Here is a 57,130-nt window from a genome sequence, read left to right on the forward strand (position 1 = left end):
ACTTCCAATGGCGCATACCTTTGGTTTTGCCTTCCTGTGCATTTTCCAGTACATTTTTTGGGTCTTTTAAGTACGCTCCGTTAAAGAACCATACCCCAAAATAGTTCTTGAACTTGCTGATGCCGAAGACATTTTTACCCATATAAGTATACACCGGAATACTCCATTTAAAATCTTCCTCAGCGCCGGATTTTAAGGCCAATTCCCTTAATAGGGAAATACCATCCCTAAAGGGATGCACCTTCTCATAATAACCTTTTATTTTTTCGGATTTTTCCATTCTCACTTGATTTGACTTGCTGTAAGTTCGCAAATTTTTACGATGACCTTTACCGCTTTTTCCATGCTTTCCAATGGAACGTACTCGTACTTGCCATGAAAATTATGGCCGCCAGCAAAAATATTGGGGCAGGGCAGTCCCATAAAGCTTAGTTGGGAACCGTCCGTTCCCCCTCGAATCGGTTTTATGATCGGTTCTATTTGTAGCGATTTCATGGCCTCTTCGGCGATTTCCACAATATGGAAGACAGGCTCTACTTTCTCCCTCATGTTTTTGTATTGGTCTTCTATGCTCAATTCTATGTATTCCCCATGTTTTTTGTTGAGTTTGGCCTGTATATCCACTAGGAGGTCTTTTCTTGCCTGAAAATGAACTGCATCGTGATCCCGGATAATCAGCTCTATTTCTGCTTTCTCAATTTCACCCTTAATTTTATGTACATGAAAAAAACCTTCCCGACCTGTAGTGTGTTCCGGCACTTCGCTCGGTGGTAAGTGCGTTAAAAAGTCGTTGGCAATGCCAATGGCATTAATCATTTTGTTCTTGGCATATCCAGGATGCACACTCTTCCCGGTAATCAAAATTTTTGCTTTGGCCGCATTAAAGTTCTCGTATTCCAGTTCACCTACTTGACTGCCGTCCATAGTGTAGGCCCATTCGGCACCAAATTTTTCTACATCGAATTTATGGGCTCCGCGACCTATTTCTTCGTCGGGTGTAAAAGCTATCCGGATAGTGCCGTGTTTTATTTCGGGGTGTTGGATCAGGTATTCCATAGTCGTGATTATTTCAGCAATACCGGCCTTATCGTCCGCTCCAAGCAATGTGGTTCCGTCCGTGGTAATCAAAGTTTGACCTTCGTATGCTTTTAGGTCCTCAAAATAATCGGGAGATAAAACAATATTTTTTAATTTGTTCAATACAATGTCCTTCCCATCGTAATTCTCAATGATCTGTGGCTTCACATTCCTTCCGGAAAAATCGGGAGAGGTATCAAAATGTGAAATAAAACCAATGGTCGGTACTTTTTTTTCAACATTGCTCGGCAGGGTGGCCATGATGTAGGCATTCTCATCAATAGACACCTCTTGCATACCAATTTGATGGAGCTCCATCACCAGTTTTTTGGCGAGGTCCCATTGTTTTTCGGTGCTAGGGGTGGTTTTGGAGTAGGGGTCACTTTGGGTATCCGTGGTCACATATTCCAAGAATCGAGCTAATAATTTATCCATGTTCGTTGGGCATTTTCATCAAAAATAATGCTTATTCAAATGCAATTTTAGAAATCATCGGCATTAATGCCTATCTTTCGGAAACCAAATAATTGCACCCACCATTGAAATTTGTAATAGCATCTCTTTTTTTACTGTACGGCGTTTTCAGCTTTGCCCAAATGGACTGTATTTTGGGTGTTGGAGGGCGTGATAATGAGACCATTGCCAAAGTTTTTGAGCTAACGGAAGTCCAACGTGAAAACCTGAAAAACTGGAGTGCCGAGCTAAAAGTGCGTAACGATATTTTGGAGGACAAGGCCAAGTTCTTAATGAAAAAGAACGAAGAAAGCTCTCCGGAGGTGTTGTTGGCGGTCAGCAAAAAATATGCAACGATAATGGACAGCATGCGGCAGAATATTCGAATGATGGATAAACGGCTGCTCAGTACGTTTACCGAATCCCAGTATGACAAATATGTGAAAATGTGCGATCAATTAACTTTACGCCCTATCTACATAAATAGGTCGGTCAACGAAAATTGATCGATTTGTATAGAACTGTTTTAAGAGTTTTTATTTTTGTCCAAAATCCCATTTTGCATGTATAAATTTTTGATCCGCCCGGTACTTTTTTTGCTTGATGCTGAGGCTGCGCACCATTTTTCCTTTTCGGCAATTAAGTTATTCTCCAAACTTGGTTTTGGCGGGATTTTTAGGAGTGTTTTTGCCATGGACGATCCTAGGTTGGAGCGCGAGGTTTTTGGGGTCAAGTTTAAAAATCCGGTAGGATTGGCAGCTGGTTTTGATAAGGATGCCAAATTGTACAACGAATTCTCCGATTTTGGTTTTGGCTTTGTGGAAATTGGAACGGTAACACCAAAACCGCAGCCGGGAAATCCTAAAAAGCGCTTGTTCCGTCTGCTCGATGACAAAGCCATTATTAACCGAATGGGTTTTAATAATAATGGGGTTTTCGAAGCGGTCGAACAATTAAAGAAAAAACATCGCGTAATTGTTGGGGGAAATATTGGGAAGAACAAAATTACTGCGAACCAAGATGCGATCAAGGATTATCTGATATGTTTTGAAGCCCTGTTCGAACATGTGGATTATTTTGTGGTCAATGTAAGTTCACCCAACACGCCCGGGCTCAGAGAGCTACAGGATAAGGAACCTTTGACCAAATTGTTGAAAAAACTAAAGAGCCACAATGGTAAACTGGCCAAAAAGTTGAATAAGAAAGAAAAGCCAATTTTATTAAAAATTGCGCCGGATTTAACAGATGACCAACTGCTGGATATTATTTCGATCGTAACGGATACACAAATAGAAGGGGTAATCGCCACCAATACGACCATAGAGAGAACGGATTTAAAATCTCACCTTATTTTAACCGAAGAAAAAGGTGGCCTGAGCGGCAAACCTTTGACTCAAAGGAGTACAGCGGTTATTCGCTTTTTGTCGGAAAAGAGCAATAAGGCTTTCCCGATTATTGGCGTGGGCGGTATCCACTCCCCGGAAGATGCAATGGAAAAATTGGAGGCGGGAGCGGATTTGGTACAGTTGTACACCGGATTTATTTATGAGGGTCCTGGGCTTATCAAAAAAATAAACAAGGCCATTTTGGGAAAAATGGGCTAAAATTATATGCAAAGTCTCGTTTTGTTTCTGGAAACTATCAATTATCCCATATTGATCGGTTTTTTGGTGTCCTCAATTGCCCTTGCCCTGTCGCCGGGTCCAGATAATATTTTTGTGTTGGCACAAAGTATCAGCAACGGTACAAAAGCGGGAATGGCCACAGTTTTTGGTTTGGTGTCCGGTTGTTTGGTGCACACTACCTTGTTGGCATTTGGGGTCTCTGAAATCATAAAACGGAGCGATGCATTGTTTTTTGCCATTAAGCTGTTCGGTGCCGTGTATCTGTTGTTTCTGGCCTATAAAGTGTATCAAAGTGATGCCTCTATTATGCTCGACAAAGAAGGGCAGCCTGCTAAATCACCAAGGAATCTTTTTTGGACGGGATTTACCATGAATGTCCTGAATCCTAAGGTCTCCATTTTCTTCTTGGCATTTTTTCCAGGTTTTTTATTCAGTGATACACTTGATACCGTGATTCAGTTTTACGCTCTTGGACTACTTTTCATGCTTTCGGCCTTATTGGTCTTTGGTACAATAGCTTTTTTGGCCGGTAGTATTTCCAATTATTTGACCAGGAATAAAAAAGCGGGGATATACCTAAAATGGGTGCAGATAATTGTGTTTATGGGTATTGCGGTTTATCTATTTCTATCGGATAAATAAGTAGTATTTTTACGGATACATATGTCAAAAGTAAAACTCATAGAATGTCCACGGGATGCCATGCAGGGAATAAAAACCTTTATTCCAACACAGGAAAAGGTAAAATATATCCAGTCCTTGTTGGGTTGTGGTTTTGATACCATTGATTTTGGAAGTTTTGTATCCCCCAAAGCTATTCCACAGATGCGGGATACTGCTGAGGTGTTGGCAAGTTTGGACCTATCACGGACGCAGAGTAAGCTCCTGTCGATCGTTGCCAATGTGAGAGGGGCGGAAGATGCCTGTAAGTACGCAGCCATTGATTATTTGGGTTTTCCATTCTCTATTTCGGAAAACTTTCAAATGCGTAATACCCACAAGACCATCGATCAGTCCGTGGAAACCCTAAAAGGGATATTGGAATTGGCCGACACCCACAATAAAGAAGTGGTCACCTATATTTCTATGGGATTCGGGAATCCCTATGGAGACCCTTGGGATGTGGATATTGTAGGGGAGTGGACGGAAAAATTAGCAGCAATGGGAGCTCGCATACTTTCGTTATCGGATACCATTGGGAGTTCCACACCCGAAGTAATCGACTATTTGTTTTCCAACCTGATTCCAAAATTCCCGGAAATCGAATTCGGGGCCCATTTGCACACCACACCGACCAAATGGCACGAGAAGGTGGATGCGGCCTACAAAGCAGGCTGCCGTCGTTTTGATGGGGCCGTTCAAGGTTTTGGTGGTTGCCCCATGGCCAAGGATGAGCTTACCGGAAACATGCCCACGGAAAAAATGCTTTCCTATTTTACGACGGAAAAGGCTGATACGGGTGTTAACTGGATGGTCTTTGAGGCTGCTTACAATAAGGCGACAGAATTGTTTTCCGAATATCATTAAAAAAGGCAACCCATATGGATTGCCTTCTATTTCTTTTGAGCAAACTATTAATTAATATCTGAGCTCTATTCCTGCATAGATCCCAAATGGATGTCCAGGCCGTAGTCCGGCAGGAACTCTGGCAACTGCATATTTTTCATCCAATAGATTGATCATATTGGCAGTAAGGGATATGTGGTCGTTGAATTTATATCGGCCTCCAAAGTCCATAATAAAATTTGAACCTACCTTTTCGTTGGCAGGTATGGGACCTGAACCCGCCAAAGTTCGGAATGCTCCGTTGTATCTGCCACTAAGGTTTATCTCAAATTTATCGTGCTCCAATGATAAAGAGGTGTTGAACTGATGCTTGGAAATATAAGGTAGCTCATCCCCTGAAGAAACCTCTCCCCAAATGTCGTTATTGCTTCCAAAATCGTTCATGAATTCTGTATCGGTGAACGTGTATCCAAACGTGAGGGGCAATTGAAAATTTGGGTTGTTCTCCAAGATGTTGTAGTTGAGCAAAAGTTCCACACCTTGTACATTTACCTCACCGGCATTAAACTGATCTAGTGAACCAGTTCCGCCCGTGGCGGCCAGATCACTTCCCAAAAGGTTACTGTAATCGTTATAAAAACCAACAATTTCTCCAGAAATCCCTAGGAATGAGAATCGGGTTCCCAGCTCATAATTTACGCTCTCTTCCGGGTCTTCACCGGGTTGGTTGCTTGGAGGGGAAAATCCTTTGTGGATACCACCAAAAACGGATAGGTCATTAAAGTTATAGTTGAAACCAATACCGGGAATAAATACATCAACATTGTTGCGTCTTTCAGAAATATCGGTGCCGGCACGTTGCACATCGTCTGTACCGTAATTCAACCTTTCCAATGAAATGTTCTCGTAACGTAGGCCAGGGGTCAGGGTCAAGTTATTTATTTTTAGCTTGTACATGGCGTATGATGCGAAGGCCTTGGCACTGCTGATGCGGTTGGCATTGGTTCCGGGAATACCGGCATTTACCAATTCCATGTTTCCGTTTACCATGGCGTAATCGTCTATCCATTGAAAACGATCTTCTTCGTCGTAATGGTAGCGCAATCCAATTTCCAGATCATGGTAGGTGTTTGCTCCGCTCCAGTGATAGTCCAATTTGGTTTGAACACCGGTGGATAAATAATCACGGTTGTTGTTTCTGGAGTTAAGGAAATCGTTCGCACCGCTGTTTGAAGAGCCTTTTACTAGGTCGAGGTAGGGTTCGTAGGTATTGGGGTCGTTAAAAATAGTACCGATACCTTCCCGTTCACCATCAATGGTAACGTAATCTACCTTATACCAGTTTCTGCTAAAATCGTTGTAATAACCGGTTGTGGTAATCCTAAATTGATTATTGAACTTTAAAGCGTATGTTCCCATTACCTGAAAATGTTCCGCATTCATTTCATCATTTTGGGAGCCAGAATAACGGTCGAAAGGATTGGCGTTAAAATCTTCTTGAGTAAGTCCTAGGTAAGTCTCATGGGAAGTTTCATCAGAGTATTGAAATTTGAGCTCAAACTCTTGTCCAAGCTTAGCTTCTGCATTGGTATTGAGCCTAAACTTGGCAACTAGATCATTCTTGTCAAACCCTGTATTATCATCATTCCGAAGGTTTTTAAATCCATTTGAATTGTAGTTGAGGTATTCAACAGAGTACCCAAAATTTTTGTGACTATCACCAAGTTGAGCATGTACTCTACCAGTATCAAAGCTTCCGTAGCTACTGTTCAGAAAAATTCCGAAGTTATCGGGAATTTCTGTAGAGATCATATTTATGGCACCTCCAGTGGTGTAGGGTCCAAATTGAACCTGACTGCTTCCCTTTAAAATTTCAACGGCCTGCATCCTTGCAATGGTGGGGAAATAATAGGCAGAGGGTGCGCTGTAGGGTGCCGGAGCTATAAGGACACCATCTTCCATTAAGGTTATTTTAGAGCTTCGTTCGGGAGAAGTTCCTCTTAAACTGATGTTGGGACGTAGCCCAAAGCCATCTTCTTCATAAATATTTACGCCGGGAACTGCACGCAGTACTCGGTTTACATCCGTATAATTAAACTTTTTGATTTCCTCGGGAGAAACATAGTATGATGAACCCGTTCTGTTTTTTGCGACAAATTTGCTCCCAAAAATAACTTTGGCGGATAGCACCACTTCGTTCAATTCTATTAGTGTGGAATCACTGTTGGATACCTGTTGCCCGGAAACAAGCAGGATACAAAAAAATGCGATGATTGTAGTTAGTCGATACATTGTGTTAATTAAGACTGAGTTTAAATAAAAAAATCGGCGCAAAATTACTACTAACTTTAGGTAAAGCAAAGCTTATTTGGAATAAATAAATTTAACGACAGAGCATTTAACATTTTTGGGTAGTCTACCAACATACTGCAAGACCAAATCAAAAATGTAAAAACATAAAGTGTTAAGTAGGTTCGACGTTGTTTAAAATAGTGGTATATTTGCACGCAATTAATCCGTAATTGCAATGGAAGCTCACCTAAACAAAATTGTTGGCGAAGGACTTACTTATGATGACGTTCTTCTTGTGCCGGCATATTCCGAAATACTTCCCCGAGAAGTCAACATTCAATCAAGATTTACCAAAAACATTACCATAAATGTGCCCATTGTTTCTGCGGCCATGGATACTGTGACCGAATCCCGAATGGCAATTGCCATGGCTAGGGAGGGCGGTATCGGAGTTCTTCACAAAAACATGACCATAGAAGACCAGGCGCTAAAGGTCAGAAAAGTGAAACGTGCGGAAAGTGGAATGATCATGGATCCAGTTACACTTCCGTTGGATTCAACTGTACGAGACGCTAAAGCCAGTATGAAAGAGCATAGTATTGGTGGTATTCCCATTGTTGACGCAGAAAAAAAATTGATCGGTATCGTAACCAATCGTGATCTCCGATTCGAAAAGAACGATGGTCGTCCTATTTCAGAGGTAATGACCTCTGAAAATTTGGTGACCGTGGGAGAGGGCACCTCTTTACAACAGGCCGAAGTAATTCTTCAGGAAAACAAGATCGAAAAACTTCCTGTGGTCAATCAAAAGGAGGAACTGGTCGGTCTGATCACTTTTAGGGACATTACCAAACTTACCCAAAAACCCATTGCGAACAAGGACCAATATGGGCGTTTACGCGTAGCCGCTGCCATTGGAGTAACGGGAGATGCTGTTGATCGTGCCGGTGCATTGGTAAAAGCCGGGGTCGATGCCATTATTATCGATACGGCACATGGGCATACCAAAGGTGTGGTGGGTATACTTAAGGAAGTCAAAAAATCCTTTCCCGAATTGGATGTCGTGGTAGGTAATATTGCTACGGCCGAAGCTGCAAGATATTTGGTGGAAGCGGGTGCGGATGCTGTTAAGGTGGGTATTGGACCGGGATCTATCTGTACCACACGCGTGGTGGCAGGTGTCGGTTTCCCACAGTTTTCAGCAGTTTTAGAGGTTGCCGCTGCACTAAAAGGAACCGGGGTTCCGGTAATTGCCGATGGTGGAATTCGGTATACCGGAGACATTCCCAAGGCTATAGCAGCTGGAGCAGATACTGTAATGTTGGGTTCGTTGTTGGCAGGAACAAAAGAATCGCCTGGCGAGACGATAATTTACGAGGGACGTAAATTTAAATCTTACCGTGGCATGGGCTCTGTTGAGGCAATGAAGCAAGGTAGCAAGGACCGATACTTTCAAGATGTTGAGGACGATATTAAGAAATTGGTTCCCGAAGGAATTGTAGGTCGCGTACCTTACAAAGGTGAGTTAATGGAAAGTATGCACCAATTTATTGGTGGTCTGCGCGCTGGAATGGGGTATTGTGGCGCAAAAGATATCGAAACTTTAAAAGAGAGTGGTCGATTTGTAAAAATTACTTCGAGCGGCATTCACGAAAGTCATCCGCACGATGTGACCATTACCAAAGAAAGTCCAAATTATAGTAGATAAATATTTAAACGCTGGGGGGCAATTACTTCCCAGCGTAGCTTTTCCAGTCTTGATCTTTATAGATGTTCTCGCCAAAATACTTGGCGATCTGCATAAAAGGTTCCACTTGTTGATAACCGGGCACAGGTGAAAGCATATTTAGTTTTTCGTCCAAGAAGACTACAGTGGGGTAGCTCATGCGCCCTTGCAACAGCGCCGCTGCCAACTCGTGATAGCCTCTTCTGCCCGAAGGTATGTACTTAAAGGTTTTTCCCTGATATTCAATAGGGTCTTTGCCTTCAGCATCCATTTTTACCATATAGAAATTATCCTGCATATATTTGGAAACCTCAGGATTTTGAAATGTATTCTTGTCCATTTTCTTGCACCATCCACACCAATCGGTATACACATCCACAAAGATTTTTTTAGGGCTTGCATCCGTTTTGGATAACTGGACGGCTTCGTCCCAAGAAATCCAATTGATTTCTTGAGCTTGGGCATTAAAGCCTATCAATGCTATAAAAAGTAAACTGATTTGGGTAAAAATTGAGCGCATAGTCGTTATTTTTGACGTAATTGTCGTCTTATCTCTACAAAACTAACGAAAATTATGCCAAAAAAGTATTGATTTTAACAGCTTGATAGGGCTTACTTCTATTTTACCGGTTCCTCTTGCGGAACATTAAAAACACCCTTGATGTCCACTTGGTTGCGCAGGATATCATCAAAAGTTTCTCTTTTTCGTATTAAATGTGCCTTGCCTTGGTACCAAAGTACTTCAGCGGGGCGGTATCTGGAGTTGTAGTTGCTTGCCATGGTAAAGCAATACGCACCGGCATTTCTAAAGCAAAGTATATCGCCCTCCGAGATTTCGTTGATCCTACGGTTACTCCCAAAAGTATCCGTTTCACAAATGTAACCTACCACAGAATAGTAGCGTTCCCTGCCTTTTGGATTGGATATGTTGATTATTTCGTGATTAGATCCATATAACATTGGACGAATCAAGTGATTGAAACCAGAATCGACACTTGCAAAAACGGTTGAAGTGGTTTGCTTCACTACATTCACTTTGGCCAAGAAATAGCCGGCTTCGCTTACCAAAAATTTTCCTGGTTCAAAGGCAAGTGTTAGTTCGCGGCCATAATCCTTGCAAAATGCATTGAACTTTTTGGTCAGTTTTTTGCCCAACTCATCAACGTTGGTCTCAATGTCCCCTGCTTTATATGGTACTTTAAATCCACTGCCAAAATCGATAAACTCTAGATCTTTGAAATTTTTAGCCGTTTCGAACAAAATTTCAGAGGCATAGAGGAACACATCAATATCCAAAATATCGCTTCCCGTGTGCATGTGTATGCCATTGATGTTCATGTTGGTAACCTCCACAATACGCAATAGATGGGGTATTTGGTGGATGCTGATGCCAAATTTTGAATCGATATGGCCAACAGAAATCTTGGAATTTCCTCCAGCCATTACGTGCGGATTTATTCGGATACATACAGGAATGTCTGGATGCTTGCTGCCGAATTGCTCCAAAATTGAGAGGTTGTCTATATTGATTTGAACGCCAAGGGCGGCCGCTTCCTCTATTTCCTCCAGGGAAACCCCGTTTGGCGTAAAAATAATGGACTCTGGTTTAAAGCCTGCCAAAAGGCCCAAATTGACCTCTTGTATGGATACGGTGTCCAAACCGCTACCCAAACTATTTAATAATCTAAGGACGCTTATATTGGAAAGGGCTTTCGCAGCATAGTTCAACTTTAGCTTTGGCACTCCTTTAAAAGCGTTGGTCAGCTTTTTATATTGCGATGCGATTTTATCGGCATCGTACACGTATAATGGTGCGCCAAATTGTTCGGTAAGTTGAAGTAATTCCTTAGAGTTCATGTTAATTACATATTTTGAACAAAACTAGGTTTTGTAGGTGGGTTACGCAAAAAAGAAATTTCAAAATATAAATATATAACAAAATGTTTTAAATAAAACATCAAAACTTAAATTAGGTTGTTCTTTTGGATTCTGATCTGTATTTTTAGAGGAAATTGGAATTATGAAGCTACCCTTATTTCCACTACAATCCGTTTTTTTTCCTGGAGAAACAGTGCCACTTCACATTTTTGAGGATCGTTATAAGCAATTGATCAACGATTGTAGGAATGAGGCGCTCACTTTTGGTATCCCGGTCTATATCAACAATGCCATCAACTATGGAACTGAAGTGCAATTGGTGGAAGTTGTAAATACCTATGAATCCGGTGAAATGGACGTGGTATGTGTGGCGCGTCAGGTTTTTAAAGTGTTGAGTTTTGAAAAACAATTGGAAGGAAAGCTATACGCTGGAGGCGAAGTGGAGTTTTTGGAAACGGAAAATGACGCAAATGATCGTCTAAGGGAGGAAGTGATTCAAAAAGTTGAGGCGCTCTACGATATTATGGACGTTCCCTTTACCAAAACATCGCCCAAACAATTCAACAGCTACTCCCTAGCCCATAAAATGGGGCTTTCTTTTGAGCAAGAATATGAGTTATTGCTTATTAAGAAGGAAACCGATCGATTAAACTTTATAAAAACACATTTGGAGGCTGCGACCAGTATACTTACCGAAGTGAACCGTGCCAAAGAGGTTATCGAGATGAACGGGCACTTCAAAAACTTTGATCCGCTCGATTTTCAAGATTTTACATTGTAGCCATCCGTGGAATCAATAAAAAGCCCATAATTTATACTTGGGTATCAATTATTCATTTAACAACTTCAATTTGTCAGCGTTGTTTTCTATTTTTGTCAGCAAACAAAAGTAAATTCACAGATGAATCTTCACGAATATCAAGGAAAAGAGATTTTAGCCAGTTTTGGTGTTAGGATCCAAAGAGGGATAGTTGCTCACAACGCCAAGGAAGCGGTAGATGCCGCAAAACAACTTACACAGGAAACCGGAACCGGATGGCACGTTATCAAAGCGCAGGTTCATGCAGGTGGCCGTGGAAAGGGCGGAGGAGTTAAACTGGCCAAAAACTTGAAAGAAGTAGAAGAATTGGCAGGAAGTATTATCGGGATGAACCTGGTTACCCCGCAAACATCGGCAGAAGGGAAAAAAGTACATCAGGTTTTGGTAGCTGAGGATGTGTATTATCCCGGCGATAGTGAGACCAGCGAGTTTTATATGTCCGTTCTTTTAAATAGAGGTACGGGTAGAAACATGATCATGTATTCCACTGAAGGTGGGATGGATATAGAAGAAGTGGCGGAAAAAACGCCGCACCTTATTTTTACCGAAGAAGTTGATCCTGGTTTGGGCCTGTTGCCGTTCCAGGCGAGAAGAATTGCCTTTAACCTTGGCCTGTCCGGTACTGCGTTCAAAGAAATGGTAAAGTTCGTGATGTCGCTCTATAAGGCATATGTGGAAAGTGATTCCAGTCTTTTTGAGATCAATCCGGTTTTGAAAACATCGGACGATAAGATTATGGCGGTAGATGCCAAAGTTACCATAGACGATAATGCGCTGTACAGAAGAAAGGCTTACGCAGAGATGCGTGATCTGCGCGAAGAGAATCCTATCGAAGTAGAAGCTCGTGAAGTAGGTTTGAATTATGTGGATTTGGATGGTAATGTAGGCTGTATGGTAAATGGGGCCGGTTTGGCCATGGCCACTATGGATTTGATCAAAATGGCCGGAGGAGAACCGGCGAACTTTTTGGATGTAGGTGGGACCGCCGATGCCAAAAGGGTGGAAGAAGCTTTCCGTATTATCCTGAAGGATCCTAACGTAAAAGCTATCCTGATCAATATTTTTGGTGGTATTGTTCGTTGTGATCGTGTTGCCCAAGGTGTGGTTGATGCGTACAAGAACATGGGTGATGCCATCCAAGTGCCGATTATTGTAAGATTGCAAGGGACCAATGCAGAGTTGGCCAAAGAAATTATAGACAACTCAGGGTTGGCCGTGCATTCCGCGGTACAGTTTAAAGAAGCGGCAGATAAGGTCGAGGAGGTTTTGAGCTAGTCTTGACCATTTAAAAATATCGAAAAAGGGCAATGTTTTGTTAACATTGCCCTTTTTGTTTTTTGTAGTGGATATCCGATGCATCAGTGTCGTTTTTTGCTCGAAATTCTTATCTCATTAATTATGAGCCTGTTTTGATTTAGAACGATTTTTTAAAGTTCATTTTTGGGTTTATAAAGAGTATTTGCCCAACGTTAAGGACATTAAACATTTGTTAAATCGATAAAAAGTGTAACAATTTACTTTTTAAATCGTCTTATTTTTGTGGTGTCTTAAAAAAAGGACCTTAATCGGGACTTGTTTTTAGCAAATCATTAATCATTCAATTTTAATCAAAAAACAAAAATCATGAAAAAATTAAGAACTGTTTCAGTAGCGTTGGCACTTATGGCAACCATGAGCGCATTTGCAACAAAAGGAAAAAAAGCGACCAAGGAGAACAATCTTTCCGGTCAGATTTATGAAATGTTGAAGGATAATCAATTCAACGCAGATCATAAGGATTTGACTGCCGAGGTTCGTTTTATTGTAACAGAAAAAGGCGAATTGTTGGTTCTCTCTGTTGAAACCAAAAACGATGTTTTGGAGGGCTTTGTTAAGAGTCGTTTAAATTACCAAAAGGTGGAATTAACAAATGTTGCTCCCGGAAGAGTATATGAGCTTCCAGTAAAAATTACCGCGTAATACACGGGAATTGTTTGAGTTAGTTAGAAAAAAGCCCTGAATTTCAGGGCTTTTTTGTACTAAAAAGTATGGTTTTGAAGTTATCTACAGTAGGATCGATAACCAAAACCAAGCTTTATGGGTACTCACAAAGAAAAATTGAGCATTCTTTCGCAAATGATAGCCTTTGCCAGGGTAGATCATTCGATAAAGCAGTCAGAGTACGATTTTTTGCTTCAGGTAGCACATACCCTCGGCATTGGTAAAGATATCTTCGAAGGGCTTCTTAAGGAAAAATCCCCTAAGGTCCGCTTAAAGACCCAAGCAGAGCGCATAGTACAATTCCATAGACTTATCCTTCTTATGAATATCGACAAGGAACAACATAGGAAGGAAATAGACAAACTCTATAATATCGGACTAAAAATGGGGCTCCCGCCGGCGGCTATCAGTCAGGTTTTGGAGGTTATGCACCGTTATCCGGACAATATTGTACCTCCCGATGTGCTGATCAATATCTTTAAGGCATATTATAATTAATGTCAAAATGACATTTTTTTCATTCTCAAACATGTCAAAATGACATAGATTTTGTGTTGGTACAGGTTTTGCTTTTTACTGGTTGATTTAGATGTTTAACTAAAATTGAATCGCCATGAGTATAGTAAAAAGAAATAACCTGTTTTTTCCATCATTGATGAATGATTTTATGAGTCCTGATTGGTTCGGTGGAACAGAGAAGTGGAATACTTCCGTGCCCGCAGTAAATATAAAGGACAATACAGAAGGTTTTGAATTGGAACTTGCTGTTCCTGGTATGAAAAAAGAAGACTTTACCGTAGAAATCGATAACGATGTACTTACCATTGCCAGTGAAGTAAAAACTGAAAATGAAGAAAATAAGGACAACTACACAAGAAAGGAGTTCTCGTTCACATCGTTCAAAAGGGCATTCACATTGCCGGAAACCGTAGATGGATCTAAAATAGATGCGAAGTACGAAGATGGGATACTAAAACTGATGTTGCCCAAAAAGCAAGAGGCATTGCCAAAACCCAAAAGACTGATTGAAATAGGATAAGGCACTAGAACACCAACTAAAGGTGTTTCATGATGGTTGGATTAGTTGGTTAGTTGAGGCGCGCTCCGGCATTTGCTGGAGCGCGTTTTTTATTTTTTTTCTTGCAACATTTTTATTTCGTCCCTTAATTTGGCGGCTTCCATAAAGTTGAGTTCTTTGGCAGCTTTTTCCATGGCCTTTCTTTTTTCGCGAATCAGTTTTTCTTTTTGATCTTCCGTAATATAGTTTAGATCTGGCTCGGCGGCACGTAACTCTTCTTTTTGAAAGTGGTAGGTGGATACCGAGTTTTTGGCAAGGGCACTGTCCAGGTTTTTCTTGAGTGCGGTAGGGGTTATGTTATTTTCTTTATTGTAGGTAATTTGCTTTTCCCTGCGATAATTGGTTTCGTCTATGGTTTTCTGCATGCTTTCCGTAATCTTGTCGGCATACATAATGGCTTTCCCGTTCAAGTTTCTTGCAGCACGCCCTACGGTTTGGGTGAGCGAGCGGTTACTTCTTAAAAAACCTTCCTTATCGGCATCCAGTATGGCAACTAGGGAAACTTCCGGTAGATCCAATCCTTCCCGCAAAAGGTTTACTCCGATCAAGACATCAAAAAGTCCCTTGCGCAGGTCTTGCATGATCTCCACCCTTTCCAAAGTGTCCACATCACTGTGGATGTATCGACAGCGAACATCAATTCTGGTTAAATATTTGGTGAGCTCCTCGGCCATACGCTTGGTCAGTGTCGTTACCAAGGTACGTTCATCCAATTCTACACGTTGTTGGATTTCTTCAACAAGGTCATCGATCTGGTTTTCGCTGGGGCGAACTTCGATTATAGGGTCCAGTAACCCCGTTGGTCGGATAATCTGTTCCACATAAACACCTTCGCTCAATTCCAGTTCGTAGTCAGCGGGAGTGGCACTAACGTATAGTACTTGATTTTGTAGGGCTTCAAATTCTTCAAACTTTAACGGACGGTTGTCCATTGCAGCCGGTAACCGGAATCCATACTCCACCAAGTTTTCCTTTCTAGATCGGTCGCCGCCATACATGGCATGTACTTGCGGTATGGTAACATGGCTTTCATCGATCACCATTAAATAATCATCTGGAAAATAATCCAGCAAGCAGAAAGGTCTGGTGCCCGGTTTTCTGCCGTCAAGGTACCGTGAGTAGTTCTCGATTCCTGAACAATAGCCCAGTTCGCGAATCATTTCCAAATCAAAATTGGTGCGTTCCTCCAAACGTTTGGCCTCTAAAGGCCTGCCGATTTCCTTAAAATAATCCACTTGTTTTACCAAATCGTCCTGAATCTCGCGAATTGCATTTTGCAATACATCCGGGGAGGTGACAAACATATTTGCGGGATAAATGTTCAAGGTGTCGTAAACCTCTATAACGTTGTTGTTGTACGGGTCCAATGCTTCGATTTCTTCAATTTCATCACCAAAAAAATGGATACGGAACGCATGGTCGGCATATCCTGGAAAAACATCGACCACATCTCCTTTTACCCTAAAATTTCCATTTCTGAAATCTGCAGTGGTCCTTGCGTACAGGCTCTGTACCAACTGTTTTAAAAACTTGGTCCTAGAAATAACTTGATCCCTATGAATGGTGATAACGTTTTTTTGAAATTCTATCGGATTTCCGATACCGTACAAACAGGATACCGACGCTACAACCAGGACGTCCCTTCTTCCGGATAAGAGAGAGGAGGTGGCACTTAAACGCAATTTCTCGATATCCTCGTTTATGGAAAGGTCTTTTTCTATATAAAGTCCACTGGTCGGGATATAGGCTTCAGGTTGATAATAATCATAGTAGGACACGAAATATTCGACCGCATTGTTCGGAAAAAATTGTTTGAACTCTGAATATAGTTGTGCCGCCAAAGTTTTGTTGTGTGCCAAAACCAGAGTAGGCCGTTGAACGGATTCCACAACGTTGGCCACGGTAAATGTTTTTCCCGATCCGGTTACGCCGAGCAAGGTTTGGTGTGCTGTTTTGGACTCAATGCCCTCGACCAATTGTTTTATCGCCTGCGGCTGATCGCCGGTAGGTTTAAAATCGGAAACTACCTGAAATTTCATGCTGTAAAAATACTAAAGGATGTTCCTAAAAGGAAGTAAAAAGGGATATTATCTTTTTAAGGAAAAATGCCCTTTGAACTCCCGGTCCGAATCATCAATGGCCATGAACCAATAATCTCCGGCGGGTAAGCTGCGCCCGGCCAAATTTCCGTCCCAACCCAGGGAATATTGCGAAATTTGTTTTATAAATGTACCGTAGCGATCAAAGATTCGGATACTTTTAAAAACAATTTTTTGCGTCTCTGTTGGCTGTATAAACTGCCAATAATCGTTTATGTTGTCCCCATTGGGCGTAAAGAATTTTGGAAATCCCTCCACGGTCAAGTCCTGGGCGAATTTTTGCTGGGCAATGCCGCAACCGTTCTTGTCCCTAACATAGAAGATGTGGCTTCCGGGTGCCACATTGTTAAAAACATTGCTGTCCGAATATGGGCCATCTATATCATCTATAGCATATTCGTAATCTCCGTTACCCGATGCAACTACGGTTATTCGAAGTGAGGAGACCAGAGTCTCGGCCATTATATTTTCTATGGTTGCCATTTCCGATGAAACGACCTCGAATACTTGACTCGAGGGACATTCAATGGTATTGCCATTTTGATTGATCGTATTGTAGGCTTCGTACCTGTACCTGCCGTTTTCAGTGATGGTAACGTCACTGGTGTCCGAGATTAGGGACTCATTTTCAAATTGATCTATCCGAAACCACCGGTAACCTTCGGCAATGTCGGTTGAATTGATGATCAGTGGGCCATTGTTATCGCAAGAGGATATGGTAGCGGGAAAATCTATTTCCGGGTTTACAATAACGTATTCCCCAGTATCAAAATCCAAAAAGGGGCCACATCCCAACAAGGTGGTAAAACTGGTCTGGGTGCACCCTTCTGCTGCCCCTGCGTCGTTAAAAGGAACAATTGTGATAAAAAAAGTTTTATTTGATTCAAAATTAACGACCGGAGTGGAATTGCTATAAAATGTGGAGCCGTCAAGAATGTCCGTGCCCGTAGGTGTTGTGCCAATGGTAACGATGTATCCTGTTGCATCGGGTACGGCATGCCATTCCAATACAGGAGATAGCGGTACATTGGTTTCTCCGTTCAGCGGATAAATAATATTGGTGCAATCGGGTATTTCGGATTCGGCCCGTGTTGTAAATTGTTGATAGGTACAGCCCATTGCCGTTCCCAATGCGTTGTATGGTACAATTGATGCGTAAATAGGGGTCTCTGGGGGTAGATCGGTTATTGGGTTATAGGTAAGGGTGTTGCCAACATCAATATTATTCAGAAGTTCCGTGCCTCCAGGTGTTGTGCCCAAACTAAGATTGTAGCCCGTTGCAGCGTACACATAGGACCAGGATATGTTGGTATTTGGATTTATGTCCACAGCGTTGTTCAATGGATTGGTTATTTCGGTACATTCTGGAACTGTGGAAATGGGTTCGGTGGTAAAACTGTAGCTTGGACAGGTAATATTGGGCTGGTCAAAAAAGAAAAGGGTTATCGTTACATAAATAGTGGTATTGGCAGGTAGTCCAAGTGGTGGTACATAGGAAGATCCACTGGCAAATTGTGTGCTCAGGATGTCGTCGCCCCCGGGTGTTGTTCCCATGGTTATATTGTAGGAGGGAACTCCGTCTACCGATTCCCAATCAATTGTGGCGTCCAAAGGAACATTTGTAGCTCCATTGGCAGGGTAAACCGGATTAGGGCAATCCTGGGCCCAAAAAGAATGGCTGGCCAGGAGTGCCCATAAAATTAATATTCTGTTCAGCATTACATGATTCTGTGCATCTTACAAGATACTACAAATCACGTTTTTTTAATAATGCGTAGGATAAGTAGATAAAAATCACTGTCCAAAGGATGACTACCAAAAACTCATACCAATATACATGGTAATCGAATCTCATATCCTCTCCTATCTGTTGACCAATATTCTGTACGGCCGATAACCTTGTGAAGGGTTCTTTTATTAAATTGGACATGGATTGCAATGGAAAAAATTGTTTTATGGTCTTGGCCGCTTCCCAGCTCATAACTTTCCAACCGAGCAAACCAAAAACTACTTGCTCCAAAATGGTCCATAAAATTAAGAACCCCAGCGCAAAGGCCGAACGCTTGACCAATATGCCCAAGAACAGGCAAAAAGAGAAAAAGCCGACCAGTTTAAAGAAGAACGCCGGTAAAAACTCCATGTCCGAAAAAATAATGGACATTTCGTCGTAATCGGAATAGATCAGGCCAAGGACCATGGAAACCACAAACACAAATATGGTGGAAATAAGCGCAAAACTGATTACGGTAAGGACTTTGGAAAGGATAAACTCTTTTTTGGAAAGGCCATCTATCAGGTTTTGTTTTATGGTCTTGTTGCTGTATTCGTTGGACATCATGGAAACGATTACAATGGCCAAAAATAGCTTAAAAAGGGCGGTGACAAAGGTGTTAAAGTGCCAGATATAGGGAAAATTGAATATCCCTTGTTCCGCTAGATGAAATTGTACCGGGCCAATATCAAATTTAATGGCCGCGATGAGCGCAATGGAAGTTAAAAGCACAAAATAGGAGATAATAAGCACCTTGCTGGCCCTATTGTTCCATAATTTTATAAATTCTATTTGTAGGAGACGTAACATTCGTTTATTGATTATTGATTTTTGGTCAAGGTTAAAAATTGTTCTTCGAGACTTTCTTTTCGTTTTACGAGGTGAGATAGGACAATACCCTGGTCAAACAGCATTTTGTTTAAGCTTTCGGCATCCATTTCTTCCTTTAAATAGGCCGTAAGCGTACCGTTAAAGTTTTCGATTTTCCCGAAGCTGGCACTTTTTTCGAGCAGCTCGTGCAATTGCTCTAGATTTTCGCACTTCAATTCAAAAAAACCATGACTGGCCAGCATACTATCTACCGGCCCGGAATATAAATTCTCTCCTTTTCTAAGAATGATGACATGGGAACATACTTTTTCAACTTCGTCCAATAAATGAGAGGCCAATAAAATGGTTGTGCCTTGGCTCGCAATTTTTTTGATGATCTCCCGTATTTGATGGATTCCTTGGGGGTCCAGACCATTGGTAGGTTCGTCCAAGATGAGTATTTCGGGGTCGTTGAGCAGGGCAGAGGCAATGGCCATGCGCTGTTTCATCCCCAGCGAATAGGTTTTGAACTTACTGTTCCTGCGGTCCCACAGACCTACCAATTCCAGTTTTTCCTGAATTTTGGATTCGGGTACATCTTTGATCTTACAGACCAACCTTAAATTTTGAATCGCGTTCATGTACGGATAAAAGTTGGGACGTTCAATTATGGCCCCGACCTTTTTTAGGGCGTCATGGGTGGTGGTGTTGCCATCGAACCAATTAAAATCGCCCGAGGTTCGGTTCACAACGTTCAGGATAATTCCCAATGTGGTGGATTTGCCACTCCCATTGGGTCCTAAAATGCCATAAACGTTACCTTTTTCTATTGTAAAAGAAAGATCTTTTACGGCTGTTAGGTAACCAAATTTTTTTGTAAGATGGTTTACGGTAAGTATTGTTTCCAAAAGATGCTATCGTTTTTTGAATGGTTTATACTAACTTGACGATATTATTTGCAAATTGTTACAAAATAATCGAACACAATGTCGGAAGAAAAATTAATGTCGAAAAAGAAACCTGCCTACCCCATAAGTAAGGAGCTGGATGAATATTTGGATTATTACAATAGAAAAATCGAAATTCCGATCCATTATGATGACTTGTTGCGCTTTTCAGGAAGCGTTGCCGTTTACGATGCCAAGGATGAGGATACACTTTGGGTGCGCGTGTTTTATCCGGAGTTCGATAGGGATGAAATAGACCTGGCCCTAAAAAGAGTGTATTCCAGTTTTGTTTCCGATGGCAGTGATTCCATTTTTCAATATTTGAACGTGGATTATGTGGACTATTGCACTTTTGGAAACTCCAAGCCTTTTCGAATCAAGGTCCGGAACATCCTTAACGATAACTATACCTTGTTCTATGTTAAAAAAACCGACGCTTCTAGAGTATATGGTTTGGAATTGGAGCATATGCTCTCTCCTTACAATTTAAACTTTGTGATCTATGAGAATACGCTCATCGAAGAGCATATTGTAGGTATTCCCGGAGATATTTTTATGAAGAACAACCTGCCCGAATGTACCGAATTCGAAAAATCACAGATTGCCAAGGAGTTTGTTAAGTTCAACGAAAGAAGTATGATCCGGCTCTTAGGGGACATGCGTTCTTATAATTACGTAATTGTTCCCACTCACGATTTTGATAGTGTAGTCTATAAAATAAGGGCCATAGATTTTGATCAACAATGCTATGAAGGTAATATAAAGGTATATCGCCCCCAGTTTTTTAAAGAGAACAAGACCATGGTGGATTTGGTGCAAGGTAAATTGACCATAGATTCCGTTAACCAATATATTGTAGAGGAGCGTTCCATAATCGCAAAACGGATACTTAGTTGGGGGCGCCGCCTTAAACGCTTGTTGGATGTTTGCGCATTGGATACCATTGCTCCACCGGAAAACATAGAAATGCTAAAAAACCAATTGCAGGACCTTACGGGCGATATTAATTTTAGGGACAGCAAGAACATGGGCGAAATTTTGACCCACGCCTTGGATTTTGTGAAACGTAACTACGAGGATGTGAGTATGAAACAGATTATTGAAAAAAAATTCTAACTTTTCTGTTCCTTGTTAAAATACACAAGGTAATAGTACATCTGTCGTTCCTCGTCCCAACCTTTTTCCACAAACTTCTCTGCCGAATCAGGGTTGATGAAATCCATCTTGATCTGAATATTGGTGTCCAGATTGATTACATTCTTGATTTTTTTACGGGCATCGCTCACCGCTTTGTTGGCAATGTCAAAATTAGAAACGTCCTCAATGCTGTACTTGGGTCCTTTTTCTACTTTATAATGTTTAAACTCTGGAATTAAGTCGGGATTTTCCATTACCTCGTTCAAAAAAGAGGTCTCCTCGAAGTTGTCGTTTTTGGCAAAGTGGTTTACGGCGCGGTTCATGAACAATACTTCTTGCTGTTTGTCCTCTGCGGGCAAAACAACATCCTTGGCAAAGTTCTGGCAGAACTTAAGGTAGTTTTTTGTGTAAAAGTTCTCATCCGTTAATGGCGAAACTCCCAAAAAGTTTTCCAGCCAATATTTGGCGTCATATCGGTTGCTGTCCACAGATAATATCCTAAAACCTTCTTCTCGGTCCACGTTAAAAACTATGCACCCCTTATCCAATTTGTTGATATTGATTCCCTGGCGTATTAAAATTTCCAAGTTGCGTTCGTTTTCCTCGAACTGAAGAAAGTCGTGCTTTAGCTCACTCTTAAAAATACCTACGGCATCCGTTTTTTTATTGTCGATTACCATATCGGAGAAATGCACCACATAAACCTCCCCGCTTTTAATGTGAGGGTGGTTGGATTGCTCAAACAGATGCGTGGTTATTTTTTTGGATAGTCGATGGTTATCGGAGGGGTTGTCGAAAATCTCGGTAACCGCCGTACATACCTCATTGAATTCCAAATCCACTTCGTGGCTAAACTTATAATAGTTTTCTTCCTTTTCGCGAAAGGGCTTAAAAAAGTATTCCTTTAATAGGCCTGCCATTTCATCGTTCAGGGAAAAAGGCTCTGCGGATAAAAAAGCAGATTCGTTTTTGCTCTTGTTGCCAACTCGGTGAAGCGATATACTTTCAATTTGGGCGGAATATAAGTTCAGCATTTTTTGGATCGGGGATTATTGGTTAAAATTTAGGCGGTGCTATTTTAGTTCCAGTTTTCGTCAAAGTCCATATCGTCGTAACTGTCCAGAAGGTCGTCAAAATTTCCTTCATCGTCGTTGGGCTTTGCTTCGAATTGTTTTTCCGGTGGGGCATCCGGTAATTCGCCAAAGGTGAACAATACATTGGGATAAACACGGCCATCTTCTTTTTCCACAATATCGGCAAGCTCCACAAAAAAGGTCCACATGCTAAAAAAGTCGTACACGTAGATCAGTTTGGGGCTGTCCTTGGTCAGAATATCGTCCAACGAGGTTTCGTTCATCAGGCGAATATCGGAGCCATTATCACTCATATCAAAAAGAGCGATTTCTTCATCTTGGTTCCATTCTTCGTCACAAGTATAAAATGAGGCCATTTCACTTCCCTCAAAGCCAAAAGCTTGGGTAATGGCGTTGTGGAAATCCTCCAAGTTACTTTGGTCCTCAATTTCGATATCCCGAAAGATATCTTCCTCAGCATCAAGTATTATCCTGATTTTATAAATCATCCATCAAATTTTAGAGTGGGCACAAAGGTACAATAAATAGCAGTTATTTGGTGAACCTGTGCAAGGTAAACGTCATCGCGGCCAAAAGGAAAAAAGCGCCAATTTGGTGCACGATGCCCAGCCAAAGTGGCACGGCATAAATCAATGTGAGCACACCCAATATAAATTGAACAAAAACTAGGGCCAACAAAGTTTTTAGTCCTTTTTCCTGTAGGGCGGTTGTGGATATTTTTCGTGTTCGGTACCAAATCACCCCAATCAAAGCGACCACAATGTAAGCCAGGTACCGATGTACAAACTGTACGCCGCTTTTTCCTTCGTAAAAGTTCTTTATTACGGGCTGTTGTTCTATATAAACGGTTTCGTGCATTAGTTTGCCTTCGTTCATCAGAGGCCAGTGGTTGTGAATAAAGCCGGCATCCAAACCTGCAACAAAGGCACCCCATACTATTTGAAGCAACAAGACCACCAGGCCTACGCGGATCAAGTTCCTTATTTTGGTGTCTACTTCTTTTCGATTTGGATAGATTAGGTCCAAGGCCACCCAAAAACTATAGGCGAACGTTAAGAATGCCGTGGTCAAATGAGCTGCCAACCTGTAGTGCGATACATCCGGACGGTCCACAAGGCCGCTTTTTACCATATACCAGCCCAAAAAACCTTGAAACCCGCCCATAAAGAGCAGAATCAAACTTTTTTTAATGGTAGGTCTATCCAGCTTCTTGGCTATCAAAAAGTAAATAAACGGTAAAATAAAAACGATTCCGATAAATCGTCCAATGACCCTGTGCAGCCATTCCCAAAAGTAAATGTCCTTGAATTCCTCGATTCCAAAATGATAGTTGAGTTTTTGGTACTCGGGATATTGCTTGTAGAGTTCAAAGGCTTCCTCCCATTCTTGTTCGTTCATGGGGGGGATTGTACCTTGAATAAGTTTATAATCGGAAATGGACAGCCCCGAGTGGGTAAGTCGGGTGATGCCTCCTACCAAAACCATTATAAAAATGAGAAAACATCCAGTTAACAACCAATACACCACATATTTGTTCTTTTTCATTCGGAATGGACTTTTAGATTCATTTTTTCGCCCTTTTTTAACATAAAGTTGTAGGCCGCTTCATATTCGTTGGGGATTTCTCCCTCTAAGATTGCCTCTTTGATCGCGTCTTTAATAATGCCTATTTCTTTGGATGGTTTTAGGTTGAAGGTTTTCATGATCTCTTCGCCGGAAACCGGAGGTTGAAAATTTCGGATGTGATCCCGTTCTTCGACTTCGACTATTTTTTGGCGAACGATCTTAAAATTGTTCTTGTATTTTTTTTGTTTTTTGGGGTTCTTGGTGGTAATGTCCGCTTCGCAAAGGGTCATCAGGTCTTCCACGTGATCACCGGCATCGAACACCAATCGCCTTACCGCAGAATCGGTTACATGGTCTTCGGACAGTATAATGGGCCGTGAGCTCATCAATACCATTTTTTGAACGAATTTCATTTTATCGTTCAATGGCATTCGTAATCTTTTAAAAAGTTTATAGACCATTTTAGCACCGACAAACTCATGGGCATGGAAGGTCCAACCTATTTTTTTATGGAATTTCTTGGTAGGTGCCTTTCCAATATCGTGAAGCAGTGCCGCCCAACGCAGCCAAAGATTGCCCGTTGTTTGTGCAATATTGTCCACTACCTCCAATGTGTGCCAAAAATTGTCCTTATGGCGTTGTCCCTCTATTTCTTCGATGCCTTGTAAGGCCGTTAGTTCAGGTAGAATTAAAGGAAGAAGTCCGGTTTTGTGCATCAGTGTAAAGCCTAGCGATGGTTGGGAACTCATCAATATTTTATTGAGTTCGTCCACAATACGTTCCTTGGATACAATTTTTATTCGATCCTTGTGCTCTGCAATGGCCTGGAGAGATGGCAATTCGATGGTAAAGCGCAATTGTGAGGCAAATCGTATGGCTCGCATCATCCTTAATGGATCGTCCGAGTATGTGATGCCCGGCTCCAAGGGCGTGCGGATAAGTTGTTTGGCCAAATCCGCCAAACCATCAAAAGGATCTAAAAGTTGACCAAAATTGGATTGGTTCAGTGCCAATGCCATGGCGTTTATGGTGAAGTCGCGACGGTTTTGGTCATCTTCGAGCGTGCCATCTTCGACAATGGGTTTACGGCTGTCTCGGTTATAGCTTTCTTTTCGGGCGCCCACAAATTCCAGTTCCAGGTCTTTGTATTTGATCATGGCCGTACCGAAATTTTTAAAAACGGAAATATCCGGTTTGCCCTTTAATTTGGAAGCCACTTTTTTGGCCAATTCAATGCCGCTGCCAATGGCAACAATATCGATATCTTTTGGGGTATTTCGTTTTAAAAAATAATCACGGACATACCCGCCGATCACATAGGAATCTGTTCCGAGCTCATCAGAAGCTTCGCCAATAAGTTTAAAAATAGGGTGCTGTATTGCGGCTGTATGGAATTCCTTCGTCATTCTTATTCCCGGATAACCTTCACCTTACCGTCGTTACTTAACTTAATTATGGAAGAAGGAGAAGGGTTTTTGTTTTCGTTCTGCAAATTTACCACATAGTCCACTCCTTTTAAAATTTCTTGATCAATATCCTTGAAATGTTTTGGGGTAGGATTACCAGAAATATTGGCCGAAGTTGACACAATGGGTTTTCTGAATTTATTGATGAGGTATTGGCAAAATTTGTCCGATGCAACCCGAATGGCCAGGGTGTTGTCCGCAGCAACCAGGTTGTCGGCAATGCCTATAGGGTCGTCAAAAACTATGGTGGTGGGTTTTGTGGCCAGATCCATAATATCGTAAGCGACCTCGGGCACCTGTTTTACATGTCGTTCCAGCATGGCTTGGTTGGCCACCAAACATATCAGTGCTTTGGAGTCCTCTCTTTTTTTAAGGGCGTATACCTTTTTTACGGCCTCGGGATTGGTGGCATCGCAACCTATGCCCCAAACCGTATCGGTAGGGTAGAGGATGAGCCCGCCTTCTTGCAGAACTCGGTTACAATTATTGATTTCTTCGGTCATATGGTATAATCAGCGTTTAAAATGTTTTATTTTTTAGATGAAACTATATCCTTGGCTAAATCGTAAAGCTTGCCTATTTGTCTTTTTTGTTCATAATGCTGTTCCATATGGTTTCTTCCTGCCATCCCCATAGATTTAGCTAACTGAAAATTATCACATAATTCGATCATGTATTCTGCCATTTTATTCACGTCTTTTTCATCGACCAAAAAACCAGTTTTATCGTGAACAACAAGTTCTTTGATGCCTGCGTGTTTTGTGCTTACTATTGGTAGACCGGAAGATGCAGCTTCCATAATACTGACAGGGGAACCTTCCATGTCCCCATTTGGAGCTGTAATTGAATGCTGAACAAAAGCCAGTGAAGATTTCATTAAAATTGAAATTTCTTTTTGACTTAAAATTCCAGTGAAGGTAACAGATTTTCCTATGCCAAGATTCGAGATCAAATCTTGACATTCGTTGTAGAGGCCATTTTTGTTCCCTACAAAAATTAGTTTTGAATCCGGATGTTTTTGTAAGACTGAATTAAATGCTTTAATTGTGTACAATGGTCCTTTTTTTGCGGTTAACCTTCCTACTGCTAGAAATGTTTTTTGTTGAGCAGGCTCGGTGTTCGACTCAAACATTGAAGTATTTACTCCACAAGGAATAATTTGTATTTTGCTTTTCGGGGCACCGAGTCCAATGAGTTGTGATTTCATGTCGTTTGAAACAACAATTATGTTTGAGGCATAGTCAAACAATTTTACATATTTGTGTTTGTATTCATTTAGTAATTTTTTGTCCGTTGCATCATGTCCATGAAAAATGACTATTAAGGGTATATTCAGGGCTTTACAAGGGGCGACCATATGAGATGCACTCATTCCGTAATTCGCTAGGACAACATCGATTTTATTTTTATTGAGATATTTTTTTACTCCATAATCGCTAAAGTAGTTATTTCTGCCCACCAGGATTTTTATCATTTTGTGAAAAACCCAAAAGAGATATGGGTTTAAAAGACTGCCGTTTTCCATTCTCTCCGGATACCTCCCACTATGAATGGTATATGTTTCGCAAAGTGATTTGAATTCCTTTATTTGGTCCCTAATGAAGGTTTCGGAATATGCGTGTTTTTCTGTTCGTGTAATGCAGATTTTCATATTGGATAGTTTTTGATTTAAACGGCCTCTAATTATTAAGTTGGATAACTAGGTGTTCCTTAACCTTCATTATGGTAAGTTTAGAATCGCAAAATTAAGGATATGAGATAACATTTAATATTTCTATTTTTGCCAAGATGAACCCACAGGAAAAAGAATCTCCGAAAATATCAGTAATCATAAGTACGTACAATGCCGAAGAGTGGTTAAAAAAAGTACTTTGGGGCTTCAATTGCCAAATCTTCAAGGATTTTGAAGTGGTTATTGCCGATGATGGATCTGGTCCAAAGACCAAAGAATTATTGGATGAGATGTCCGAAAATGTTTTTTACAATATTATCCATGTTTGGCAGGAGGACGATGGTTTCCAGAAGTCAAGGATCCTTAACAAGGCAGTCGAAGCTTGCAATGCGGAGTATATTATAATGACGGATGGTGATTGTATTCCAAGAGAAGACTTTGTGGAGGTGCATTACATTAACAAAGAACCCGGGTATTTTATTTCGGGAGGGTACTACATGTTGCCCATGAACATATCCAAGTTGATTACACTGGAGGATATTGAAAAACAAAACTGCTTTAACATCCATTGGCTCAAAGAAAAGGGGATTCCAAAAACTTTTAAAAACAATAAACTAACGGCGAGTGGCCTTGTCTCTAAATTGCTCAATACCATAACTCCGACGAACGCTAGTTGGAACGGACATAACTCTTCGGGTTGGAAGAAGGATGTTTTGAACGTGAACGGTTTTGATGAGCGGATGCAATACGGCGGGCAGGATCGCGAACTGGGTGAACGTTTGTTCAATTTTGGAATAAAATCTAAGCAATTGCGCTATAGTGCCGTTTGTGTGCATTTAGATCATAAACGAGGCTATAAAACGCCCGAATCCATTGCAAAAAACCAAGCCATACGTAAGGAGACCAGATCTAACAAATTGGTGTGGACGCACTATGGCATTACCAAATAATAGGCCAGTTGATTCTTTTTTTCCAACCTTTTTAATTCTCGGAACCTCTCCAAAACACCAAGAGCGTTTAAATAGCAAATAGTCCATCCTTTTTTGCCATCAAGAATTCCTAGGCGCAAAATGTAGTGGTTAAAGAATTTCCACGCTGGCTTTATAATCATTAAAAGGTAGTTGAAGTGTTTTTCCCTATAAAAATCCTCTTTTGCTTTTAGTTGGCCATATTTCAACATTTTGCCCTTGTAGTCCTGATAGTCCTTGTAGCAATAATGGATAAGCTTTTCTTGGAGAATTCCAGATGTTCCATCGACAACCAAGGTTTCGTGAACTATTTTTTTATCGGTGAAATGTGCTTTGCTTTTGCGGAACAATCTATAATTTTTGTCTGTTTGCCAACCGCTAAAGTTCAATCGCTCGTTTTGGAACATAAACTGGCGGTAGAACCAATAGGCTTCATCTGCGTTTTCCTTATTGATGGTTTCAATAATTTCTGTTTGCAGACTTTTGGTCACAACTTCATCTGCATCTAAAAACAAGACCCAATCATTAGAGGATTGCTTTAGCGCAAAGGATTTCTGTGCAGTAAAATTTTTAAATGGATTTTGAATTACCCTTACCTTCGGATGGCTTAACAGATACTCGTATGTGCCGTCCGTACTGTAAGAGTCTACAACCACGATTTCATCAGCAAAAGAAACGGAATCGATACATTTCTCAATGTATCCAATTTCGTTATAGGTGATTATGAGTGCTGATAATTTTTGCTTTGGGGTGCGTAATCCAGCCATATTAATTGGTGTAGTGTTTTGGTGTTTACAAATCTATAACAAAAAAAAGGCGTAAAAATTGTTTTGCCGTTTATTTTTCTTACAACAATCAACAACGACGTTTCCCTACCCGGTTTTTGTTAAAAATAGTTTTTGACATGTATTTATTAGAGGCTGGAATAGTGTTTGGGTTGCTTTAATTTTAATAAAAAAACAACCCAAACTGTATATTTTGATTCCGTTTTTAAAAAATCAGAAGATCGGAACGCCTTGATCTAAACTGCAACATTGTGCTCGCGCAAGGCATTGTTCAACGATGTTTTCTTGTCGGTGCTCTCCTTTCGTTTGCCAATGATCAAGGCGCATGGCACTTGGTAATCGCCGGCAGGAAAATTTTTGGTGTAGCTGCCCGGTATCACAACCGATCTTGCGGGAACACGACCTTTCAGTTCAACAGGCTCACTCCCTGTTACATCAATAATTTTCGTAGAAGCCGTTAAAACCACATTTGCTCCCAAAACAGCCTCCTTTTCAACACGGACCCCTTCCACAACAATACATCTGGAGCCGATAAATGCATTGTCCTCAATAATAACCGGAGCAGCTTGCAATGGTTCCAAAACCCCACCGATACCTACACCACCACTTAAATGGACGTTTTTACCGATTTGAGCACAACTGCCCACCGTGGCCCAAGTATCCACCATGGTCCCCTCGTCCACATAGGCACCAATGTTTACATAACTTGGCATTAAAATGGTTCCTTTGGAAATATAAGCTCCGTGCCTTGCCACGGCATGGGGTACCACACGAACACCTTTTTCTTTGTATCCTCTTTTCAAGGGAATCTTGTCGTGATATTCAAAAATACCAGCTTCGAGGACCTCCATTTTTTGTATGGGGAAGTATAGCACTACCGCTTTTTTTACCCATTCATTTATTTGCCAACCATTTTCCGTGGGTTCTGCGCATCGCAGCTCGCCAAGATCAATAAGGTCTATTACTTCTCTAATGGCCATCTGGGTCTTTTCGTCTTCCAATAATGATCTATTGTCCCATGCTTGCTCGATCAATGCTCTAAGTCCTGTCATTTTTCTTAAAATTTTGACAAAGATAAGTGCCATCATATAATTATGGCCTCCATTTTTAAGGCTATAACATATTTAAGGTTATTTTTGCCAAAAAGTTGTTTTGGCAAGAGTTTTGGCATTGGATTTTGGAAAAGTACGTACGGGAATTGCGGTCACCGATGAGCTTCAGTTGATTGCCTCTGGATTGACCACCGTTGACACCAAGGACCTGTTAAAGTTTTTGGAGGACTATACAAAAAAGGAATCGGTGGAACGCTTTGTGGTTGGATTTCCCAAACAAATGGACAATACGGCCTCCGAGTCCGAAGCTCTCATCCAAGACTTCCTAAAGCAGTTATCGGCCAAGTTTCCAGCTATGCCCGTTGAACGCCAAGATGAAAGGTTTACTTCTAAAATGGCATTCCAGTCCATGTTGGACAGTGGTATGAAAAAGAAGAAAAGAAGGGATAAGGCCTTGGTCGATGAAATAAGCGCCACATTGATTTTGCAGGCCTATTTAAACAGATTTTAATTTATGATTTTACCTATAGTAGCCTACGGAGACCCCGTTTTACGAAAAAAAGCGAAGGATATTGCATCCGATTATCCAAAGTTGGAAGAATTGATTGCCAACATGTGGGAGACCATGTACAATGCACATGGTGTTGGATTGGCAGCTCCACAAGTGGGACTTCCAATTCGAATTTTTATGGTAGATACCACCCCTTTTTCCGATGATGAGGATTTGAGCAAAGAAGAACAGGAGAAACTAAATGGTTTCAAAAAAGTCTTTATCAATGCCAAGATCGAGGAAGAGAACGGCAAGGAATGGGACTTTAACGAAGGTTGCTTGAGCATTCCCGACGTTCGGGAAGATGTAAAACGAAAACCAGAAGTGACCATAACCTATTTGGACGAAGATTTTAAATCACGTACGGAAACGTTTGATGGGCTTTTGGCCAGAGTTATTCAGCACGAATACGACCATATCGAAGGCATTCTGTTTACGGACAAACTATCGACCCTAAAAAAGCGACTTTTAAAAAACAGATTGGACAAAATATCCAAAGGGAAAATAAACGTTGACTACCGAATGCGGTTTCCCAATATCAAAAAAGCACGTTAAAAAAATCACTATTTGCGATAAAAACATATTTTTGCGCCCATAAATTACTATTTGAATGGCATTAGACAAGATTTTATCTATTGGAGGTAAACCAGGACTTTACAAATTATTGACCCAAACCCGTGGTGGCTTTGTTGGCGAATCCCTATTGGATGGCAAACGTGTAACCGTTGGATTAAGAAGCAATGTAAGCGTGTTGTCCGAAATAGCCATTTACACCCTGGAGGAAGAGCTTCCGTTAAGGGAAGTGTTCCAAAAAATCAAAGAGAAAGAAGGAGGCAACAAAACATCGATCAGCCATAAGGCTGACAAAATCGAGTTGGAAGAGTATTTCTTCGAGGTACTGCCCAATTATGATGAAGATCGTGTCTACGCCAGTGACATCAAAAAGATCATACAGTGGTACAACATCCTTCTCGACAATAACATCACCGATTTTGTCAAAGAAGAAAATGATTCAGAGGAACCTACTGTTTCTGCTTCACAGGAAGAAGAATAACAACTATTCCTTTTTCCAGTTCACCAATTTAGTTGGGTAATAATTGATCTGCATGGCTTCCAGATAGGAAACCTGTGCGGCCAAACGCTCTTTGTAGTCATCCCAATCAAGATGTTCGCTTGGAGACCATCCCAATTCCGCATATCCAATAAGTCTTGGAAAGGCCAAATATTCCAACTCTTCACTATTGCTTATGGTTTCGGACCATAGGGGGGCTTCGACGCCAAGAATATTCTCTTCAGGAAGATTTTCTACATAAGTCCCAGGGTCCCATTTGTAGGCAATATCAACCGGAATGAGGCCTGCCCAATTCAGTCCATATTCAGATATGGAATCATACTTCATATCCAAATAGGCTTTTTTTGCTGGCGACATAATAACCTTTGAGCCATTTTCAATGGCTTTTAGGGCATATTCAGGTTTGTTCCAAAAATGAATCACTGAACTGGAATCAAGTTCTGCTTGTACTATTTCGTTCCAACCGACCATTCTTTTGTTGTGTTTCCGAACAATTTTTTGCACTTTTTCCACAAAGCGGATATAGTCACTTTTTTTGGTGGCATGGCTCTCATCTCCGCCAATATGAAAATATGGACCGGGAGTCATGGCGGTAATTTCACCGATTACATCATCCAAAAAGCTATATACGGTATCTTTTTTGGCATCAAAAGAACTGTAACCCAATCTCATGTCCGTTCTAACGCGTGGAGTTTCGGCATCTGGGGCATGTAAAAAGGGGTAGCTTAGGGATGCGGCGTTGGTGTGTCCGGGCATATCAATTTCCGGAATAATGGTAATATGTCTTTCCGCAGCATAGGCTACAATATCCTTAAACTGTTCTTGAGTGTAAAAACCACCTTCTCCACCGCCGACCTCGCTGGCGCCACCGATTTTGGTTAGCTTGGGCCAAGATTTGATTTCAATGCGCCAACCTTGGTCATCCGTTAGGTGCAGGTGCAGGGTGTTGAATTTGTAGTATGCAAGGGCGTCGATATATTTTTTGACTTCTTCTACGGTAAAAAAGTGCCGGGCCACATCCAACATGGAACCACGATATTCGAATCTGGGAGCGTCGATGATCTTTCCCGATGGAATTACCCAAATTGGGTGATCTGTTAGTGTATCATTACTTTTTTCAGGGATTAACTGACGCAATGTTTGTACGCCCCTGAACGCTCCGGCCGCAGTTTTGGCGTTCAATAAAATAGAATCTTTTTTAATGTAGATCTGATAAGCCTCTGGTCCCTTTAAATCCACACTATCCGATTGGTTGATGTAGATCAAGCGCTCCAATGTTCCTTCGGTAGCTGAATTTACGCCAATTTGTAAACCGGTTTTGGACTTTATCTGCTCGGAAAGAAACTTTCCCACCTTTTCGAATCCCGCATCGGAGTTGGATGTAAAAATAGCTGTTCCAGCATCTAGGCCAAAAGCACTTCCCGTGGAAATGGTTTTAATGGGTTTTGGGACCAACGGAGCTTTGGCAAGGTCGGTTTTGGGAAAACTGATTTCCTCTTTTTTCTCCTGGCAAGACGCCAAAAAGATAAATGCAACGAACAGTAGAATGGATCTATAAATCACTTTTATTGTTTTAGTCTATGTAATCTTTTATGGCATTGTACCAGATGTCGTAGCCCTTGGAGTTCATGTGAAGCCCGTCTTCAATAAAAATGTCCTGTTTCACCTTTTTTTTGTCCAACATGGGGTGCCAAACATCAACAAAATCAATTCCACTGTTTTCTGCGGCCAATTTGTTGAGTTTACGATTTAAACGACGGTATTTTCCCCTAAACTTCCATCGAGAAATACTTGGCTTTGCAGAAATGAGTACAATCTCCATATTTGGTTTTTCTTGCCGGAGTGTTCGGAGAATGCCCTCTGCTTTTTTTATAACTTTTCTAGGACTTTTTCTTTCAAAAATATCGTTGTCACCTTCGTAGATAAAGACTTTTACAGGATCGTAGTTTAAAATGAGTTCATCCAAATAAAGTTCGAGGTCCGAAAATTGAGAACCCCCAAAACCAGTATTTAGGACTTGATGCTCGGGAAAACGTTCTTGTAGATCTTTCCATAAACGAATACTGGAACTGCCTGTAAAAATAATGGTAGGTTTAGATGAATCCCAAAGAGAATCGTTTTTTTGCTGAACGGATTTTACTTCATTTTTAAAAGGATTATCGGTTTGCCCCAACATCGTCAACGGAAGTACGAGCAACGCAATAAATAGTTGTTTCATTCTACTGTATTTAGCCCAAAAATGTCGTTGAATATAGTGATATTTTTCCGTAAGTCCTCTTTGTTGAAAAATAGAGGGACACTTTTCATAAGTAAATTTTTAGGATGAAATTTCAACCAACTGGACTTCGTATTTTTGGTTAAAATCCAATACCATGAACACAAGATCGGAACAATTGGCAGCTTTAGATCGCTTATTGACCATTATGGACGAACTGCGCGAACAATGTCCATGGGATAAAAAGCAGACTATGCAAACACTTCGTCATTTAACGATCGAAGAAACCTATGAGTTGGGCGATGCCATTTTGGACAATGACCTTGAAGAAGTCAAAAAAGAACTGGGCGATATTTTATTGCACATTGTTTTTTATGCCAAAATAGGTTCGGAGACGCAGGATTTTGATATTGCCGATGTTGCCAACGGAATTTGTGAGAAACTCATCAATAGGCACCCCCACATTTATGGCGATGTGAAGGTTGAAAATGAAGAGGAGGTAAAGCAAAATTGGGAAAATATCAAACTAAAAGAAGGCAAAAAGAGTGTGCTAGAGGGAGTGCCCAATGGTCTACCATCCTTAGTCAAGGCCAACCGAATCCAAGATAAGGTAGCAGGAGTAGGGTTTGATTGGGAACATCCCGAACAGGTTTTTGAAAAGTTGAAAGAAGAACTGGGGGAATTTCAAGAAGAAGTGGAGGCCCATAATGCGGATAAAATGGAGTCCGAGTTTGGCGATGTGCTGTTTTCCATGGTGAACTATGCCCGTTTCTTGAAAATTAATCCAGAAAATGCGTTGGAGCGGACCAATAAAAAATTCATCAAACGCTTTCAATATTTGGAACAAAAAGCCAAAGAGTTGGGGAAGACCATGAGCGATATGACCTTGGCCGAAATGGATGTGTTTTGGGAAGAGGCCAAACAGCTTTGAAAATTATCCATAATCTAAGTCAAAGATGGACAAAAATTATGGCCGATCTGGCTATATTTGCCATCCTTTTTAATTATCCAAAGTGTTTCAAAACTATACTAAAGAGTTTGCCTACAACCTAAGGTTGTCCTATCCTGTTATTTTGGGGATGTTGGGGCATACCTTTGTGGCTTTTGCCGACAATATTATGGTTGGGCAATTGGGTACCGCAGAGTTGGCAGCCGTTTCTTTGGGAAATAGCTTTGTGTTTGTAGCCATGTCGCTTGGCATAGGTTTTTCAACTGCGATTACGCCATTGGTGGCAGAAGCCGATGGTGCAAAGGACCAAGCAGCAGGCAAAAGTGCCTTAAAACACGGTTTGGTACTTTGTACGGTACTAGGACTATCGCTATTTGGACTTATACAGGTTTGCAAACCTCTGATCCATCATATGGAACAGCCTCCGGAAGTGGTGGAACTCGCTTTGCCCTACTTGGATTTAGTGGCCTTTTCGTTGGTGCCGTTGATTATTTTTCAAGCTTTCAAACAATTTTCAGAAGGACTTTCCCAGACCAAATATCCCATGTATGCCACAATATTGGCAAATGCGGTGAACATAACCCTCAACTATTTGCTTATTTTCGGTTCCTTCGGATTTCCAAAATTGGGAATTGTAGGTGCTGCCGTTGGCACCTTGGTATCTCGTGTGATTATGGTTGCCTATATTTGGTATTTGCTCAAGCGTAAAAAGAAATTTGAATCCTATGTGACCCAATTCAATTTTAAGAAGATCGAGAAAAAAGTGATGCGTAAAATCATCAGTTTAGGGTTTCCATCAGCTTTACAGATGTTTTTTGAAGTTGCCATTTTTACCGCTGCCATATGGTTGAGCGGTGTACTTGGTAAGAATGCCCAAGCCGCAAATCAAATTGCCCTGAACTTGAGCAGTATGACGTTTATGGTGGGAATGGGACTGAGTGTTGCCGCAATGGTAAGGGTCGGTAACCAAAAAGGATTGCGCAACCATAAAGATTTGAAGCGTATCGCAGAATCCATTTTTTTCTTGACCTTTATTTTGGAAGTGGTCTTTGCAGCTATTTTCTTGGTGGGTAGGCATTGGTTCCCTACCATTTATTTGGATGTTGGCGATATTGCCAACCAAGCCGACAATACCGAAGTGATCATTGTTGCTGCCAAATTACTGTTGGTTGCTGCTTTTTTTCAGATTTCGGATGGACTTCAAGTAGTAGTATTGGGAGCCTTGCGCGGTTTGCAAGATGTGAAGATACCCACGCTCATCACTTTTATTGCGTATTGGTTGATAGGTTTTCCTATCAGTTATTATTTGGGATTGCACACCGATTTGGAAAGCACAGGAATCTGGATCGGATTATTGTCCGGACTTACAGCATCAGCGGTAATGTTGTATCTTCGATTTAACTTTTTGACGAAGAAATATATGAACCAATAATTTTATAGAATGAAATATTCAATTTTTGCTCTATCAATTTTAACCTCATTATCGGTATTTTCTCAAAATTCTGAATATAAACTTTCCTCATATCTAACAGAAGGCACAAAAGCACCAAACACACATTATCTTGGAGAAGCTTGGCTGAATGCTATTATCCACGATGATACAGATTTAGGGTATAATATCACAAAAGCAACTTTTAAAGCTAACTCGACCCTGGATTGGCACAAACATAGTTCTGCTCAAGTTCTGATTATTGTAGATGGAGAAGCATATTATCAAGAAAGTGGTAAGGAACCGTTGATACTAAAAGAAGGCGATGTCATTAAATGTGAAAAAAATATTGAGCATTGGCATTCCTCAACAAAATTTAGTGATGTAACGTATTTGGCTTTGTATAGCGGTGAACAGCCGACAACTTGGACAGAAGTACTGTCACAAGAATATTATGATGAGGTAGCAGAAAAGCTGAAAATTACGCATAAAGACAATTGAGTTAAGAAGATTCCAAAATTTGAAATCTAACTATTTGATACATGGAACTACCTAAATTTTTATTGGCCGATAATACCGATCATCCCGAGGCCATCTTTATTGTTCATACCGAGTACCCGAGATTTATTATCAACCTTGAAAATGATGAAGTGGAATGGATGGAGGAATTTTCTAAAGAAGATGAGGCCGATCTAATGGATGAAACTGAAAATCTGGTCGAGGCGGCAACTGCATTTTACGATAGGGAAGTTTCCAGATACGACTCGTAATGCTCGAACAACTGCTGCAATACGATAAGGACTTGTTTTTGTTCCTGAACGGATTGGGAACGGAGACTTGGGATGGTTTTTGGATGTTTATGACCAAGACCAGAAACTCGGCCCCGCTCTATATTCTATTACTTTATTTATCCTATCGAACGTTTGGGTGGAAAGGAACCGGGATAATTTTGGTGTCCATCGCATTGTTGATTACCTGTACCGACCAATTGTCCAACTTTTTTAAATACGGTATTGGTCGTTTGCGACCATGCCACGAACCCGAGGTTAGTAGTGTAATGCGCTTGGTGAAAAGCTATTGTGGAGGTCAATTCGGGTATTTTTCTGCCCATGCCGCCAATTCGTTCGGACCGGCCATTTTCTTTACGGTGATGTTCAGGAACAAAGTGAAATACATTGCTTGGGTATTACTTCTTTGGGCCTGCATTGTGGCCTATAGCCGCATTTATATTGGTGTGCACTATCCGTTGGATGTGCTGACTGGAGCTTTGATAGGTTCGCTTTTTGGTTGGTTATGGGCCAAGTTAGCTATATTTGCTTTCCAAAAAACAGGGGTATGATCTCGACCGCCAGATACTGGTTTTATATTGCGCTGATCGTGTTGGTGTACATTATTGGAATGTTCGCAACCTTGTTCGAGAACGATTCGGCCCAGTTTGCGGTTATGGCCATGCGAATGGTGCAGGAAAACGACTTTCTAAGCCTTTTTAAAGGCCCCGAGGAGTATCTGGACAAGCCTCATATGCACTACTGGTTGGCCGCAATTTCCTTTAAGATATTTGGAATTCACGATTGGGCGTATCGCATTCCCGGTATTTTATCCACTTTGTTGGGCGCCTATAGTTGCTACGGTCTGGGAAAATCGCTCTACAATAAAGATGTGGGTCGTTTTGCCTCATTGATTTTTATGACGGCCCAGACCATCGTCTTGGCCAACATTGATGTCCGTACCGATGCCGTTTTAACTGGATTTACAATATTCTCCATTTGGCAATTGGCCACATATATCGAAAAAGGAACACTAAAAAGTATTGCTTTGGGTGCTTTGGGAGCGGGTATGGCTTTTTCTACTAAAGGACAGATTGCCCTCGTGGTCATTGGAATTTCTATACTCTGCCATTTGGCCTATACCCGAAAGTGGGAACGATTGCTCCATTGGAAGTTATTGGTAGCCCTTCTTGTTTTTGGTTTGATGATAACCCCGATGTTATATGCCTATTATCATCAATTTGATTTGCACCCCGAGAAAGTAATTCGTGGTAAGGATAACCGCAGCGGTATCTTCTTTATTTTTTGGGAACAAAGTTTTGAGCGGATGAGTGGCGAGGGCGTTGGGAAGAACAGTAGCGACTTTTTCTTTTTTTTCCACACCTTTTTGTGGGTGTTCTTGCCTTGGACGGTCCTTGCTTTGGTTGGTTATTGGATAAAGGTGAAAGCCTTTTGGGAAATCAAGTTCTCCTACAAAACCAATTTGGAATTTTTGACCGTGGGTGGAATTTCAATTTTGTTCCTGCTCATCAGCTTTGCGCAATTTAAATTGCCGCATTACATGAATGTGTTGATGCCTTTATATGCAATTTTATCTGCGGGTTTCCTGTATGTTTTACATCAGCAGGAAAAATTGAAGATGGCAAAGGTGATACTCGGAATCCAATATTTTATATTGGGATTGGTAGTTGTCTTTACCTTATTGATAAGTTTTACTGTTTTCCAATTGGAACATTGGTATGGCTATGCATTCTTGTTGCTGGCACTAGGTATGGTGGTTTATTTTGTTCAAAAAAGGGAAGTTGTCTACGCCAAGATTGTTACCGTTGCCATTTTTAGCTCAGTTTTATTGAATGGTTTTATGAATGCCCATTTCTATCCAAAATTACTCGAATACCAAGGAGGTTCTAATATGGCACAGCAGGTAAAGGAGAGGAATATTCCCGTGGATGACATTTATAAAATTAACGAAAGACATACCTGGGCTTTGGATTTTTATAATCAAAATCCTGTCAATATTGTTTCCACTTCAGATTTGAAGAACATGAAGGATGTTTGGGTATATGCTACCGATAAAGAACTGGAACTATTGAAAAAAAACGGAATTGCTTGGGATAATGAAATAACTGTGGACCAATTTCGTATTACCAGATTACAGATCAAGTTTTTGAATCCCGAATCGCGCAAAGAAAAGTTGAATAAAATGCACTTGGTGCATCTAAATTAGTCGACAGATTCCAGCTGTGGCTTTTTAAAGTGGTAGATTACACCAAAAAGGGAGGTGAGTGCCGTAATCAAAAAGAAGGTGAAACTGATGCCAATGGAAGTGCTCTCATCCAGTCCCAGCCATTTTGCGCCATATAAAAAAGTAACCTCTCTACTTCCAATTCCCCCGATCGTTAATGGAATTACGGAAACGATGGAAGATACTAAGAAAACAAATAGGTATTCAATGAAGTCCGTATCAACGGACAAAGATTTCAAAACAAAAAGAACGCAGACCAACTGTGCCAATTGAACCAGAGCGGAAAAGCTAACGGATTTCCAAAATACGGGCAGGGTAGAGGTAAAAAATATCTTGTTTACAAACCAAAATGCCACAACACTCAGCGGAATGGCAGCTACAATCAACCAGAAAAAACTTTGGAAAAACTCATTTTTGGAAAGCAAAGCAAGCACGCAGGCATAAATAAAAAGTAACAGCATCCCGCTTAAGCGGTCCAGCAATAAACTGGACACTACTTTTTTGGTGCCAGGTTGATACACTTTTTGAATGACGTAGCCTTTGTAAGCATCGCCACCAATACCTCCCGGTAAAAAGAGGTTGTAGAACATGCCCAGCAGATACAGCTTTAGGTTGCTTAATTGAGACACTTTAGCACCCATCTGATGGAAATACAAGTTGGTTCTAAAGGCTGAAATTATTTTCGAAAGCACAAAAAACAACAAGGCCAAGAATAAATAAAGAGGCTCGCTTTTTTTTAAGGTCTGGACTATATCCTTCAACTCTATTTTGGTGAAAATAAAGTAAATCAGTACCGCACTAACAATAATTTTTAGGGCAGTGATGAGCTTTTTACGCAGCTTTTCCGTCACCTATGCTTATTTTTTTGATGCGATATGGTCTTTTCTGTTGCGATTCGTAGTAGGTACGGATCAAGAGCTCCATTACAATGCCAATGGTAAACAGTTGAATTCCCCCAACAATGAACATCATTCCAAAAATAAGTAAGGGTCTGGTTCCAATATCTTGATCAAATCCTAGTTTAACGATCAATAGATAAATATTGATAAAAATCCCGAGGATGACCAACAAAACCCCGAAGATTCCGAAAAGGTGAATGGGGCGTTGGAAGTATTTTCTAATGAAAAGTAGCAGCATCATATCGGCCACAACTTTAAAAACACGCTCCAAACCATATTTGGAAACCCCAGCGTGCCTTGCATGATGCTTTACAGGCACCTGTTTGATCTGTGCACCTTCCAAATGGGCTAAAAGCGTGATAAAACGGTGCATTTCACCGTATAAATTCAGACTTTTTGCAATATCCTTGGTGAAAACCTTGAGTGCACAGCCGTTATCTTTAATATCCAATTTAGTCACCCTCCGTACCAAAAAGTTGGCAATCTTGGAAGGTATTTTTTTAACCAACGAATCTTTTCTTTTCTGACGGATTCCCGTTACCACATCATATTCTTCGGTTATGGCAAACGATAACATTTGTGGAATGTCGGATGGATCGTTTTGCAGATCACCATCCATGGTAATGATGTATTCGCCCTCGGCATAATCAATTCCGGCGGCAAGGGCCAAACTTTGGCCATAGTTCTTTTTCAACTCGATCAAATGAACCTTTTTATCATCCATTTCCTTGACCTTCTGACGGGTTTTATCCGTAGAAAAATCATCTACATAAATGATTTGATAGTTATACCCATCAAGGCTTTCGTTGATTTTTTCGGTCAAAAGAACCACATTGTCCTCCTCGTTGTACAAAGGAACCACTATGGATAAAAGGGAATCGGTGACGGTGTTCATTCAGTATAAAATCTGTGCAAATTTATTGCTTTTATTTAAAGTTCCTCGGTAATCTTGTCCAATAGGATTTTTGCGGCGTAGAATGGAGAGATTTTATGTTCCTCAATCTCTGTCAATAACTTGGCCTGTTCTTTTTTAAAGGTTTCTTTTTGATGGAAAAATTGTTTGATGTATTCGTCCACGGTCTGAAGGAACCAGTTTTTGTTTTGGAGTTGTCGATTCTTTTCAAAAAAGCCATTTTTCCTATTGTGCTCTACAAATCGCTGCACCATTTCCCAGATTTCTTCAATTCCTGTTTTCTCCATTGCGGAACACTTCATTACTTTGGGTGTCCACCCATTAGCTTTTGGAGGGTAAAGATGTAAGGCTCTGGAAAACTCTGTCATGGCCAGCTTGGCATGTTCCAAATTGCTGCCATCCGCTTTGTTGATGGCAATGGCATCGGCCATTTCCATAATGCCCCGTTTTATACCCTGTAGCTCGTCGCCTGCACCAGATAATTTCAATAAAAGGAAAAAATCGACCATACTGTGAACGGCAATTTCGCTTTGTCCAACACCAACGGTTTCTACCAAAATAACATTGTAGCCAGCGGCTTCACAAAGAATAATACTTTCTCGGGTCTTTTGCGCAACACCGCCCAAGGATGTTCCGGATGGTGATGGGCGGATAAAAGCATTCGAATCTTTGGCCAAAGTTTCCATTCGGGTTTTGTCCCCCAAAATACTTCCTTTGCTCAATGAGCTCGTAGGGTCTACGGCGAGAACGGCTACTTTGTTGCCCTGTTCGGTCAAGGTTGTTCCCAAAGATTCGATAAAGGAGCTTTTGCCCACTCCGGGAACCCCTGTGATTCCTAAACGAATGCTGTTCGTAGGTCGGGCCAAGCATTTTTCAATTACGGTATTGGCTTTTTCAAAATGCGCTGGTCTTGTGCTTTCCAACAGCGTTATGGCCTTGGCAAGCATGGCCTTGTTTCCATTAAAAATACCTTGGGCCAAGACATCGGCAGAAAGTTCTTGTTTTCTGAGCGCCTTAATTCTGGAAATAGTGTCCACGGGTGTCTTATTATCGTCTGCCAAGAGTACGTTTCTAATGTTTGTACGAATTTATAAAGATTTTGCGGGTTTAAGTGAACTCACAAAAGGAATTGCGATTACTTTTTGGTTTACCCATTTCACAAAAATTTAATATCCAATTAATCGGACTTACGCCTACAATTTGGTACCTTATTCGTAAAATGATCGAGCACCGAACCGGTGCCGGTTTTTTACGAACCTATAAACATTTTAAAAGATGAAGACTATTTTTGAGGCCAAGGCCACCAATACAGGGGGAAGAGCAGGACATGTAACGAGTGAGGACGGCGTTTTGGATTTTGATATCAGTATGCCCAATTCCAATGGTAAACCTGATCCTAAATCCACAAATCCCGAAGAACTGTTTGCCGCGGCTTACTCCACATGTTATGCCGGAGCTGTAGAGGCCGTTGCAAAAATGCATAAAGTGGAAGATTTGGGCGATTTTAGTGTAACTGCTATCGTAGTATTGAACAAAGAGGAAGAAGGTTTTTTTCTTGAGGTTACTTTGGACACCTATTTGCCCACTGTGGATAAGGAAATGGGGGAGACCATTATTAATGAAGCTCACGAAATGTGCCCGTACAGCAAGGCCACAAGAGATAATATTACCGTTCACTTAAATTTATTGATGGACGAATAAATTAAGTAACTTTTTAATTATGAGCCCTGTTGATGATAATCGACGGGGCTTTTTTGTTAAAATTAAATCAAAAACACCCTAATTTGCAACGTTGCAATTTTTGCATCGTCCTTATTACAGTAACAACTAAAAAACCAAACATAGAACCGAGTACGCTCCATATTGAGCTCGTTGAAAAGTGCAAGGCCAACGACCGCAATGCACAGATGCAACTGTACCGTCAGTATTGCGATGGCATGTTCTGCGTGGCCATGCGCTTTCTTAAGAACACGGACGATGCTGAAGATGTGCTGCAGGATTCGTTCATAAAAGCTTTTCAACGAATTGGTCAATTTAAGGGAGATGTCACTTTTGGGGCCTGGTTAAAGCGAATTGTGGTGAACGGGAGTATCGATTATTTAAAATCGAAACACCAGCGAACGGTGGAGCTGAACGAAAGTTATCTGCAAGTGGCAGAGGAAGATGATTGGTCTGTAGAAGAAGGTATTTCCATGGAACAGGTAAATCAGGCCATCGAGGAACTGCCATCCAAATATAAATATGTTGTCCAGTTGTTTTTGGTAGAAGGGTACGACCATTCGGAGATATCGAAAATATTGGCAATTACCGAAACGGCATCCAGAACCCGATTGCTCAGGGGAAAGGCACAATTAAAGGAAAAATTAAAAGATATGGCTTATGGCACGTGATCTTAGAAAAATGTTCGAAAAAGAGAGGGAGCGGAGACACTTCCAAATGAAGCAAGGGCATGAAGACCGATTTTTTGCGAAGCTGGAAGAGGAACTGCCCCAGGTTCCACCCAAGAAAAAGGTTATCTCCCTTTGGATGCAGATTGCGGCATCTGTTGTAATAATCTTGGGATTGGCTTTATTTTATTTTAATGATACACCGGTTGATCCTGTAGAAAAGGTAACGGTTGTGGATCGAGAGAATGCTGGCAAAGAAAGGCAAGGTATCTCACTGGGGGATTTATCGCCGGATCTTAAAAAAATCGAGACCTATTACACAACCAATATTAATTTGCAATTGGCCGATTTGGCCGATGACCCAGGAAATAAAGAGTTGGTGGAGAGTTATATGGATCGTTTGGCGGAACTCAACACGGAATACCAAAGACTGAACGCGGAGCTGAACCAATTGGGACCCAATGATCAAACCATAAGCGCCTTGATCAATAATTTACAACTAAGGCTGCAGTTGCTGCAAAAATTAAAATCAAAGTTGAATCAATTAAAATCATCAAAAAATGAACAGGAATCATCAAATATTGTTTAGTGGATTGCTTCTTGCCATGGTCGGGTTCTCCTGCCATGCGCAAGAAAATTCCAAAACCTACAAGGAAACCTTTAATGTAAACAAGGATACCGAAATCAATATTAGTACCAGTTACGCCGATATTGAATTTGAGACTTGGAACAAAGATCAGGTCGAAATTACCGCCGTAATCGAATTGGAAGGTGTGGCAGATGACGAAGCACAGTCATATTTTGATAAAGATCGGGTAAAAATTATGGGGAACAGCCAGGAAATTGAGATCAGTACCCAAGGAGCTAGCCCCTATGCATTTGATTTTAGGACAGTAAACATAGATATTCCCGATATTCCCTCGGTAGCTGAGATCATTGAGCATGTGGAAATCCCGGAAATTATTATCCCAGAAATTGCAATGATACCCTCTATGCCGCCCTTGCCTCCCCTGCCGCCCATCGAATTTGATTACGATGCTTTTAAGAAAGACGGGGATAAGTATATGAAGGAATGGAAAAAGGAGTTCGATAAAACATTCGATAAGGAATATAAAGAGCGTTTTGAGGAATGGGGCAAAGAGATGGAAAAAATGGCGGAGGAACGCGATGCCCAAAGAGAGGAATTACGTGAAGAGCGGGAGAAAATGAGGGAAGAACGCGAAAAAGTTCGAGAAGAGATGCACGAAAGATTGCGCGAACAACGCGAGGAAATGCGTGCGCAGCGGGAAGAGTTACGGGCAGAACAGGCGGAGCTGAGAAAACAACTCAGAGAGGAAGCCCGAACCATACATGGAAGCCCAAATGTGTTCTACTTCTCTTCCGATGGAAAACATAAAGAGTACAAAGTCAAAAAACGAATAATCATTAAAATGCCCAAGTACATTAAACTGAACATGAATGTACGCCACGGGGAGGTAAAATTGGCGGAGAATGCCAAAAACATCAATGCAAGCTTGTCTTACGCAAGCTTGCTGGCCTCCACAATAGATGGGGCAAACACCGACATACGGGTATCATATTCCCCGGTAACGGTTAAAAACTGGAACTACGGTAGCTTAAGTACCGACTATTCGGAAAAGGTTAATCTAAAAGAGGTGAACGAACTAAAGCTCAAATCCGTTTCGTCCAATGTGGTGATCGGTAGATTGGCCAGTAAGGCCATGGTCACCAATACCTTTGGCTTATTGCAAATAGATGGAATAGCCGATAGTTTTAATTCAGTGGATATCTCTATGGAAAATGGTGAACTGGATTGTAAACTGCCCCAAACTGCTTATGTTATTACTGTGAACGAGAACACGTCTGGGTTCAAATACCCAGAAACGTTAAAATTGAGTTCTACAAAAAAGTACGGTGGAAATTTACATACGGGCTATAATATCCATAAGCAAGATGGCAAGACCATCAAAATCAATTCTAAATTCAGTGAGGTGGTTCTCAAGGACTGATTTTTGTCGTACTACCATTAAATAGAATCACCTATACCAACAAGGCAGTCTCAATCCAATTTATTTTCTTCTAACATTGGCCGGCCAACTATCCCCCACCCATCGCTTAATGAGCATCTTCCTTTAAATAAGACTGAAAGTTTTCCTTGAAACGGTTCAATCTGGGAACCGAAACATTACGGATGTAACTGTTGTTCGGATTACGCCTCTCATAATCCTGATGGTATTCTTCCGCTCTGTAGAATTTATCAAAAACCTTTACTTCGGTCACAATGGTGCGTTCGCCATAAACATTTTCGGCCTCCAGTGCACCAATGTAATCTTTGATGATTTTCTTCTCCTTTTCGTTTTTATAAAAAGCAATGGAACGGTATTGTGCGCCACGGTCGGGTCCCTGTCGGTTTAGGGTGGTTGGGTCGTGCGAACCAAAAAACACCTGTACCAGTTGGGTAAACGATATTATTTTTGGGTCGTAATATATTTCCACGGCCTCGGCATGGGAGGTTCTACCATAAGAAACTTGCTCGTAGGTCGGGTTTTTCTCCGTCCCGCCCGAATACCCGGAATACACTTCTTTAACACCCTTTACACTTTCAAAAATAGCTTCAACGCACCAAAAGCACCCACTTGCAAAGTAGGCCGTCTCATAATTTTTAAGTTGGTCGGCACTTAAACTTGTTTTTACTGAATGTGTGATTTGTTCTTTTTGTGCAATTTCCTGATTATCGGATTTGGTTTTGGATTGGCAACTTAAGGAAGCCAAAATTAACAGGGTCAGAAATGTAGTTTTCACAATGTTCATTTTAGTTTCTTGTTTAGTTGTAATAAGATAGGAACTATTACTGAAAAAGGCGTTAAAAAATGTTAATCGCTTTAATTTACTTCACAGTTGGGTAGTTTGTAGATAAGTTCAGGATTACAGAACAATGTTGTTATTTCTTACGCATCATACTAAAAATATAATCTTTTTCCTACAAATAACTTATTGGTCCTCAGTAAGTTGCAATGGAGCTAAAAGCGAAATCATCGATGAAATGCACATGCGTTCGGTATGTTGTTTTTGACCTTAAAAACCGTTGTCGAGGATAAAATGCACTTTATCTGAAAAAAAAATATTCACCGACGGAAAAATGTCATTGACCGATGGAAATCCAGTTAAGCTTGTTTGCGAAAGTAATTTTACATCGTAAAACAATCGGAACTATGAAGACAATTTTCACCATCATCGCAATCGCTTTTTTCGGAACTATGGCATCTGCCCAGAACATTTCCAAAGAAACTAAAGTGGATGTTATCACTGAAGGTGTTGAGTTGAACATAGAAATCAACAATAGCATCAGAAAGGATAGACAAATGGTAAGATTGTACAAGTTTAAGAACTCACGTATCAAAAAAGAACTTTCTTTTAAAACAAAAAGAAACAAGTCTAAATTGGCCTAATCACCATGTTTGCATTTATAATTCCTTTTATTTTGATTTTTGGTGTTGCGTTTGTTCTAGCGACCATAGCATTCTCCTTTAGACAAAGGAAATCTTAGAAAGAGAAACTTTAGAGAAGAAAAATAATGAAGAGGTCGGTTTTACCGACCTTTTTATATAAATACCCTAGTGATCTACCGAGTTGAACTGCTCGATTACTTCTTCAAACTCAATGGAGTAATGTGTTCCCTGTTTTGCGTAATCCCTGGTAATTGACCCTCTAAGCTGCCGGGCCAAATTGTAAATCAGTTTTAAACCGAGTGAATTGGAAGTTTTTGGATTGATTTCCTCGGAATATCCAATACCATTGTCCCCTAAGTACATTTTATAACGGTTATCGCCAATTTTGTCCACAGATACGTGGATTTCCCCATCCTGGACCCCTGCAATACCATATTTTAAGGCATTGGTAATGGTTTCGTTGATTATAAGTCCAAGGGGGATTATGGTATCGATACTTAATTTATAGTTTTTAATATCTAAATCTACCTTTACATCGGTACCGCTTCCCTTTACCGAACGTACCAGATAATCACAAAGTTCTTGTACGTATGGTTTTAATTCTATTTTTGAAAGATAATCGTCTCGCTTGTACAGCATCTCGTGTACCATGGCCATGGATACCACACGATTTTGACTGCTTTTGATGATATTACTGATCTTGTCATCGTCGATTGCCCTGGACTGTAGGCTCAACAGACTGGAAACCGTTTGAAGATTGTTTTTTACCCGGTGGTGCACTTCTTTTAACAAAGTCTCCTTTTCTGCAATACGGTCTTGAATTTCGTTTCTGGATTTGTACAGGCGATGGTGGGCCCTGAGTAAATTCTTGCCAAAGACACCTCCCAAAAGATATACTGCAAAAACGGCACTTAAATAGGCGAACCAGCTCCTTGACTGCATTGGAACGGTATTTTCCGAAATTCTGAAATCACCGGTATCATAGAGAAAGAGCAAAGTGAGCACGGCCAGATTGATTATTAGATATAACTGGCCGAAAACCTTAGTGGTTACATATCCTGCAAAAACGATAATGGCGAGAACAAAAATAAAGGGGCTTTGAATCCCTCCACTGTACATGGTGATCACAATGGCACCGATCATGGAGAGGATAGATGTAAAATTATAGGTCAGCACCAAATTTTTATGCTGCCGGTATAAAAGTGTGTTTGTTAAGTTGATTGCGGCATAACCTATAAAGGTATAGGTGATAACTCCATCTATATCCAAAAAGAAATAGCAGACCAAGCCAAAAACGGCAGCAAAGAAGGATGAGTTGTAATTTACCTTTAGTATCAAATCAATCTTATCTTGTAATCTGTATGTATCCTTATTAGGAATTCTCATATGCTGTGCGTGAATGTCCCTCTATTGCCTAAAGTTGAATATGCTTGCAAAAAGGTAGCTTAATGGGGTGTTTATTGCTGTAAATCTAATTATGTTTTTTATATAAAAAAAGTGGCAGCTATATTAACTGCCACTTTGTGGTTTTTTAGACGGGTTTTTTAGTCGTTGACCAGTACCCATTCTCCTTTATCTATCAGGGGTTCAGCCTGTTTGAATTTCACTGTTTTGCTTTCACCGGACATCACGTTTTTAATGGTGACCCTTTCGTTTCGCCCAATTTTTGGTTTTTCCCGCACAATGGTCTCGGTTATTTGCGGTCTTTGACCCTGTGTTTGTCCTGCGGCCCTGTTCTGTGCTGCAAGCTCATCGCTGTTAGGAATCTCTTCTTTTGTTGTTTGAAGTTTTTCTTTGGGCCTGCGAACTGTTCGAGCTTCCTGGATTTGATTGGTGTTTTCGGAAGGCAATTCGCCTTTGAAGAGGAACGAGATGACTTCTTTGTTCACCTTGTCCATCATTTCCTTGAAAAGTTCAAATGCTTCGAACTTATAGATCAACAAGGGGTCTTTTTGCTCGTGAACCGCCAATTGTACGGACTGTTTTAATTCGTCCATTTTACGCAAATGCGTTTTCCACGAATCATCGATGATGGCCAATGTGATGTTCTTCTCAAAATCCGTGATCAACTGTTTTCCATCGGTATTGTACGCCTTTTCCAAATTGGTAACAACGTTCAAGGATTTGATGCCGTCCGTAAAGGGAACTACAATACGTTCAAATTTGTTGGCCTCATCTTCATATACTTTTTTGATGACCTGGAAGGCGACCGTGGCGCTACGTTCCATTTTTTCTTTGTAGTACTTATAGGCCTCATCGTTGACTTTAGTGGCAATTTGCTGAAAGCTCATTTTCTTGAATTCCTCTTCATTGATCGGTGATGTAATGGAGAAATATTTGATGAGCTCGAACTCAAAGTTTTTGTAGTCATCCGCCATTTTGTTGGTCTCGGCGATAGCTTCACAGGTATCGTAGATCATATTGGCGATATCCACTTTTAAGCGCTCACCTTCCAATGCGTGCCTTCTTCTCTTGTAGATGACCTCACGTTGGGCGTTCATTACATCATCATACTCCAACAAACGTTTACGGATACCAAAGTTGTTCTCCTCCACTTTTTTCTGGGCACGCTCAATGGATTTGGTCATCATGGAGTGCTGAATCACTTCTCCATCTTCCAAGCCCATACGGTCCATCATTTTGGCCACACGGTCCGATCCGAACAATCGCATTAAATTGTCTTCCAAAGACACGTAGAACTGTGAACTTCCCGGGTCTCCTTGGCGACCGGAACGACCTCTTAACTGTCGGTCCACACGTCTGGAATCGTGGCGTTCTGTACCGATGATCGCCAAACCTCCGGCCTCTTTTACTTCTGGAGATAATTTAATATCCGTACCCCTACCGGCCATATTGGTTGCTATCGTTACCACGCCACCTTTACCGGCTTCTGCCACGATATCGGCTTCTTTTTTATGTAGTTTTGCGTTCAGCACATTGTGGGGCACTTTACGAACACTCAACAATTTGGACAGTAATTCGGATATTTCTACAGAGGTGGTACCGATCAATACAGGTCGTCCTGCTTGAGATAGTTTTGTAACCTCTTCTATAATGGCGTTATATTTTTCTCGCTTGGTCTTATAGATCAAATCGTGCCTATCGTCTCGGGCAATGGGTCTGTTGGTGGGAATTTCCATTACATCCAACTCGTAGATTTCCCAAAATTCTCCTGCTTCCGTCACCGCTGTACCTGTCATACCAGAAAGCTTGTTGTACATTCTAAAGTAGTTCTGGAGGGTAATGGTGGCAAAAGTCTGGGTCATGGCTTCGATTTTTACGTTCTCCTTGGCCTCGATGGCTTGGTGGAGTCCGTCCGAGTATCTACGCCCGTCCATAATACGGCCCGTTTGCTCGTCCACGATCATTACCTTATTGTTCATTACCACATACTCCACATCTTTTTCGAATAGGGTATAGGCTTTCAACAACTGGGTCATGGTATGGATACGTTCGCTTTTTACGGCAAAATCCTTGAAAAGTTCTTCTTTGAGCTCAGCTTCTTTTTCGATTTCCAGCCCTTGGTTTTCGATTTTTGCTATTTCACTGCCAATATCTGGCATCACAAAAAACTCTTTGTCCTGATCGGTGGAAATGGATTCCACTCCTTTATCGGTCAACTCGATCTGGTTGTTTTTTTCATCGATTACAAACAATAGGTCCTCATCCACTTTTGGCATTTCCCTATTGTTGTCCTGCATGTAAAAGTTTTCGGTTTTCTGAAGCAGCTGTTTTACTCCTTCTTCACTCAAAAACTTAATAAGGGCCTTATTTTTTGGTAGTCCACGATGTACCCGAAGCAAAAGGAACCCTCCTTCTTTGGTGTTTCCTTCCTTGATCAATTTTTTGGCCTCGGCCAGTACTCCGGTAAGGTGCTGTCGCTGTTGTTGTACAATATTGGCTACTTGTGGTTTTAGTTCGTTGAACTCGTGGCGATCGCCTTCGGGAACGGGTCCTGAAATGATCAAAGGGGTACGGGCATCATCTATCAATACCGAATCTACCTCATCCACAATGGCGTAATGGTGTGGTCGCTGTACCAGATCATCTGGAGTGTGGGCCATATTGTCGCGGAGGTAATCAAACCCAAACTCGTTATTTGTTCCGTAAGTGATATCTGCGTTGTAAGCCGCTCTACGTCCGTCGGAATTGGGCGTGTGCTTGTCTATACAATCTACGGATAGGCCATGGAACTCAAAAATAGGTGCCATCCAAGTACTGTCCCTTTTGGCAAGATAATCGTTCACCGTTACCAAATGCGCTCCTTTTCCTGCAAGTGCATTTAAGTAGAGTGGGAGAGTGGCGACCAATGTTTTACCTTCACCGGTTTGCATCTCGGCAATTTTACCTTGATGTAGCGCAATACCGCCTATTAGCTGTACATCGTAATGTACCATATCCCAGGTTACCTCTTTTCCTGCGGCATCCCATGAATTTTGCCAAACGGCCTTGTCCCCTTCCAAGGAAACATAATCCTTATCGCCGGATAATGCTCTGTCAAACTCGCTGGCAGTAACGGTTATGGTTTTGTTGGCAGCAAAACGTTTAGCTGTTTCCTTAACTACGGCAAAGGCTTCGGGAAGTATCTCGTTCAGCGTTTTTTCGGAAATTTTGTAGGCTTCCTCGTTCAGTTTGTCTATTTCGGCATAGATTTCCTCGTTACGGTCTATATCGGAAGAATTTTCCACTTCTGCCTGTAGTTCGGCAATTTTATCGTTTATTTCTTTACAGTCTTCGGCGATTTTGGCCTTAAAGGATACTGTTTTTTGTCTAAGTTCGTCATGCGATAGGCCTTCTAGCTGTTGCTCAAAGGATTTTATCTCTTTTACCAAGGGCTGTAAAGATTTTACATCCTTCTCCGATTTGTCTCCAACAAAAACCTTTAGTACGGAATTAATAAAACTCATGAAATGTTTTTTCTATTGATTGTCAAAAGCTGTTCCATTGATGGGATTACGATGGAATTCTTTTGCTAGGCTGTCAAAATTACATAAAAAAAAGCCTCAATTGAGACTTTTTTAATGTGGTTTGTGTTTTTAGGATTTAATATTCGTCCTCGTTCCAGAGGTAATCTTCCTCGGTGGGATAATCGGGCCAGATTTCCTCAATTGACTCATATATTTCTCCTCCTTCTTCTTCCATAGATTGTAAATTCTCTACAACTTCCAGGGGAGCTCCAGTTCGAATCGCGTAATCTATCAGTTCGTCTTTGGTTGCTGGCCAAGGCGCATCACTTAAATATGAAGCTAGTTCTAACGTCCAGTACATAGTAACGGTTTGATTTATAATTTTTTGCAAAAATAATTTTTAAACCCAATTTGTCAAGTAAAAACACAATTATTTAAAAATTATTTTGTGGTTAACAAAACAATTAGGGTAAAAAAGCGAATTTATTGGTCCAATTTCTCGGGAATCCATTTTATTTCCTTCGCGTTTAAATCCTTCGACAATTTGCGTGCCAATACGAACAAATAATCGGATAATCGGTTAATGTATGATAGTAGGTTGTCCGGTACGGGTTCATTTTCATGTAAGTAAGAAATCAATCTTTCCCCCCGGCGGCAAACGGTTCTCGCAATATGACAGTATGACACTGTTGTATGCCCTCCCGGAAGTATAAAATGTGTCATTTCTGGAAGAGCTTCGTTCATTTTGTCCATTTCTTTCTCCAAAAATTCTATATCCCCGGTACTTATGCGCGGAATTTTTAACCTATTGTCCTTGTTTGGCTCTGTGGCCAAAATAGAACCCACGGTAAATAATTTCTCTTGGATCTGGGTCAATGTTTGTTTTGAGCGCACATCCATTTCTTGATCGCGCAATAGTCCCAAATAGGAGTTGAGTTCGTCTATGGTACCATAACTCTCTATTCTTACGTGGTGTTTGGGTACCCGTGTGCCGGTAAATAAAGATGTTTTTCCCTTATCTCCGGTTTTGGTGTAGATCTTCATTTTTTCTGTAGTCAGTAGTCAGTAGTCAGTAGTCAGTAGTCAAGGATGTTTACCTAATATCTCTGGCTATTAATAATGGTCAATTGATTATTGTTTGTTGTTCTTGTCGTGTTGGCGTTTACCCTCCATAAATTTTCGGGACTTTCTTCGTTTTGTAGCTTTTTTGTTTCTGTACAAAACAACCAGATAAATAAGTCCCAAGACAGCGAGTACGTACCAAATGGTGTTATCTGTCGCAATATTTTCCATAACCTAAAATTACCGCTTTAAATTCGAATCGTAAAATGTTCCTTTACCTGTTCCCTGCGTATGGATATAAGACCACAATGGTACATGTCTATGCTCACGGTAATTTCGGGCTGGGCAATCAATCGGTGCCATAGGTTCAAACTTTCTTTACATTTATAAATGGAATCGATTAAAATAATACTGTTGTTCCGCAAAGTTTCTTCGGAAAACATTTTTTTAAAGGAGGCAGTATCCAATCCGTCCACAAAAAGAAGATGGATTATCTTTTTATCGAATTGAGTTTCACCAAAGTGTTGTCTTACCAAATCTTGGATTTCAGGTTTGTCCGGTATTGAGATGCTTTCAAATTTGAAATAAGCTATGGTCTTGAGCAAAATATTGATACTCCTGTTCCGGTCGAGTCTTTTTTTGGAATAAAGACATTTGGTCACATAATTGTACACAAAAGGGGAGTGCACGCCATGCTCATTTGTGGATTTAACTAAGAATTTTAGGTATGAAACAACTCGAAACCACATCTTTATCCTTCTAAAATGGAAGAAAGTTCGAACCAACGTTCTGTTTTTTGTTCAATGGTATCGGTTATTTCTTTGAGCTCTTTGGAAAGATCGGCTATTTCGCCTCCATCCAAATCGGGGTCGGTGAACTTGTTCTGGAGCTCAACCTTTTTCTCTTCCAATTTTTGAATGTCCTTCTCCAATTGTTTGTATTCTTTTTGCTCCGAATAGGAAAGTTTTCCCCCACTGGTGTCCCTCCAATTATTTTCTGTTTTTTCGGTCGAGTTTGTTTTGTTCTCCCGTTCCTCGATTACCTTGCTGTTTTCGTAGATTCGGTAGTCCGAATAGTTTCCGGGGAAATCTTCAATAACTCCTTCTCCTCGAAAAACAAAGAGGTGATCTACGATTTTATCCATAAAATAACGGTCGTGCGAAACCACGATCAAACAGCCTGGAAAATCCAACAAAAAACTTTCCAGAACATTAAGTGTAACAATATCCAGATCGTTGGTGGGCTCATCCAGAATAAGAAAATTAGGATTTTGAATCAGGACAGTACATAAATACAATCGTTTGCGTTCACCACCGCTCAATTTCTCGACAAAATCGTATTGTTTTTTACGATCAAATAGAAAGCGTTCCAATAATTGTTGTGCGGAAATCTGTCGTCCTTTTTTTAAAGGAATGTAATCCCCAAACTCTCGAATTACGTCAATAACCTTTTGGCCATCCTTATCTGGAATTCCCTTTTGGGTGTAATAACCAAATCTTAAAGTGTCCCCGACCACAACCTTTCCGTTATCTACATCCTCGTTTTGGGTAATGATGTTCAAAAAAGTAGATTTTCCAGTTCCGTTCTTGCCAATAATGCCCACCCGTTCACCTTTGGTGAAGTTGTAGTCGAACTTGTCCAGTATTTTTTTATCTCCGTATGATTTGGAAATGTTATGAAGCTCTAAAATTTTACTGCCCAAGCGCTCCATATTTAGCTCTAATTGGACTTCGTGCTCTGTTCGGCGTTGATGTGCACGTTTTTTGATCTCTGCAAAATCATCGATACGGGATTTGGATTTTGTGGTACGGGCCTTGGGTTGCCTTCGCATCCAATCCAGCTCTTTTTTGTAGAGCATTTTGGTCTTTTGTTGCTCTACTGCTTCGCGCTCCAATCGAGATTCTTTTTCGGTAAGGTAATACGAATAGTTGCCTTTATAGGTGTAAAGCTGGTTATTGTCCAATTCAATGATCTCGTTACAAACCCTGTCCAAAAAGTATCGATCATGGGTCACCATAAACAGCGTAATGCTCTCTTTTGCAAAATAAGCCTCCAACCATTCGATCATTTCTAGGTCCAAGTGGTTGGTCGGCTCGTCCAAAATCAACAAATCGGGTTTGTTGAGCAAGGCATTGGCCAGGGCCAAACGCTTCTTTTGTCCGCCCGAAAGTGTACTTACTTTAGCGTCGAGGTTGGAAAGTTGTAATTGGAAAAGTATTTGCTTGTACTGGGTTTCAAAATCCCAGGCATTAAGGCGTTCCATTGCTTCGAAGGCCTTTTGGTATTGGTCTGCGTTATCGGGGTTTTCCACCGCTTTTTCGTATGCGGCAATTACTTTTAGGATTTCGTTATCCGTGGTAAATATGGTCTGTTCAATGGTTAAGTTGGGATTTAGGTCCGGCTCTTGTTCCAAAAAAGAGACTTTAATGCCTTTGCGGGTGGTCACCTGACCGGTTTCGGAGGTATCCTTTCCCGACATAATATTGAGAATAGAGGTTTTTCCACTTCCATTTTTGGCAATCAATGCAATCTTTTGGTCTTTATTGATTCCAAAGGAAATATCCGAGAAGAGCACCAGTTCTCCATAGGATTTTGATATGTTTTCGACCGTTAATAAGTTCATGGGTGTTTTTTGAGTGCCAATCTACAATTTGGAATACTTGATCATATACAAGTATCGGATGACCAGGGTCAAAAGTAAAGGAATAAGTACAGGTGAAAAAATCTGAACTTTGATAATCCATAATAAAAGAACAAGGACTATCAAACTTAGGGCAAACCATAGATATTTTGTGCCCCATTTTGGAATGTTATCCTGAAAAACGAATACAAACGCAACTCCTAAATTTATCGGGAAAGCCCATAGTATGTTGTAATTATAAGGTGTGGAGGTGTGATCTGCCGCTACCCATAACAAGAAAAGGAAGGTGCCGGCCAATCCGGAAATGAACAACAGGGTAAAGTCCAACCAGCGGCTTCGTGCCTTATGTTTGTTGTCGAAATAGGTGATGATGGCCGTAAACGCCAAGAGCAACATAAACCAGAACAAAGGAGAGAGCGGAAAAAAACCACTTTGCGAGTGTTCGTTATAATCCAAAATGGTGCGCTCCCTCTTGACCAGGGGTTTCCCGTTCAGGGTAGTATGTCGTAGTTGTTCCATGGCATAGTAGGGCAAGAACATATGTTCCTGTACGGTTGCCTGTCTGTCCACAGGGGATCCAAAGGCCAGGTCTATGCCGAACATGGACCAGGTATTTACATTTAAGAATTGCCTTACCAATTGCCGAAAAGTATATCGTTTCTCCAGATATGATCCATCGAATACCACAGCATCTCCAAATTGTTCTTTTAAAATATCTCCGGTAATACTGGAGCAGTTGTTCAATAGAGGGTCGTACAGGTAATCTCGGTTTTCGGGGAGATAGTTTTCTTCAAAAAATGCAAGGAGTTGGTTGCGTTGCTCAAGGTTTAAATCTAGAACTTGCTCTTTTACCCATCTTTTTTCCAACTCATATTCAAACAAAAACGACTCAAAACTTCTTCGGGAAAGGGAATAGATCATCCTTCCCTTGGTAAAATTTAAATAAAAATTGGGTTGGTTAAAGTCAAAAGTACCGTAGTTGTAGACAACATCAATCCCTAAAACCGAATCCTGTACCCGAAATGCGCTATGTCCAAATGCATAATATAGTACATCGCCCCCTGCACATGTTAAAAGACTTACTTTGGAATTTTCCGATAGCTGTGGTGCTTGGGAGAAAACAAAATTCCCTGTAATGAGAAATAAAGATAAAAGAAGAAATATCTTTTTCATTCTGATCGTTATCAGCGCAAATATCTAAATAAAAACGACTCGGTCCACCATACGTTGCCAACAGTTTATTTTTTCCATTATTTTTACGCAAATCCAATTTCATGAAGTCCTATATTCCCAACTTTTTGACGCTCCTTAATGTTTTTAGTGGCTGTATCGCCACAGTTTTTGCTGTTTTAAATCACTTGGAGTGGGCCGCACTTTTTGTTTTTATCGGGATTTTCTTCGATTTTTTTGATGGCTTGGCCGCCCGAGCATTAAATGTGCAGAGTGATATTGGTATTCAGTTGGATTCTTTGGCCGATGTAATTACCAGTGGCCTTGTGCCCGGGGTGGTTATGTTTCAACTATTGAGTATGGCGGAAAGGGGTGGCTGGAACCTTGGGTTTATTGGCCATGATGCCGAACTGACCTTATTGCCATTTGTTGGTTTTGCCATTACATTGGCATCTGCGTACCGGTTGGCCAAATTTAATGTGGACGAGAACCAAGTCTCTTCCTTTGTTGGTCTCCCTACTCCCGCAAATGCTTTGTTGATTCTTTCGCTGCCCATGATTCTTATGTATCACGATAACGAAACCTTGAACAACATTATCTTAAATCCATGGTTTTTAGTGATCATTACAGTGATCAGCACCTATTTATTGAATTCTCCCATTAAATTGTTTGC

At 41.0% G+C, this 57,130-nt stretch carries 58 protein-coding genes (2 of these 58 cut by a window edge); 27 read left to right on the forward strand and 31 right to left on the reverse strand.

Annotated features, from left to right (window positions below):
* Positions 1–280, reverse strand: partial view of a YdeI family protein gene (locus AB9K32_RS09825; protein ID WP_369885068.1) — the beginning only. Its footprint begins 311 nt before the window's first position; the window shows 280 of its 591 coding nt (coding positions 1–280); it begins with the start codon at positions 278–280; the stop codon falls past the left edge of the window.
* A gap of 2 nt (positions 281–282) precedes the next feature.
* On the reverse strand, positions 283–1,512 hold the full coding sequence (gene pepT, locus AB9K32_RS09830) for a peptidase T (RefSeq protein WP_369885069.1): 1,230 nt from the start codon (positions 1,510–1,512) through the stop codon (positions 283–285).
* 104 nt (positions 1,513–1,616) lie between these two features.
* On the opposite strand from pepT, the gene AB9K32_RS09835 reads away from it, so the two are divergent.
* The 4 genes from AB9K32_RS09835 to AB9K32_RS09850 are packed head-to-tail and all read left to right on the forward strand — an operon-like array spanning position 1,617 to position 4,682.
* Positions 1,617–2,036: a hypothetical protein gene (locus AB9K32_RS09835; protein ID WP_338193522.1), complete on the forward strand. Its 420-nt coding sequence runs from the start codon at positions 1,617–1,619 to the stop codon at positions 2,034–2,036.
* A gap of 57 nt (positions 2,037–2,093) precedes the next feature.
* Complete coding sequence (locus tag AB9K32_RS09840) at positions 2,094–3,134, forward strand: quinone-dependent dihydroorotate dehydrogenase (RefSeq protein WP_369885070.1); 1,041 nt, start codon at positions 2,094–2,096, stop codon at positions 3,132–3,134.
* A gap of 6 nt (positions 3,135–3,140) precedes the next feature.
* A complete protein-coding gene (locus AB9K32_RS09845) occupies positions 3,141–3,797 on the forward strand; it encodes a LysE family translocator (RefSeq protein ID WP_369885071.1) in 657 nt (218 codons plus the stop codon).
* Positions 3,798–3,818: 21 nt separating this feature from the next.
* On the forward strand, positions 3,819–4,682 hold the full coding sequence (locus AB9K32_RS09850) for a hydroxymethylglutaryl-CoA lyase (protein WP_369885072.1): 864 nt from the start codon (positions 3,819–3,821) through the stop codon (positions 4,680–4,682).
* A 51-nt stretch (positions 4,683–4,733) separates the two neighbouring features.
* Here the strand turns inward: AB9K32_RS09850 and AB9K32_RS09855 are convergent, their stop codons facing one another.
* The gene (locus tag AB9K32_RS09855; RefSeq protein ID WP_369885073.1) at positions 4,734–6,953 is read right to left on the reverse strand and encodes a TonB-dependent receptor family protein; all 2,220 of its coding nucleotides are present in this window, start codon (positions 6,951–6,953) and stop codon (positions 4,734–4,736) included.
* Positions 6,954–7,188: 235 nt separating this feature from the next.
* Between AB9K32_RS09855 and guaB the strand changes: the two genes are divergently transcribed.
* Positions 7,189–8,661, forward strand: coding sequence for an IMP dehydrogenase (gene guaB, locus AB9K32_RS09860; protein ID WP_252079171.1), 1,473 nt, complete (start codon positions 7,189–7,191; stop codon positions 8,659–8,661).
* Positions 8,662–8,683: 22 nt separating this feature from the next.
* On the opposite strand, the gene AB9K32_RS09865 is transcribed toward guaB, so the two are convergent.
* A complete protein-coding gene (locus AB9K32_RS09865) occupies positions 8,684–9,199 on the reverse strand; it encodes a thioredoxin family protein (protein ID WP_369885074.1) in 516 nt (171 codons plus the stop codon).
* A 98-nt stretch (positions 9,200–9,297) separates the two neighbouring features.
* Positions 9,298–10,536 carry a diaminopimelate decarboxylase gene (gene lysA, locus AB9K32_RS09870; RefSeq protein ID WP_369885075.1) on the reverse strand — a complete coding sequence of 413 codons (1,239 nt, stop codon included), beginning with the start codon at positions 10,534–10,536 and terminating at the stop codon, positions 9,298–9,300.
* Between the two features lie 163 nt (positions 10,537–10,699).
* Between lysA and AB9K32_RS09875 the strand changes: the two genes are divergently transcribed.
* The 5 genes from AB9K32_RS09875 to AB9K32_RS09895 all read left to right on the forward strand — a co-directional run bounded on the left by AB9K32_RS09875 (position 10,700) and on the right by AB9K32_RS09895 (position 14,396).
* A complete protein-coding gene (locus AB9K32_RS09875; protein ID WP_224835189.1) occupies positions 10,700–11,338 on the forward strand; it encodes an LON peptidase substrate-binding domain-containing protein in 639 nt (212 codons plus the stop codon).
* A 120-nt stretch (positions 11,339–11,458) separates the two neighbouring features.
* Complete coding sequence (gene sucC / locus AB9K32_RS09880) at positions 11,459–12,652, forward strand: ADP-forming succinate--CoA ligase subunit beta (protein ID WP_224835188.1); 1,194 nt, start codon at positions 11,459–11,461, stop codon at positions 12,650–12,652.
* A 348-nt stretch (positions 12,653–13,000) separates the two neighbouring features.
* A complete protein-coding gene (locus tag AB9K32_RS09885; RefSeq protein ID WP_252079173.1) occupies positions 13,001–13,336 on the forward strand; it encodes a hypothetical protein in 336 nt (111 codons plus the stop codon).
* Between the two features lie 117 nt (positions 13,337–13,453).
* A complete protein-coding gene (locus AB9K32_RS09890) occupies positions 13,454–13,855 on the forward strand; it encodes a TerB family tellurite resistance protein (protein WP_252079174.1) in 402 nt (133 codons plus the stop codon).
* 115 nt (positions 13,856–13,970) lie between these two features.
* The gene (locus tag AB9K32_RS09895; protein WP_369885076.1) at positions 13,971–14,396 is read left to right on the forward strand and encodes an Hsp20/alpha crystallin family protein; all 426 of its coding nucleotides are present in this window, start codon (positions 13,971–13,973) and stop codon (positions 14,394–14,396) included.
* A gap of 89 nt (positions 14,397–14,485) precedes the next feature.
* Here AB9K32_RS09895 and uvrB read toward each other — a convergent pair whose 3' ends face one another.
* Genes uvrB through AB9K32_RS09915 form a run of 4 tightly spaced genes read right to left on the reverse strand, consistent with a single transcriptional unit; the run spans position 14,486 to position 20,023 of the window.
* Entirely contained in the window at positions 14,486–16,474 is a 1,989-nt protein-coding gene (gene uvrB / locus AB9K32_RS09900; RefSeq protein WP_338193536.1) for an excinuclease ABC subunit UvrB, read from the reverse strand.
* Between the two features lie 48 nt (positions 16,475–16,522).
* Positions 16,523–18,253: a T9SS type B sorting domain-containing protein gene (locus AB9K32_RS09905; protein WP_369885077.1), complete on the reverse strand. Its 1,731-nt coding sequence runs from the start codon at positions 18,251–18,253 to the stop codon at positions 16,523–16,525.
* A gap of 28 nt (positions 18,254–18,281) precedes the next feature.
* Positions 18,282–19,115, reverse strand: coding sequence for an ABC transporter permease (locus AB9K32_RS09910; RefSeq protein WP_369885078.1), 834 nt, complete (start codon positions 19,113–19,115; stop codon positions 18,282–18,284).
* An 11-nt stretch (positions 19,116–19,126) separates the two neighbouring features.
* A complete protein-coding gene (locus AB9K32_RS09915; protein ID WP_369885079.1) occupies positions 19,127–20,023 on the reverse strand; it encodes an ABC transporter ATP-binding protein in 897 nt (298 codons plus the stop codon).
* A gap of 78 nt (positions 20,024–20,101) precedes the next feature.
* On the opposite strand from AB9K32_RS09915, the gene AB9K32_RS09920 reads away from it, so the two are divergent.
* Positions 20,102–21,178 (forward strand): hypothetical protein, encoded by a 1,077-nt coding sequence (locus tag AB9K32_RS09920; protein WP_224835180.1) that lies wholly within the window; start codon positions 20,102–20,104, stop codon positions 21,176–21,178.
* On the opposite strand, the gene AB9K32_RS09925 is transcribed toward AB9K32_RS09920, so the two are convergent.
* Genes AB9K32_RS09925 through AB9K32_RS09950 form a run of 6 tightly spaced genes read right to left on the reverse strand, consistent with a single transcriptional unit; the run spans position 21,175 to position 26,976 of the window.
* Positions 21,175–22,233 carry a nucleoid-associated protein gene (locus AB9K32_RS09925; protein ID WP_224835179.1) on the reverse strand — a complete coding sequence of 353 codons (1,059 nt, stop codon included), beginning with the start codon at positions 22,231–22,233 and terminating at the stop codon, positions 21,175–21,177. The two genes, AB9K32_RS09920 and AB9K32_RS09925, sit on opposite strands and share 4 nt — an antisense overlap.
* Positions 22,234–22,277: 44 nt before the next feature.
* Entirely contained in the window at positions 22,278–22,781 is a 504-nt protein-coding gene (locus AB9K32_RS09930) for a hypothetical protein (protein ID WP_369885080.1), read from the reverse strand.
* A 43-nt stretch (positions 22,782–22,824) separates the two neighbouring features.
* On the reverse strand, positions 22,825–23,838 hold the full coding sequence (locus AB9K32_RS09935) for a COX15/CtaA family protein (RefSeq protein ID WP_224835177.1): 1,014 nt from the start codon (positions 23,836–23,838) through the stop codon (positions 22,825–22,827).
* Positions 23,835–25,265, reverse strand: coding sequence for a CCA tRNA nucleotidyltransferase (locus tag AB9K32_RS09940; protein WP_369885081.1), 1,431 nt, complete (start codon positions 25,263–25,265; stop codon positions 23,835–23,837). The genes AB9K32_RS09935 and AB9K32_RS09940 overlap by 4 nt, the downstream gene beginning before the upstream one ends.
* Positions 25,266–25,267: 2 nt before the next feature.
* Positions 25,268–25,828, reverse strand: a complete 561-nt coding sequence (locus AB9K32_RS09945; protein ID WP_369885082.1) for an L-threonylcarbamoyladenylate synthase — start codon at positions 25,826–25,828, stop codon at positions 25,268–25,270.
* Between the two features lie 26 nt (positions 25,829–25,854).
* A complete protein-coding gene (locus tag AB9K32_RS09950) occupies positions 25,855–26,976 on the reverse strand; it encodes a glycosyltransferase family 4 protein (RefSeq protein WP_369885083.1) in 1,122 nt (373 codons plus the stop codon).
* Between the two features lie 137 nt (positions 26,977–27,113).
* On the opposite strand from AB9K32_RS09950, the gene AB9K32_RS09955 reads away from it, so the two are divergent.
* Positions 27,114–27,947, forward strand: coding sequence for a glycosyltransferase family 2 protein (locus AB9K32_RS09955; RefSeq protein ID WP_369885084.1), 834 nt, complete (start codon positions 27,114–27,116; stop codon positions 27,945–27,947).
* Here AB9K32_RS09955 and AB9K32_RS09960 read toward each other — a convergent pair.
* Both AB9K32_RS09960 and AB9K32_RS09965 read right to left on the reverse strand, forming a co-directional pair.
* The gene (locus AB9K32_RS09960) at positions 27,929–28,732 is read right to left on the reverse strand and encodes a glycosyltransferase family 2 protein (RefSeq protein WP_224835172.1); all 804 of its coding nucleotides are present in this window, start codon (positions 28,730–28,732) and stop codon (positions 27,929–27,931) included. The two genes, AB9K32_RS09955 and AB9K32_RS09960, sit on opposite strands and share 19 nt — an antisense overlap.
* 254 nt (positions 28,733–28,986) lie before the next feature.
* Complete coding sequence (locus AB9K32_RS09965) at positions 28,987–29,802, reverse strand: 2,3,4,5-tetrahydropyridine-2,6-dicarboxylate N-succinyltransferase (RefSeq protein ID WP_252079184.1); 816 nt, start codon at positions 29,800–29,802, stop codon at positions 28,987–28,989.
* A gap of 100 nt (positions 29,803–29,902) precedes the next feature.
* Here AB9K32_RS09965 and ruvX point away from each other — a divergent pair, with 100 nt between their 5' ends.
* Genes ruvX through AB9K32_RS09980 form a run of 3 tightly spaced genes read left to right on the forward strand, consistent with a single transcriptional unit; the run spans position 29,903 to position 31,406 of the window.
* Positions 29,903–30,313 (forward strand): Holliday junction resolvase RuvX, encoded by a 411-nt coding sequence (gene ruvX, locus AB9K32_RS09970; RefSeq protein WP_369885085.1) that lies wholly within the window; start codon positions 29,903–29,905, stop codon positions 30,311–30,313.
* A 3-nt stretch (positions 30,314–30,316) separates the two neighbouring features.
* Positions 30,317–30,907: a peptide deformylase gene (gene def, locus AB9K32_RS09975; protein ID WP_224835169.1), complete on the forward strand. Its 591-nt coding sequence runs from the start codon at positions 30,317–30,319 to the stop codon at positions 30,905–30,907.
* 55 nt (positions 30,908–30,962) lie between these two features.
* The gene (locus AB9K32_RS09980; RefSeq protein ID WP_369885086.1) at positions 30,963–31,406 is read left to right on the forward strand and encodes a DUF5606 domain-containing protein; all 444 of its coding nucleotides are present in this window, start codon (positions 30,963–30,965) and stop codon (positions 31,404–31,406) included.
* A gap of 3 nt (positions 31,407–31,409) precedes the next feature.
* Here the strand turns inward: AB9K32_RS09980 and AB9K32_RS09985 are convergent, their stop codons facing one another.
* A complete protein-coding gene (locus AB9K32_RS09985) occupies positions 31,410–32,987 on the reverse strand; it encodes a beta-N-acetylhexosaminidase (protein WP_369885087.1) in 1,578 nt (525 codons plus the stop codon).
* A 10-nt stretch (positions 32,988–32,997) separates the two neighbouring features.
* Positions 32,998–33,642 (reverse strand): GDSL-type esterase/lipase family protein, encoded by a 645-nt coding sequence (locus tag AB9K32_RS09990; protein ID WP_369885088.1) that lies wholly within the window; start codon positions 33,640–33,642, stop codon positions 32,998–33,000.
* 154 nt (positions 33,643–33,796) lie between these two features.
* On the opposite strand from AB9K32_RS09990, the gene mazG reads away from it, so the two are divergent.
* From mazG to AB9K32_RS10020, 6 genes are all read left to right on the forward strand, one after another.
* The gene (gene mazG, locus AB9K32_RS09995) at positions 33,797–34,570 is read left to right on the forward strand and encodes a nucleoside triphosphate pyrophosphohydrolase (protein WP_369885089.1); all 774 of its coding nucleotides are present in this window, start codon (positions 33,797–33,799) and stop codon (positions 34,568–34,570) included.
* An 82-nt stretch (positions 34,571–34,652) separates the two neighbouring features.
* Positions 34,653–36,020: an MATE family efflux transporter gene (locus AB9K32_RS10000; protein WP_369885090.1), complete on the forward strand. Its 1,368-nt coding sequence runs from the start codon at positions 34,653–34,655 to the stop codon at positions 36,018–36,020.
* 9 nt (positions 36,021–36,029) lie between these two features.
* Entirely contained in the window at positions 36,030–36,518 is a 489-nt protein-coding gene (locus tag AB9K32_RS10005) for a cupin domain-containing protein (protein ID WP_224835163.1), read from the forward strand.
* Between the two features lie 41 nt (positions 36,519–36,559).
* Positions 36,560–36,787, forward strand: coding sequence for a hypothetical protein (locus AB9K32_RS10010; RefSeq protein WP_224835162.1), 228 nt, complete (start codon positions 36,560–36,562; stop codon positions 36,785–36,787).
* Complete coding sequence (locus AB9K32_RS10015) at positions 36,787–37,356, forward strand: phosphatase PAP2 family protein (protein WP_338193562.1); 570 nt, start codon at positions 36,787–36,789, stop codon at positions 37,354–37,356. Before AB9K32_RS10010 ends, AB9K32_RS10015 begins: the two co-directional genes overlap by 1 nt.
* Positions 37,353–39,011: an ArnT family glycosyltransferase gene (locus AB9K32_RS10020; protein WP_369885091.1), complete on the forward strand. Its 1,659-nt coding sequence runs from the start codon at positions 37,353–37,355 to the stop codon at positions 39,009–39,011. Before AB9K32_RS10015 ends, AB9K32_RS10020 begins: the two co-directional genes overlap by 4 nt.
* Here the strand turns inward: AB9K32_RS10020 and AB9K32_RS10025 are convergent.
* The 3 genes from AB9K32_RS10025 to meaB are packed head-to-tail and all read right to left on the reverse strand — an operon-like array spanning position 39,008 to position 41,902.
* Positions 39,008–39,880, reverse strand: coding sequence for a lysylphosphatidylglycerol synthase transmembrane domain-containing protein (locus tag AB9K32_RS10025; protein ID WP_369885092.1), 873 nt, complete (start codon positions 39,878–39,880; stop codon positions 39,008–39,010). The two genes, AB9K32_RS10020 and AB9K32_RS10025, sit on opposite strands and share 4 nt — an antisense overlap.
* Positions 39,861–40,823: a glycosyltransferase family 2 protein gene (locus tag AB9K32_RS10030; protein ID WP_369885093.1), complete on the reverse strand. Its 963-nt coding sequence runs from the start codon at positions 40,821–40,823 to the stop codon at positions 39,861–39,863. Before AB9K32_RS10030 ends, AB9K32_RS10025 begins: the two co-directional genes overlap by 20 nt.
* Positions 40,824–40,858: 35 nt before the next feature.
* On the reverse strand, positions 40,859–41,902 hold the full coding sequence (gene meaB / locus AB9K32_RS10035) for a methylmalonyl Co-A mutase-associated GTPase MeaB (protein ID WP_369885094.1): 1,044 nt from the start codon (positions 41,900–41,902) through the stop codon (positions 40,859–40,861).
* Between the two features lie 214 nt (positions 41,903–42,116).
* Between meaB and AB9K32_RS10040 the strand changes: the two genes are divergently transcribed.
* From AB9K32_RS10040 to AB9K32_RS10055, 4 genes are all read left to right on the forward strand, one after another.
* Positions 42,117–42,542 carry an Ohr family peroxiredoxin gene (locus tag AB9K32_RS10040; RefSeq protein WP_369885095.1) on the forward strand — a complete coding sequence of 142 codons (426 nt, stop codon included), beginning with the start codon at positions 42,117–42,119 and terminating at the stop codon, positions 42,540–42,542.
* Positions 42,543–42,748: 206 nt separating this feature from the next.
* Positions 42,749–43,231 (forward strand): RNA polymerase sigma factor, encoded by a 483-nt coding sequence (locus tag AB9K32_RS10045; protein ID WP_224835649.1) that lies wholly within the window; start codon positions 42,749–42,751, stop codon positions 43,229–43,231.
* The gene (locus AB9K32_RS10050; RefSeq protein WP_369885096.1) at positions 43,221–43,817 is read left to right on the forward strand and encodes a hypothetical protein; all 597 of its coding nucleotides are present in this window, start codon (positions 43,221–43,223) and stop codon (positions 43,815–43,817) included. The genes AB9K32_RS10045 and AB9K32_RS10050 overlap by 11 nt, the downstream gene beginning before the upstream one ends.
* Positions 43,789–45,237: a hypothetical protein gene (locus AB9K32_RS10055; RefSeq protein ID WP_224835154.1), complete on the forward strand. Its 1,449-nt coding sequence runs from the start codon at positions 43,789–43,791 to the stop codon at positions 45,235–45,237. The genes AB9K32_RS10050 and AB9K32_RS10055 overlap by 29 nt, the downstream gene beginning before the upstream one ends.
* Positions 45,238–45,343: 106 nt before the next feature.
* On the opposite strand, the gene msrA is transcribed toward AB9K32_RS10055, so the two are convergent.
* Positions 45,344–46,039: a peptide-methionine (S)-S-oxide reductase MsrA gene (gene msrA / locus AB9K32_RS10060; RefSeq protein ID WP_224835153.1), complete on the reverse strand. Its 696-nt coding sequence runs from the start codon at positions 46,037–46,039 to the stop codon at positions 45,344–45,346.
* 401 nt (positions 46,040–46,440) lie between these two features.
* Here msrA and AB9K32_RS10065 point away from each other — a divergent pair, with 401 nt between their 5' ends.
* Complete coding sequence (locus tag AB9K32_RS10065) at positions 46,441–46,677, forward strand: hypothetical protein (RefSeq protein ID WP_224835152.1); 237 nt, start codon at positions 46,441–46,443, stop codon at positions 46,675–46,677.
* 165 nt (positions 46,678–46,842) lie between these two features.
* Here AB9K32_RS10065 and AB9K32_RS10070 read toward each other — a convergent pair whose 3' ends face one another.
* From AB9K32_RS10070 to AB9K32_RS10105, 8 genes are all read right to left on the reverse strand, one after another.
* Positions 46,843–48,063 carry a sensor histidine kinase gene (locus tag AB9K32_RS10070; protein WP_369885097.1) on the reverse strand — a complete coding sequence of 407 codons (1,221 nt, stop codon included), beginning with the start codon at positions 48,061–48,063 and terminating at the stop codon, positions 46,843–46,845.
* A 158-nt stretch (positions 48,064–48,221) separates the two neighbouring features.
* The gene (gene secA, locus AB9K32_RS10075; protein WP_252079199.1) at positions 48,222–51,584 is read right to left on the reverse strand and encodes a preprotein translocase subunit SecA; all 3,363 of its coding nucleotides are present in this window, start codon (positions 51,582–51,584) and stop codon (positions 48,222–48,224) included.
* Positions 51,585–51,720: 136 nt separating this feature from the next.
* Entirely contained in the window at positions 51,721–51,945 is a 225-nt protein-coding gene (locus AB9K32_RS10080; protein WP_013551418.1) for a DUF2795 domain-containing protein, read from the reverse strand.
* A 122-nt stretch (positions 51,946–52,067) separates the two neighbouring features.
* Positions 52,068–52,628, reverse strand: a complete 561-nt coding sequence (locus AB9K32_RS10085) for a cob(I)yrinic acid a,c-diamide adenosyltransferase (protein ID WP_224835149.1) — start codon at positions 52,626–52,628, stop codon at positions 52,068–52,070.
* 87 nt (positions 52,629–52,715) lie between these two features.
* The gene (locus AB9K32_RS10090) at positions 52,716–52,877 is read right to left on the reverse strand and encodes a hypothetical protein (protein WP_224835148.1); all 162 of its coding nucleotides are present in this window, start codon (positions 52,875–52,877) and stop codon (positions 52,716–52,718) included.
* Positions 52,878–52,894: 17 nt separating this feature from the next.
* Entirely contained in the window at positions 52,895–53,335 is a 441-nt protein-coding gene (locus AB9K32_RS10095) for a hypothetical protein (RefSeq protein ID WP_224835147.1), read from the reverse strand.
* Positions 53,336–53,397: 62 nt separating this feature from the next.
* Positions 53,398–55,269, reverse strand: a complete 1,872-nt coding sequence (locus AB9K32_RS10100) for an ABC-F family ATP-binding cassette domain-containing protein (RefSeq protein WP_224835146.1) — start codon at positions 55,267–55,269, stop codon at positions 53,398–53,400.
* A 21-nt stretch (positions 55,270–55,290) separates the two neighbouring features.
* Positions 55,291–56,460: a DUF4105 domain-containing protein gene (locus AB9K32_RS10105; RefSeq protein ID WP_369885098.1), complete on the reverse strand. Its 1,170-nt coding sequence runs from the start codon at positions 56,458–56,460 to the stop codon at positions 55,291–55,293.
* 101 nt (positions 56,461–56,561) lie between these two features.
* Between AB9K32_RS10105 and AB9K32_RS10110 the strand changes: the two genes are divergently transcribed.
* On the forward strand, positions 56,562–57,130 hold the 5' portion of the coding sequence (locus AB9K32_RS10110; protein WP_224835144.1) for a phosphatidylcholine/phosphatidylserine synthase. The gene runs 163 nt beyond the window's last position; 569 of the gene's 732 nt are visible here — the first part of the coding sequence; the start codon lies at positions 56,562–56,564; its stop codon lies off the right edge, out of view.

Source organism: Allomuricauda sp. XS_ASV26 (assembly GCF_041224615.1).
Lineage (GTDB): Bacteria > Bacteroidota > Bacteroidia > Flavobacteriales > Flavobacteriaceae > Flagellimonas > Flagellimonas alginolytica.

Excerpts from the sequence above, each read along its gene's own strand:
- AB9K32_RS09845 (WP_369885071.1), top strand. The coding sequence starts at position 3,141 with ATGCAAAGTCTCGTTTTGTTTCTGGAAACTATCAATTATCCCATATTG.
- AB9K32_RS09875 (WP_224835189.1), top strand. The coding sequence starts at position 10,700 with ATGAAGCTACCCTTATTTCCACTACAATCCGTTTTTTTTCCTGGAGAA.
- AB9K32_RS09905 (WP_369885077.1), bottom strand. The coding sequence starts at position 18,253 with ATGCTGAACAGAATATTAATTTTATGGGCACTCCTGGCCAGCCATTCT.
- AB9K32_RS09980 (WP_369885086.1), top strand. The coding sequence starts at position 30,963 with ATGGCATTAGACAAGATTTTATCTATTGGAGGTAAACCAGGACTTTAC.
- AB9K32_RS10015 (WP_338193562.1), top strand. The coding sequence starts at position 36,787 with ATGCTCGAACAACTGCTGCAATACGATAAGGACTTGTTTTTGTTCCTG.
- AB9K32_RS10055 (WP_224835154.1), top strand. The coding sequence starts at position 43,789 with ATGAACAGGAATCATCAAATATTGTTTAGTGGATTGCTTCTTGCCATG.
- guaB (WP_252079171.1), top strand. The coding sequence starts at position 7,189 with ATGGAAGCTCACCTAAACAAAATTGTTGGCGAAGGACTTACTTATGAT.
- mazG (WP_369885089.1), top strand. The coding sequence starts at position 33,797 with ATGAACACAAGATCGGAACAATTGGCAGCTTTAGATCGCTTATTGACC.
- AB9K32_RS09945 (WP_369885082.1), bottom strand. The coding sequence starts at position 25,828 with ATGACCGAAGAAATCAATAATTGTAACCGAGTTCTGCAAGAAGGCGGG.
- AB9K32_RS09965 (WP_252079184.1), bottom strand. The coding sequence starts at position 29,802 with ATGACAGGACTTAGAGCATTGATCGAGCAAGCATGGGACAATAGATCA.
- AB9K32_RS09910 (WP_369885078.1), bottom strand. The coding sequence starts at position 19,115 with ATGTTACGTCTCCTACAAATAGAATTTATAAAATTATGGAACAATAGG.
- AB9K32_RS10070 (WP_369885097.1), bottom strand. The coding sequence starts at position 48,063 with ATGAGAATTCCTAATAAGGATACATACAGATTACAAGATAAGATTGAT.
- AB9K32_RS10065 (WP_224835152.1), top strand. The coding sequence starts at position 46,441 with ATGAAGACAATTTTCACCATCATCGCAATCGCTTTTTTCGGAACTATG.
- AB9K32_RS10005 (WP_224835163.1), top strand. The coding sequence starts at position 36,030 with ATGAAATATTCAATTTTTGCTCTATCAATTTTAACCTCATTATCGGTA.
- uvrB (WP_338193536.1), bottom strand. The coding sequence starts at position 16,474 with ATGAAATTTCAGGTAGTTTCCGATTTTAAACCTACCGGCGATCAGCCG.
- AB9K32_RS09885 (WP_252079173.1), top strand. The coding sequence starts at position 13,001 with ATGAAAAAATTAAGAACTGTTTCAGTAGCGTTGGCACTTATGGCAACC.
- sucC (WP_224835188.1), top strand. The coding sequence starts at position 11,459 with ATGAATCTTCACGAATATCAAGGAAAAGAGATTTTAGCCAGTTTTGGT.
- AB9K32_RS09930 (WP_369885080.1), bottom strand. The coding sequence starts at position 22,781 with ATGATTTATAAAATCAGGATAATACTTGATGCTGAGGAAGATATCTTT.
- AB9K32_RS10105 (WP_369885098.1), bottom strand. The coding sequence starts at position 56,460 with ATGAAAAAGATATTTCTTCTTTTATCTTTATTTCTCATTACAGGGAAT.
- AB9K32_RS09840 (WP_369885070.1), top strand. The coding sequence starts at position 2,094 with ATGTATAAATTTTTGATCCGCCCGGTACTTTTTTTGCTTGATGCTGAG.
- AB9K32_RS10080 (WP_013551418.1), bottom strand. The coding sequence starts at position 51,945 with ATGTACTGGACGTTAGAACTAGCTTCATATTTAAGTGATGCGCCTTGG.
- AB9K32_RS10090 (WP_224835148.1), bottom strand. The coding sequence starts at position 52,877 with ATGGAAAATATTGCGACAGATAACACCATTTGGTACGTACTCGCTGTC.
- AB9K32_RS09940 (WP_369885081.1), bottom strand. The coding sequence starts at position 25,265 with ATGACGAAGGAATTCCATACAGCCGCAATACAGCACCCTATTTTTAAA.
- AB9K32_RS10010 (WP_224835162.1), top strand. The coding sequence starts at position 36,560 with ATGGAACTACCTAAATTTTTATTGGCCGATAATACCGATCATCCCGAG.
- AB9K32_RS09955 (WP_369885084.1), top strand. The coding sequence starts at position 27,114 with ATGAACCCACAGGAAAAAGAATCTCCGAAAATATCAGTAATCATAAGT.
- AB9K32_RS09865 (WP_369885074.1), bottom strand. The coding sequence starts at position 9,199 with ATGCGCTCAATTTTTACCCAAATCAGTTTACTTTTTATAGCATTGATA.
- AB9K32_RS09990 (WP_369885088.1), bottom strand. The coding sequence starts at position 33,642 with ATGAAACAACTATTTATTGCGTTGCTCGTACTTCCGTTGACGATGTTG.
- AB9K32_RS10085 (WP_224835149.1), bottom strand. The coding sequence starts at position 52,628 with ATGAAGATCTACACCAAAACCGGAGATAAGGGAAAAACATCTTTATTT.
- def (WP_224835169.1), top strand. The coding sequence starts at position 30,317 with ATGATTTTACCTATAGTAGCCTACGGAGACCCCGTTTTACGAAAAAAA.
- AB9K32_RS09890 (WP_252079174.1), top strand. The coding sequence starts at position 13,454 with ATGGGTACTCACAAAGAAAAATTGAGCATTCTTTCGCAAATGATAGCC.
- AB9K32_RS09960 (WP_224835172.1), bottom strand. The coding sequence starts at position 28,732 with ATGGCTGGATTACGCACCCCAAAGCAAAAATTATCAGCACTCATAATC.
- AB9K32_RS10020 (WP_369885091.1), top strand. The coding sequence starts at position 37,353 with ATGATCTCGACCGCCAGATACTGGTTTTATATTGCGCTGATCGTGTTG.
- AB9K32_RS09925 (WP_224835179.1), bottom strand. The coding sequence starts at position 22,233 with ATGCTGAACTTATATTCCGCCCAAATTGAAAGTATATCGCTTCACCGA.
- AB9K32_RS09950 (WP_369885083.1), bottom strand. The coding sequence starts at position 26,976 with ATGAAAATCTGCATTACACGAACAGAAAAACACGCATATTCCGAAACC.
- pepT (WP_369885069.1), bottom strand. The coding sequence starts at position 1,512 with ATGGATAAATTATTAGCTCGATTCTTGGAATATGTGACCACGGATACC.
- AB9K32_RS10040 (WP_369885095.1), top strand. The coding sequence starts at position 42,117 with ATGAAGACTATTTTTGAGGCCAAGGCCACCAATACAGGGGGAAGAGCA.
- secA (WP_252079199.1), bottom strand. The coding sequence starts at position 51,584 with ATGAGTTTTATTAATTCCGTACTAAAGGTTTTTGTTGGAGACAAATCG.
- AB9K32_RS09895 (WP_369885076.1), top strand. The coding sequence starts at position 13,971 with ATGAGTATAGTAAAAAGAAATAACCTGTTTTTTCCATCATTGATGAAT.
- AB9K32_RS09855 (WP_369885073.1), bottom strand. The coding sequence starts at position 6,953 with ATGTATCGACTAACTACAATCATCGCATTTTTTTGTATCCTGCTTGTT.
- AB9K32_RS10030 (WP_369885093.1), bottom strand. The coding sequence starts at position 40,823 with ATGAACACCGTCACCGATTCCCTTTTATCCATAGTGGTTCCTTTGTAC.
- AB9K32_RS10050 (WP_369885096.1), top strand. The coding sequence starts at position 43,221 with ATGGCACGTGATCTTAGAAAAATGTTCGAAAAAGAGAGGGAGCGGAGA.
- msrA (WP_224835153.1), bottom strand. The coding sequence starts at position 46,039 with ATGAACATTGTGAAAACTACATTTCTGACCCTGTTAATTTTGGCTTCC.
- AB9K32_RS09920 (WP_224835180.1), top strand. The coding sequence starts at position 20,102 with ATGTCGGAAGAAAAATTAATGTCGAAAAAGAAACCTGCCTACCCCATA.
- lysA (WP_369885075.1), bottom strand. The coding sequence starts at position 10,536 with ATGAACTCTAAGGAATTACTTCAACTTACCGAACAATTTGGCGCACCA.
- AB9K32_RS09935 (WP_224835177.1), bottom strand. The coding sequence starts at position 23,838 with ATGAAAAAGAACAAATATGTGGTGTATTGGTTGTTAACTGGATGTTTT.
- AB9K32_RS09850 (WP_369885072.1), top strand. The coding sequence starts at position 3,819 with ATGTCAAAAGTAAAACTCATAGAATGTCCACGGGATGCCATGCAGGGA.
- AB9K32_RS10045 (WP_224835649.1), top strand. The coding sequence starts at position 42,749 with ATGCAACTGTACCGTCAGTATTGCGATGGCATGTTCTGCGTGGCCATG.
- AB9K32_RS10100 (WP_224835146.1), bottom strand. The coding sequence starts at position 55,269 with ATGAACTTATTAACGGTCGAAAACATATCAAAATCCTATGGAGAACTG.